This window comes from Arthrobacter sp. P2b, from assembly GCF_900168295.1.
Lineage (GTDB): Bacteria > Actinomycetota > Actinomycetes > Actinomycetales > Micrococcaceae > Arthrobacter.
The window spans coordinates 56,770-102,474 of sequence record NZ_FVZL01000012.1 but is presented as its reverse complement, the minus strand read 5'-3'; the positions used below and the strand labels follow the sequence as shown (position 1 = coordinate 102,474).

The window sequence follows — 45,705 nt, the reverse complement described above, 5'->3', positions numbered from 1 at the left end:
GACCACATGTTCCGCAACTACGACGGTGTCCTGAAGGTGGACGGCGAAGTGGGCAACAAGAAGACCTACGACCCCCGCGTCTGGGGCGCCTCCGCCGAAGCCGGCCTCGCAGCCCGCGTCGTGGAAGCCACCAAGCAGCTCGGCTCGGCCGGAAAGACCTTCTAGGAATGTCAGACGAGTTCCGCAAGAACCTGATGGGCCCCGAGCCCACGCTCCTGCCTGCCGAGACCGAGGTCTACCAGCAGCTGGAAGCAGGCCAGGAAGCCCTGGACCTCGTGGAAAAGCACCCCACCTCCTCGCTGCTGTGGGCCGTGCTGGCGGAAGAGGCCTGGGCTGAGGGACGCACCATCGATTCCTACGCCTACTCACGCGTGGGCTACCACCGCGGCCTGGACTCGCTGCGCCGCAACGGCTGGCGTGGCGTGGGGCCCATCCCCTGGGAGCACGGGCCCAACCGTGGCTTCCTCCGTGCGCTGTACTCGCTGGGCCGTGCCGCGGCCGCGATCGGCGAGGCGGAGGAACCGGAGCGGATCGAGAAGTTCCTGAACGACTCGGACCCCACTGCCAAGGCAGCCATCGAAGGCAAGTAGCAGAAGCAACGCGGGGTCACTTTTAGCCCTCTCCAGGCACCGGATTGGGCCGAAAGTGACCCTGCGTTGCGTTTAAAGAACGACGGCGGGCGGTCACCTTTCCACACGAAAAGGGACCGCCCGCCGTCGTACTGCCCGGTGGTTGAGCCTGCTTAAACCTGATTTCGACAGGCTCAATCGCCGAAGGTCAGGCTCAGTCTGATGGCTATGCCTTCTGCAGGCCGGTGCGTGCCATGGCGTCGGCGTAGGCCACGCGCATGTCCTCGAGGTACTCCTCCTGGCGGGCCGGGGAACCGGCGAAAGCGCGTCCGCTCAGGGACCGCACCTTGTAGGTCTTCAGGCCGCGGCGCCAGAGCAGCGGCACCTCGGTCTTCAGCAGCAGGTTGGCCAGGCGGTTGGCTTCGGTGCCGTGGGCCACGATCACAGAGGCGCGCGGGACCAGCGCCAGGAACTTCAGCAGCGGCTTCAGGCCGGCCTGGATCTGGTCCGGGGTGAACTTCCCGTTGACCTCGCCCGGGACGTGCCAGGGGTGCACGTTCCAGGGCATGACGAACTCGGGGCGAAGGCCCAGCTTCCACTGGATGCCGAGCATCCGGGTAGTGGCGTCCTGGTCTCCCGGGGTGATGAAGCCGGACTCGTCGGCCCCTCCGATGTTCGAGAACAGGCTGATAATGCGGCATTCGTCCACGTCATGCATGGGGTCGACGTAGGGCACTACCGTGCCGGGCCGGGTCTCCTGCAGGGAATCGCACAGTTCATTGACGGCGGCAACATTGGGTTCGTAGCGGCGGCTCAGGAGCTGCTCATGGAAAGATTCGGGGGCCAGGGCTGTCATGTAGTGCTGGATCTCCTGCGGGGATTGGCGGTGCTGCCGCCGGCGGATATGGGCGCACGAAGGCGCCACACATGAGCGGCGGTTGAGATGGGGTGGACCGATTCCGGGTCGGCCTGTTCCAGTTTAGCAAGCCCGGAGAAACGAAACGCCGGTCCCCTGCATCCAATACTGTGGAGCAGGGAACCGGCGGTCCTGGCTGGCGGAGAAGGGGCGGCTGTTACCAGAGCCGCTTGGTTGCCCGGCGGGCGCCTTCTCCCAGTGCTTCAAGCTTGGCGACGGCGATCTGGGGGTGGACGCGCCCGCCCAGGCCGCAGTCCGTGGACGCAATGACGTTCTGGCGGCCAACTACCTCAGCGAAACGGACAATGCGGTCTGCCACGAGGTCCGGGTGCTCCACCACGTTGGTGGCGTGCGAGACGATGCCGGGGATGATGACCTTGCCCTCGGGGAGCTTCGTGTCCTCCCACACCCGCCACTCGTGTTCGTGGCGGACGTTGGCGGCCTCAAAGGAGTACCCGCCGGCGTTGATCTGCAGCATTGTGTCCACCAGGTCCGCGAACGGGAGGTCGGTGGTGTGGGGGCCGTGCCAGGAGCCCCAGCAGAGGTGGAAGCGCACCTGCTCCTCGGGAAGGCCGCGGAGGGCGTAGTTCAGCGCTTCCACCCGGATCTGCGTGAATTTGAGGTAGTCCTCAACGGTGGGTTCCGGACTGATCTGGTCCCAGTTCTCAGCGATGGAGGGATCATCGATCTGCAAAGTGAGGCCGGCGTCCACGATGGCCTTGTACTCCTCGCGGAGGACGTCCGCGCAGGCGTAGATATACTCCTCCTCCGTGGCGTAGTACTCATTGGTGATCCGTGACGCGCTGCCGGGGGAGAGCGCTGCCACGAATCCTTCCTTCAATCCGGTTGCGGCAAGGCCGGCCTTGAGGTTGGCGATGTCCGAGGCCACCGCCTCCTGGCCCGTGTACACCAGCGGTCCCGTGACCTTCGGGAACGGCTTGGCGCCGCCGGTGAAGATGCCGCTGGTGGGATCGTTGTAGGCCTCGGCGAAAAGGACGCGGTCGCGGCGGTGGATGAATCCCGTCAGCTGGACGTTGCCGGGGGTGGATTCCTTCGGTTCAACGGCCCATGTGGCGTCATTGTCCAGTTCCAGGCCGCCCATCCGGGCAAATGAGTAGGACCACCATGCGCCGTAGTCCACAGCGGCGGACATCGCGTGGCCGTACTCGCCGTCGTTCGGGATATCGATGCCCAGGCTTTGCTGACGCTGGACCAGGTCCACAACGGAAGCGGTGAGGAGTTCGTTGTATCCCTCCACGTCGGCCGGGTTTTCCTCGCGCGCCGCGTTGGCGGCGATAAGCTCGGGCGTGCGCGGCAAGGAACCAGCGTGGGTAACGCGGATGTGGTCGGTATTCAGGGACATGCTGGATTTTTCCTTTCCATCGGTCCTGGCAGTAGCACCTTCTGCAGGCAGGACGTCCTGCCCTGACGGGTTGCTGCGGCGTCATTGAGCCAGGTCTCTTGGCCGCTCCGGATGGTTCACTCTCACTTAAATCCAGCAATGCGGGCGGGGGCAAATTCGCTTCGCCATATGTCGCGTCGCGTTGACAGCTTTCGATTCGTAATAACTGGGTGCGGATAACCGTCATGTCCATTGACAGGTTTTGTCCAGCACGGTTGGCTGATGTCACAGCCGGCAATGGGGGACATAGCGGGCTGGACGCACCTAATGCACTCGAAAGAGGTTACGCACCGTGAGAAAAACCCTGGCAACTTTCAGGACCCTGGCCGCCGGAGCCCTTGCTCTTGCCGTCGTGGCAGGACCCGCACCGCTCGCCCAGGCAGTAGGTGAAGGCCCTAACTACGACGGCAACGGCCAAATCACCACCTCGAAGCTGGCTACGTATGACCAGATGGTTTCCTTCCTGAAGGACCAGGACGCCCGCCAGTCCGCCATGGAGCTTGAGGTCATCGGCCAGACGGTCAAGGGACGCGACATCCACCTGGTCAAGTACATTTCGGACCCGGCGAAACCCACCATCCTGTACCTCACGCAGCAGCACGGCAATGAGCAGCTCACCACCGAAGGTGCGCTGGAATTCGTCAAGCACCTCGGGACGGGCAAGTCGGAGGACATCCTGGACGGTGTGAACATCCTGATCGTTCCCATGCTCAACGCCGATGGCGCCATGGGGGACGTGAACTTCCCGCTGGATGACTACCTGGCCACGGGCGACCGCAACATGACCCGCTACAACGCCGAGGAAGTGGACCTCAACCGCGACCACGTAGACAAGGTCCAGCCGGAAACCCAGGCGCTGCACAACAATGTGATGCGCAAATACACGGTGGACTACATGATCGACCTGCACCACCAGGGCACACGCAGCGAACGCGACGGAAAGCTGGTCTCGGGGTCCATCCTGTACCCCACCACACCCAACGCCGATCCTGCCGTGGTGGAAAAGTCCAAGCAGCTGGGCGCCGTGGTGTTTAACAACGTCGACTCCACCGGCTGGGGCCACCTGGGCAAGTATGTGGGTGGCAGCGCCGAAACCATCAGCCGCAATGGGATTGCCGTTGAGTACGACATCGCAACCTTGCTCTTCGAAATGCGTGGCATGTCCGACCACTACGCGGACGGCGTCGCCCTGGGCCTGCGCAGCAACGGCTACCTGATCCAGCAGACCGTGACCACGCTGACTGCAACCGCGGCAGCAATTGCGGACGGCTCCATCGCCGACGCCGACACCTCCTTCTGGGACAGCCTTGCCACCCAGACGTCCCGGCCGGGCGAGGAAGCCGACGGCGAGTAGCCATAACGCCCCACCCGCCGCGGTCCTTGCCTGCAGGAGTCCTTTACCCTGCAAGAAGGACCGCGGCGGCCGAACGAGTGGACAAAGTCGCTCATCGGCTAAACTTGGGTGGTAAGAGCCCCGGAACTCTTGCATCGCTGCCCCGTCCCGCGGACCAGCGACGGCCGGTCCATTCGGGGCATTCTCATGAACGGCGCCGCACCGGGCAAGCCACCTCCATGGCCGGACCCGGGCAGCCCGAACGAATGGGGGAGGATCCCATGCCAGCAATTGTGATCGTAGGAGCCCAGTGGGGCGACGAAGGAAAAGGCAAGGCCACTGACCTTCTGGGCGGCCGCGTTGACTACGTCGTCAAGCCCAACGGCGGCAACAACGCCGGGCACACCGTCGTCGTAGGCGGTGAAAAGTACGAACTCAAGCTGCTGCCGGCAGGCATTCTCAGCCCCAACGCGGTTCCCATCATCGGCAACGGCTGCGTGGTGAACCTCGAAGCACTCTTCCAGGAAATCGAAGGGCTGCAGGCCCGCGGCGCAGACACCTCCAAGCTCCGGGTTTCCGCCAACGCCCACCTCGTGGCCCCGTACCACCAGGTCCTGGACAAGGTGACCGAGCGGTTCCTGGGAAGCCGCGCCATCGGAACCACCGGACGCGGCATCGGCCCGGCCTACATGGATAAAGTGGCCCGGCTGGGCATCCGCGTGCAGGACGTCTTTGACGAGTCCATCCTCCGCCAGAAGGTGGAGGGCTCCCTGCGCCAGAAGAACGAACTGCTGGTGAAGGTCTACAACCGCCGCAGCGTCCTGGTGGAGGAAATCGTGGAGTACTTCCTCTCCTTCGCCGAGCGGCTCCGTCCGCTGGTCATCGACAGCACCCTGGTCCTGAACACGGCGCTCGATGAGGGCAAAGTGGTCCTGATGGAAGGCGGCCAGGCAACATTCCTGGACGTGGACCACGGAACCTACCCGTTCGTCACCTCCTCCAACCCCACTGCCGGCGGCGCCTCGGTGGGTAGCGGCATCGGCCCAACCCGCATTTCCCGCTCCATCGGCATCATCAAGGCGTACACCACACGCGTGGGCGCCGGTCCGTTCCCCACCGAGCTTTTCGACGAGATGGGCATGTACCTGCAGAAGACCGGCGGGGAATTCGGCGTCAACACCGGGCGCCCGCGCCGCTGCGGCTGGTACGACGCCGTCCTGGCCCGCCATGCATCCAGGGTCAACGGCTTCACGGACTACTTCGTCACCAAGCTGGACGTCCTCACCGGCATCGAGCAGATCCCCGTGTGCGTGGCCTACGACGTGGACGGCGTGCGCCATGACGAGATGCCCATGACGCAGACCGAGTTCCACCACGCCAAGCCCATCTTCGAATACTTCGAAGGCTGGACCGAGGACATCACGGGCGCCCGCACCCTTGCTGACCTGCCCGAGAACGCCCGCAACTACGTGCTGGCCCTGGAAAAGCTGTCCGGCACGCGGTTCTCCGCCATCGGCGTGGGCCCGGACCGCGACCAGACCATCGTGGTGAACGACCTTATCAACGACTGACGTGTGGGCCCACGCCCGCAGGGTTCCCTGGCCGAGCTTGCGAGGCTAGGGAGTGGGTGGGGACGACGACGGCGGGTCACCCGAGTGGGTGGCCCGCCGTTTGTCTTCCCAAAAGTATGGCAATTTACATAGGGTTAACCCGGCTGGTCTTGTGAGGCTGCGTCATTGGACGACAGACTTATCAACACCACGTGATGCAATCACCAATTCGTTCGACCAAACCCGCGGGAACATGCGCAGCACCGCGCACAGACCAGCTGGTGACAAGGATGTCGCCGGGCAGGATCCCGCAGACCGGAAGGATTTCTTATGGCCGGAAAGTTCGAAGCTTTTGTCGATTCAGATTCGTTTTTTAGGTTCCGGCTTCTGGCCCCCGATGGCACGGTGATGGCGGTGTCCGGGCCTTTTGAGGACAAGTCCGCACTCGCCGCCGGGATCGCCGCCGTCCGTGAATGCGCAGGTACCGGTCTGGTCACCGATCTTTGCCCTGCCGGGGCAGTAACCAGGAGCTCCGCCGCGGCTCCCGCTGTTGCTCCAATGAGGCCCCAGGCCGACTGCGATGACCAGCGCGTCCCCGCCAGGGTGCACGCTTTCACGATCGCCAAGGAACCGCGCCGGCAGGGGAGTGCACCGCGCTGGATCCCGGCCGCGGCCCGCTGAACCTCCTCCAAAAAGTTTTGGAAAGTTTTTTCAGGAACGCGTAACCCTTTCGCCGTCGTCAGCGATTACCCCTATGTAGCGCCGGTCTGGAACTTGTCCCCCATCACGTTCCAGACCGGCTCTTTCATTGATCCGGTGGCAGGGGCAGCTGCCTCATGCCGGAATCGGTGGCGCCCGTGGCGGTCCCGGCGCAGTGGTTACCGAGGGGTAAAGTAATTTCGGGGAAAAGCCGTTCCACCCCTGTGGAAGGCCTTCCCGGGCAAACAACCCCCTCTTTGACTGAAAGCACTACGTCCGTGACCGATGCACTGACCGACGAGGCTTTGCGGGATGAATCCCGCCAGGCTGACGTGTTCAGCCTCGTCTACCGGACGTATGCATCACAGGTTCTGGGCTATCTCACAGCCCGGGGAGTCGAGGATCCGGAGGCGGCAATGCAGGAGGTGTTCCTCTCCGTCCTGCCCCGGCTGGGCACTGTGCACGGCGGTGCCGCAGGACTTCGCACTTTCATTTTTTCTGTAGCCCACGCCCGCATGGTCGATGACCATCGCCGGCAGAACCGCACCCCCGCAAAACTGCCATTCGAGCCCGAACTGGACCAGCGGGAAGACTCCTCGGCCGAAGACGTGGCGCTGGAGCGTATCTCCCCGCAGGAGGTCCTCCGGCTGCTGGACGGACTTCCCGGTGACCAGCGGGAAGTGCTGTCGCTTCGCCTGGTGGCCGGGCTCACCGTTGAGCAGGCGGCCGAGACCATGGGCAAAAGTGCGGGGGCCGTGAAGCAGCTTCAGCGGCGCGCGCTCCTCAAGCTGCGGGAGCTGTCCGGCGTGAAGGAGTACCTCACACCATGACGCGCTCCCCGGACAGCCTGCACCACCAGGTGGATGACATGCTCAGTGACGCCGGCCAGGCCGGCGATACTGACCTCCGCAGCATCCTCCTTTCACTCGGATCTTTGGCGTCCCTTCCCGTGCCCGCTCCCTCCGGCCCGCTTGCCCTGTTGATGGCGGGTTCCGCGACGGAAGCCGTGGAACCTGCCGCAGCGGGCTTGGACGTGCTGAAGGATGACCAGGATGCTGCCGGCGATGAGCTGGCGCGGCGGCGGCGGTTGCGCCGGCACCGGCCAACTGTCCTGGGCCTTGCCCTGCTTGCCGGCATGGGCACCGGGATAGGAGGAGTCGCTGCCAGTTCACCCGCCCCCGGCGGAGGCAGCCACTCCGTTCAGCAGCTGCTGGAAAACTGGTCACCGTCCTGGACCATCCAAGGACAGGCCGCCACCGGACTGGTGCAGCCCGATGACCCGGATGGCATGGACGATCCCGGCGCAGGGCAGCCTGCCGCGGAACCGGTGTCAGTAGGACCCGGTCCTGCTGACAGCCATCTTCTGCAGCAGGACCACGCACCCGGGCCGCAGCAGGCAGCGGAACCCCGACCCTCGGCGGTGGCCTCCGGTGAAGCCGGAAAAGCTCCACGTGCCCTTGCCGGCGGGCAGGAACCCGGACGGCGCAACCAGGCCGCCGGGACTGCCACCCCAGGAGAAAGCGGGCAACGGCAGCCGGCCGGGGGCAACCCTGCATCCGGCCTCGAGAAAGAACCTGCTGATGAGGCCGTCCTGCCGCCCCTGAGCATTGTTGTGGAGCCGCTGGAGGACGTTGTCCTGCAGGCTGAAGATGCCGTCGGGGCAGTGGCTGAACCTTTGCCGGGGAACAGGTGGCTGCGGAAGTTCAGCCGGTAGCCCGGACTGGGCGCCGGGGCTTGGCCGGGACGCAAAGTCCGCCCGGTAGGCTAAGCGCATGGGCCACACCAACGATCCTGCTGTCATTGAACGCCTTATGCGCACCAAAGGCCGGTGGGCCATCGTGGGCCTCACCACCAACGAGTGGCGCGCCGCCTATGACACGTCGCTGTTCATCAGGGACCGGCTGGGCATGGAGATCATCCCCGTCAACCTGCCCGGTGATCCGGTGCACGGCGAACAGGGGTACCGCACCCTGGGTGACATCCCGCGTGAAAAGCACCCCATCGACGTCGTGGACTGCTTTGTGAACTCCCACAGGGTGGGGGCGGTGGTGGATGAGGCCATTGCCGTGGGCGCCAAGGCGGTGTGGCTCCAGCTGGGAGTGATCGACGAGGATGCGGCGGCGCGGGCGAAGGCTGCCGGCCTGGACGTGGTGATGGACGCCTGTCCCGCCCAGCAGGCCTGGATATTCAACACCTGATCCTGCCGTCCGCCCCGGCCGGGTCCGTCAGCGTGTCATCAGGTGGGGATAGTGCCGTTCGGTGACATCCGGGTGGGCGCGCATCCGGCCCTTCAGCATGTTGAGGCCGAACGAGGCCAGCAGCGGGTTCGCGGGGTCATCCGTGATGCCCCTCGCTGCCGCCTTCAGTTCGGGCGGCAGGGGGACCGGCTTGATCACGGCGTCCAGCCGCGGGGACCAAAAGAACGGGACGGAGTACCTGTCCACGCCCGGCGGCGGTGCCTGCACGCGGTGGATGGTGGCGGCGAGGTATCCCTCGGTTGCCACTTCCAGCATCTCGCCCAGGTTCACCACCAGGGCGCCGGGGATCGGCTCCACGGGCAGCCAGCCGGTGGCCCCCGGGGGCTGCACCTCCAGCCCGCCCACGCCGTCCTGCAGAAGGAGCGTCACGAACCCGTAGTCCGCGTGCGAGCCTACGCCCTGGTCTCCGGCTGCCTCCACCACGCCGCCGACGTAGTGCACCAGCTTGCCCATCCAGGCAGGAGAGTCGCGGAACGGTTCGTCGAAGTAGTCCTCGGGCAGTTGGAGGGACACCGCAATGGCCCGCAGGAGCTCCATTCCCACCGCGGACATCAAATCGGCCCACGCCATCGCCGCCGGCTTGAGCTCGGGGAAGGACTCGTCCGGCCAGAGGTTCGGCCCCTGAAGCAACCAGTAGGGCTCGTCCGCCGAATAGCTGCTGACGGGCTCCCGTTCCGGCGAGTAATCGATCTGCTCACGCGCGTCTGCCCTGCCCTGCGTCACCTCGGTGCCCATCCGGGTGTATCCCCGGAAATGGGGTGAGAGCCGGTTGTCCAGCTTCATCCGTTCCTCGAGGGGGAGGTCGAAGAAGCGCCTGATGACATCCAGGAGGTGTTCAGCCTGGCCGGGGGAGGCCCCGTAACCCGTGATCTGGAAGAAACCAACGTTATGGGTGGCATAGCGCAGTTGCTCGATGAATTCCGGACTGAAAGACCCGTAGGGCTGCCGTGCGGTGCTCAGGTCCAGAACAGGAATGGTGCCCTGATCGTGTGACATCCTCGCAGACTAGCACCGCAGTGGCCCGCTTTATAGGCTGGCGTGATGGACCCCGAAGCATTGAGGAAAATCTGCCTGTCATTCCCCGGCAGCTATGAGGATTATCCTTTCGGCCCGGAGACGGCGGTGTTCAAGGTCCGGGCCCACACCGCCGCCGGTGGCCGGCAGGAGGCCAAGCTCTTTGCCCTGTCCTCGATGGACCCTCAGGACTTCTACGTCAACCTCAAGTGTGAACCGTCCCTTGCGGTGCAGCTCCGTGCGGCCAACCCCGAAATCACAGGTGCCTGGCATATGAACAAGACGCACTGGAACGGTGTCCGGCTGGACGGCGCGCTGGCGGACAGCATGGTCAGGGACATGGTGGAGGACTCCTACGACCTGGTGGTGGCGGGCCTCAGCCGGAAGCAGCAGGCGCAGCTGGGATGGGCCCGACTGGGAGCGCCGGATGCGTGACGGCAAGTGGCACGTGAAAGGGGTCCTCGACTACCCCGGAATAGGGGGCACCGAACAGGGCAACGGACCCGCGGACTACTCCCGGGTGCTGAAGGAGGTCCACCTGGGCAATGGGCTTGCGGTCTACGGGCGTGTGGCCCGCGGCATCCTGGGCTGGGAACTTCAGCGGCGGGCCGGACTGCGTGTCCGTGCCGATTCCCCCACGGCGGTGCCCGGAGCGCGGGTGGTGAGCGGGTTCGGCGTCGGGCCTTTCAGGCTGAACGCGCCGTGTGAAGTGGTCTGGGTGCGGCAACCCTCCCCGGATGGTTTGCCGCAATCGGCAGGGTTCGGATACGGGACGCTGCCGGGGCACCCGGCCCGCGGCGAGGAATCCTTCGAAGTGGAGATCGACGGCAAGGGGGACGTGTTCCTTCGGATCCGGGCTTTCAGCCGGCCCGCCAACTGGTTCTACTCTGCAGGCGGACCGGTAACCCGGGCCGCCCAGCGCTACGTCACCTCCCGGTACATTAAAGGGGCACGCACACTCGCCGCGGAAGGGACATCCCCGTGATTTTTATCGTCGTCAAATTCAAGGTCAAGCCGGAGTGGTCGGAGCGCTGGATGGACCTGGTGGCTGACTTCACCCGGGCCACCAGGGAGGAGCCCGGCAACCTGTGGTTCGACTGGTCCCGCAGCGTGGAGGACCCGAACGAGTTCGTCCTGGTGGAGGCCTTCAAGGACGACGCCGCAGGCGACCATGTCAACAGCGGCCACTTCAAGCAGGCCATGGCGGACATGCCCCAGGCCCTCGCCGAAACACCCCGGATCATCAGCCGCCAGCTCGACGGCGACGGCTGGGACAGGATGGGGGAGCTGACCATCTGATGTGGATCGGCTGGATTGAATTCGACATCCTCCTGGGCGACGTCCAAAGCCTGAAGGAGAAGCGCTCCGTCATCAAGCCCCTGCTGGCCGAGCTCAAGCGCCGCTTTGATGTCTCCGTGGCCGAGGTGGGGGACCACGACCAGTACCGGCGCTCCCAGGTGGGGGCCGGCCTGGTGGCAGCAGACCGCGCCCACCTCGTGGAGGTGCTCGCCGCCGTCGAACGTCTCGTTGCGGGCAGGCCCGAGATCGAGCTGCTCAGCGCCCGGCAGCGGGAGATCCACAGCGAGGACTGACCCATCGATTGCTCCGTAGATGCCGTTTTGATCCGGGAAAACGACATGTACGGAGCATTCGATAAGAGGTGTGGATAACTTCCGCGGTCTTTGCCTGATTCTGGTGTCATGGACCGATGAAGACCCCACGTCCGCTGCCGGAGGAGCTCCGGGGGCGCCCCTTCACCATTGCTGACGCGTCGTTCACTGGAGTGTCTCCGCGGCGCTGGCGGCACCGGTCGTTGGAGCGCCATGGCAGGGGTATTCGAATGGAACGCGCGACGGCGGAACTCCCCTTGAATGCCAGGGTGAGGCCTTTCATTGAAGTGAATGAGCGGTGCGCCGCGTCCCACCTGACGGCGGCGGAGCTCCTTTCGCTGCCGCGTCGACAGCGAAAGGAGCCAAACGATATGTTTCACATCATCCGTCCCGAAGGTGCGGCACACCTCAACCGGCCGCACGTGGTCGTGCACCGAATGAAGCTCTACGACGACGAAGTCACGGTCCATCAGGGTATCCCTGTCACCACGCCGGAACGTACGTGGCTGGATCTCGCTGAATTGCTGACCGTGGATGAACTTGTAGTGGCTGGGGACAGCTGTGTGCGGGTGCCCCGTCCGGAGTTCGATGGCCGGGACATGCCGCTGTGCACCATTGCCGATCTTCAACGGATGATCGACAGGCACAAGGGAAAGCGTGGGCTGCGCAAAGCCAAAGAGGCCATCAAGATGGTCCGCGTTGGCTCCGACTCACCCCAGGAAACACTGCTTCGGCTGGCTGTGGTGCGGGCCGGACTGCCCGAACCCGAACTGAACGTTCCCATCATTGCGGAGGACGGGACACGGCACCACGAACCGGATCTCTCCTACCGGAAGTACCGCATCGGTATCGAATATGAAGGCGAGCACCACGGGGAGGAACTCCAGGTGGTCCGGGACATCAGTCGGTCAGAACGGTACTCTGCCCTGGGGTGGACCGAAGTTCGGATCTCGAAGCGCCACATGCCTAACGACGCGAAATCCGCGGTGGCCAAGATCCGCACGGCGCTGATCCAAGCAGGCTGGCGGGGGAGTGATTAAGAATCGATTGCTCCGCACTTGTCGTTCTGAGAGGTCAAAACGACGAGTACGGAGCAATCGATGGAGACTATTAGCCGAAGTACTTCGGCAGCGTCCCCTCGTGGGCTTCGCGGAGGGCGTCCAGGGACAGGCTCTCCACGCCGTTGATGTCCAGTGTGCCGCTGGCTGCGTCCACGACACCGATACGGGTGTGGGCGAAACCGCGGGCCGTGCACATGTCGGTGAAGCGGACTTCCTCCGAGCGGGGCACGCCCACAACAGCGCGGCCCTGGGACTCGGAGAACAGCGCCGTGAACAGGTCCACGCCGTCCCGGTCCAGGACGTCCTGCAGCGCAATCCTGGCGCCGACGCCGTAGCGCAGCGAGGACTCCACCAGGGCAGCGGCGAGGCCGCCCTCGGACAGGTCGTGGGCCGAATCGATCATGCCGTCCCGCGACGCGTTGATCAGGATCTCACCCAACGCACGCTCGGCGTCGAGGTCCACCTTCGGCGGCAGGCCGCCCAGGTGGCCGCGCATGTTGGCCCACTCGGAACCGTCCAGCTCGGCAGCCGTGGTTCCCAGCAGGTAGATGGCCTGGCCATCCTCACGCCAGCCCGACGGCGTGCGGCGGGCGACGTCGTCGAGCTTGCCCAGGACCGCCACCACGGGGGAGGGGTGGATGGGGGTGGTGCCTGTCTGGTTGTACAGGGACACGTTGCCGCCCGTGACCGGGATGCCCAGCACCATGCAGGCGTCGGACAGGCCGCGGATGGCCTCGGCCAGCTGCCACATCACATCCGGGTCCTCGGGGGAGCCGAAGTTCAGGCAGTCGCTGACGGCCATGGGAACGGCGCCGGAGGTGGCGACGTTCCGGTAGGCCTCGGCCAGCGCCAGCTGCGCGCCGTGGTAGGGGTCCAGGTAGGTGTAGCGGCCGTTGGCGTCGGTGGCCAGGGCCACGCCCAGCCCGGTTTCCTCGTCCACGCGCACCACGCCCGCGTCATCCGGGAACGCCATGGAGGTGTTGCCGCCCACGTACCGGTCGTACTGGTCCGTGATCCAGGACTTGGAGCACATGTTCGGCGATGCCACCAGCTCGGTGACGGCCTTGGCCAGCTCAGCCGGAGCGGAGGGGCGGCCGGCGTCCTGCACGGAACCGGTGAAGGCGTCCGCCTGGACGTCGTCCTGCCATGAGGGACGGGCAAACGGGCGGTCGTAGACCGGGCCGTCGTGCGCGACGGTGCGGGGATCGACGTCGACGATTACCTCGCCTTCCCAGGTGATGATGAGGCGGCCGCTGTCGGTCACCTCGCCCAGCCAGGCGTATTCCACAGCCCACTTGTCCATGACAGCCTCAAACGCTTCCACGTTCTCCGGCGTGACCACAGCCATCATGCGTTCCTGCGACTCGGACATCAGGATTTCGCCCGGGGTCAGCGTGGGGTCGCGCAGCAGCACGGAGGTCAGCTCGACGGCCATGCCGCCGTCGCCGTTGGAGGCGAGCTCCGACGTGGCGCAGGAGATGCCCGCGGCGCCCAGGTCCTGGATGCCCTCAACCAGGGAGCCCTTGAACAGTTCCAGGCAGCACTCGATCAGGACCTTCTCGGCGAAGGGGTCGCCCACCTGGACGGCGGGGCGCTTGGAGGGCTTGGTGTCATCGAAGGACTCGGAGGCCAGCACAGAGGCGCCGCCGATGCCGTCGCCGCCGGTGCGGGCACCGAACAGGACCACCTTGTTGCCCTTGCCCGAGGCGTTGGCCAGGCGGATGTCCTCGTGGCGCATCACGCCCACGGCCAGCGCGTTCACCAGCGGGTTGCCCTGGTAAACGGAGTCGAAGACCATCTCGCCGCCGATGTTGGGCAGGCCCAGGGAGTTGCCGTAGCCGCCGATGCCGGCAACGGCACCATGCATGACACGTGCAGTGTCCGGGTGGTCGATGGCGCCAAACCGCAGCGGGTCCATGACCGCTACGGGGCGGGCACCCATGGAGATGATGTCGCGGACAATGCCGCCGATTCCGGTGGCTGCGCCCTGGTAGGGCTCAACGAACGACGGCGAGTTGTGCGATTCGATCTTGAAGGTCACGGCCCAGCCGTCCCCCAGGTTGGTCACGCCGGCGTTTTCGCCGATGCCCACCAGCATGTCCTTCTTCATCTCCGGGGTCACCTTGTCGCCGAACTGGCGCAGGTGGTTCTTGGAGGACTTGTAGGAGCAGTGCTCGCTCCACATGACGGAGTACATGGCCAGCTCGGCGCCGGTGGGGCGGCGCCCCAGGACCTTGACGATCTCGTCGAACTCGTTCTGCTTCAGGCCCAGTTCAGCCCAGGGCAGTTCCGTGTCCGGAGTCTTCGCGGCGTTCTCGACGGTGTCGATATTGAACTTCTTGGTGGTGTCGATGCTCACTTGTCGCCTCCCACAATCTTGGTCAAAACGGAGGTGAAGAAGCCCAGCCCGTCGGTGTCGGAGCCGCCGATGCCGTCCAGCGACTCGGGGCCGAAGCCCGGTTCCGTGGCGTGCTCCGGGTGCGGCATGAGGCCCACCACGTTGCCGGCGGCGTTGGAGATGCCGGCGATGTCGCGGCGGGAGCCGTTCGGGTTGAAGCCCACGTAGCGGAACACCACGCGGCCCTCGGCCTCAAGGGCATCCAGGGTCTTCTCGTCGGCGATGTACTGGCCGTCCTGGTTCTTCAGCGGGATGGTGATCTCCTGGCCCGCCTGGTAATCCAGGGTCCACGCGGTGTTGCTGTTTTCGACGCGCAGCACCTGGTCGCGGCACAGGAACTTCAGGTGGTCGTTCTTGATCATGGAGCCGGGCAGCAGGTGCGATTCCGTGAGGATCTGGAAGCCGTTGCAGATACCCAGGACAGGAAGCCTTGCGTCGCTGTTGGCGGCGTCGATGATCTTCGACATCAGCGGGGCGAAACGCGCGATGGCGCCGGCCCGCAGGTAGTCGCCGTAGGAGAACCCGCCGGGGATGACGACGGCGTCCACGTCACCGAGTTCGGTGTCGCCGTGCCAAAGTTCGACGGCGGTGCCGCCGGCGAGGCGGACCGCGCGGGCGGCGTCGCGGTCGTCGAGGGTGCCGGGGAAGGTGACGACGCCGATGCGGGCGCCGGCAAGCCGCGGCTCGGCCGCGACTGCAACGGCTTCGCCGATCAGGGGAAGTTCAGTCATTTCAGGCCTCGACGACCTCGACGTTGACGACGTCCTCGATCACGGGGTTGGAGAGGAGGGTCTCTGCGGCGTCGCGGGCCTGGGCCAGGATGTCCTCGGTCACCTCGCCGTCGACCGTCAGTTCAAAACGCTTGCCCTGGCGGACAGAGCTGAAGCTGGTGAAGCCCAGCCGGGGGAGAGCGCCGACGATCGCCTTCCCCTGCGGGTCCAGAATCTCGGGTTTGGGCATGACGTCAACAACGATCCGGGGCATCCGGTAACTCCTGTGCGTGAGCTTGGGTAAGGGCGCAGCGGAGTGGTGCCGTCTCACGCCGTACCGGGTTGGGGAAACTGTTGTGGTTGACAGTGAGGACGGGCGCTCCGCGAGCTTGCCATCCCATTCTACCGGCCTCAGCGCCCCTGCTTGTATTCGGCCAGTCCAGGCCTGCGGGCACGGTGTTCGGCGGGTCCTCCTGACCTTGTCTATCCAGGTTCTGGAGTTGCCGAACCGGCTTCACTAGGATTGCGGGATGGCAGAGAAATCGAAGTCCGTCCTGTTGCCGATGGTTGCTGCGGCGGTATTCGCCGGACTCGGCAGGATGGTGCTGCAGAAAGTCAAGGCTGACCGCTTAGCGCGGGAAAACCGCGTGGCCGGTCCGGTCGATGAGAAGACCCGGCAGTGGATCAGCGACGTGGTCCGCACGCCGCGGCAGTAGCCCGGCCAGTTCCTCCGCGCCGCCATCAGGGCGCCCTTCGGGGTGCCCTTTTTTGTGCCCGGATCATGCTGCGGGCGCCCGGGGGGAAGGCAATTTTGCAGCCTGTGTCCTATGTCATATTCGGCTATCACTCTGTACTGTTTGAACTGGCTGGTCTCATTGATTACAAGATCTGTAAACCAATATGCCAGGCCTGTCGTTTCGGGCCCGCAACCATAGCTGGGCCGGTACATCGTGAAAGGGTTGCACGTGAGATCAACTGGAAAGAGCCCCGTCAGGGGCGGGGGATTCCGGAAGGCGGCGTCGCTCGCCGTCGGCCTGCCGCTTCTCCTGACGTCGATGGCCATAAGTCCCGCCACCGCGGTGCCGGCCAGCCAGGACCGGCAATCAGCAACAACACAGTCCGGGGCACCGCAGTTCAACGACGGCCGCTACATCGTGGTGCTGGCCGGGGCGGCGGCAGCAGCGTACGAGGGGGAAACGCCCGGACTGGCCGCAACCAAACCCCAGAAGGGCAGGAAGCTGGACGCCGGCAGCCCGAACTACAACGCGTACGACGCGCACCTCCGCAAGCAGCAGCGGGACGTAGCGGCAGCCCAGGGCGTCACGCCAGCCAGGCAGTACACGGCGGCCCTCAACGGTTTCAGCGCCGAGCTGACCGCGGCCCAGGCTTCCGCCCTGTCAAAGGACAACCGCGTCCTGGCGGTGGCGCCGGATGTGGAAAACGCGCCCGACTACACCACTACGGATTTCCTCAAGCTCACGGGCCCCGACGGTGTCTGGGCAAAGCAGTTCGGCGGGGAAGCAAACGCGGGTAAAGGCGTGGTGGTGGGAGTCATCGACTCCGGCTACGCACCGGACAACCCCTTCCTCCAGGGTGAACCGGTGCAGCCGCTTCAGGGCCAAGCGCAGGTGGGCGTTCCCTACCGCACGGCTGACGGCAAGATTGCCATGCTCAAGGCCGACGGCACCACGTTTACCGGGGAATGCCAGAAGGGCGAAGGGAGCGGCGCGGCCTTCGACGGTTCACTGTGCAACTCGAAAGTCATCGGTGCGCGCTACTTCGCGGACTCCTTCCTGCAGTACGTGGCCCCTGGAAACCGCGCACCGCAGGAACTCATTTCACCCGTCGACGTCGGAAGCCACGGAACCCACACCGCCACGACGGCTGCCGGGAACGCGAACGTCGACCAGGTGATCGACGGTGCCGGCTTCGGCAGGAGCTCGGGCGTTGCTCCCGCCGCGAAGGTGTCGGTCTACAAGGTGTGCTGGGAAGACACCAGCCCGGACACCGGTGGCTGCTACTCCTCCGCTTCCGTAGAGGCAGTGGAAGCCGCCATCAAGGACGGCGTGGATGTCCTGAACTACTCGATATCGGGCAATAACAACAGCACCACCGATCCCGTGGCACTGGCCTTCCTGAACGCCGCCGCGGCCGGTGTGTTTGTCTCCGCCTCCGCCGGCAACTCCGGTCCCGCCGCCTCCACGGTCAACCACGCCTCGCCCTGGCTGACCACCGTTGCGGCGTCCACTTTCCCGAGCGAGCTGCTCGGTACCGTAAAGGTCTCCGACGGCTCGCTGTACCGCGGTGCGTCCGTCATGAAAACGGAAGTTGCGGACAAACCAGTGGTGGTCGCTGCAGCGGCAGCCGCGGCGGGAGCTGCCAACCCCAACCTCTGCGGCCCCGGCAGCCTTGACCCGGCCAAGGTAGCCGGCAAAGTGGTGGTGTGCGACCGCGGAGTGGTGGACCGGACGGCCAAGAGCCAGGAAGTCCAGGCCAAGGGCGGCGTGGGCATGATCCTGGTGAACCTCACCAGCAGCTCCGAGGACGCGGACAACCATGTCCTCCCCACCGTGCACGTCAACGCGCCGAAGAGCCTGGAACTGAAGTCCAAGCTGGAGGCTAACCCCGCCCTGACGGTCAGCCTGGTCAAGGGCGACCTGACCGATGAACCGCCGGCCGCCGTCCCGCAGATCGCCGGATTCTCCTCCCGAGGCCCCTCACTGGCATCCGGCGGTGACCTGCTCAAGCCCGACATCGCAGCACCCGGAGTCAATGTTTTGGCCGGCGTCTCCACCATCGGAAATGACGGGGAACAGTTCGGGTTTATGTCCGGCACGTCCATGGCCGCACCCCACATTGCAGGTTTTGGTGCCCTGGTCCTCAGCAGGCAGCCTGCGTGGAGCCCCGCCATGGTGAAGTCCGCGATGATGACCACGGCCTACCCGCTGGTCAACGCGGACGGCTCCGCCAACACCGATCCCTTCCAGGGCGGTGCCGGCCACATTGATTCCACCCGGGTCCTTGACCCCGGGCTGGTCTACAACTCGGGCATCAAGGACTGGCTGGGCTTCCTGAACGGGCAAGGAGTGGACACCGGGGTACCACAGGCAGGCACCATCGCCGCCCGCGACCTCAACCTGCCGTCCATCGCGCTGGGCAGCCTTGTGGGGGAAGTCCAGGTCAAGCGGCAGCTGACGGCGCTGGTCCCGGGCATGTACCGCGCGGAAGTCGCCATGCCGGGCTTCAGCGTCCAGGTGGAGCCCCAGTCACTGAACTTCTCCAAGGCAGGCCAGAGCCGCGAAGTAACAGTGACAATCCGCAACGTCAGTGCCGCCGTCGGCACGTTCAGCACCGGAACCCTGGCCTGGAAGGGTCCCCGCACGGTGATCTCGCCTATCGCCATTCGCCCTGTTGATGCACAGATCGCTCCCTCCTTCTCCTTCAGCTCCGCCACCGGCAACGGCAGCGGCACCATGGAGCTCGTGTCCGGCTCGGACGCCCCGATTGCAGTCGGCGTTGAGGGGCTTGCCCCACTGAGCCAGACCGCCATCACCAAGACCCCCGGGGCATACGCGCCCACCAACGATGCGCACAATGCCCTGATGCAGGTGAATGTTCCGGCGGGTTCGTCCTTTGCCCGCCTGGGCGTCCAGGCCGAATCCGGCGACGTCGACTGGGACATGGTGGTATACGCGCCGAACGCCTCGGGTGGACTGACGGCAACCCAGGTGGCCACCGCCTCTGCCAGCGAGTTCCTGGAACTTGAGGCACCGCGGGCGGGCACGTACTACATCGTGGCCAACTTGTACTCCACCCCGGACAACGGGGCGGCCAGCGCGGCGGTCCAGGCCGTGACGTTTGCCGGTGATGCCGGCAACCTCACGGTGGAGCCAAACCCCATTGTCGCTCCGAACGGCACGGCCACCTCGGCCACGGTGTCCTGGTCGGGCCTGTCCGAAGGGTCCTACCTCTCGCGGCTGAGCCTGGGCGGGAACGGCATTCGGACCTGGGTAAATGTCCAGGTGGGTCCAGCGGCCTCCGCCGCCCCGGCCGGGGCTCCGCCCCTGGCCCTCACCCAGGCGCTACCGTCAACCTGACAATCACAGTGCACCAGGCTTAGGGTCCCGGACGGCACCACCGTCCGGGACCCTTGTCCTTTCCGCTGCCGGTCCGCACGCTTAGGTGGCGGTGCCGCCGCCCAAAAGGGGTGCCATGGTGTTCCAGCGCGAAATCTCACAGCCGTCTGTCCGGCTGAATACGGCTTCGACACGGCGCCCGTGGAAAGTTCCGCTGACCACGGCCACCTGCGGCCCGCCATACTGCTGGGTGCAGAGCCTCGGCGGTGCCGGCGTGGGAAAGAAGATCCGTTCGCCGAACCTCTCCACCACAGCGAGGGCAGCGGCCGGGTCCGGCACCGTTGAATCCGAAGACGGTGTCCCGTCGGTGGCTTTCAGCCGGAATTCGTATTCGACGGCGGCGGGGTCCTCCCGCAGCCTGATAATCAGATCGATCATTGAACGCCCGCCGATACGGCCGCCAGCGCCAGGGCAAGCCGCTCCCGCAGTACTGCCGCCTCCGCCGCAAAGGACCGCTGGTACTCAACGTAGGCGGCCTTGCCCTGCGGCGTCTCGATCGGGATGGCGGGGTATCCCCATTCGGTCAGGTCATAGGGGGAGGCCTGCATGTCCATGGCGCGGATCCGCCAGGACAACTCGAAACAGTCCATCACCAGTTCGCTGGGAAGCACGGGCAGCAGCTTGTACGCCCACTTGTACAGGTCCATGTTGGCGTGCAGGCAGCCCGGCTGCTCCAGTTGCCGCTGGGTTTCGCGGGTGGGTGCAAACTCGTTCAGGGGAGTGGCATCAGGGGTATAGAAGCGGAACGCGTCAAAGTGCGTGCAGCGGATCCGGTTGTCCTCCACCACCTTGTCCGTGCCCGCCGGTCCAAGACGCAACTGGAGGTACTCGTGGCGCAGGTCGAACCTGTCCTGGTGGTAGACCATGGCCCATTCGTGCAGGCCGAAGCAGCCGAACTGTGCCGGCCGTGCCGCTGTGCCCCGCAGGATGATGCCGGCAAAAGCCACCGCGTCCCTTCGGTCGGCAAGGAAGGCGCTCCGGTCAACGGTGACCGCGGTGCTTCCCGCCGGCAGCCCCAGGGAGGCAAGCTCGCCGTCGTCGAGCATCCGGTAGTGTTTCCAGCCGGTGCGGACGGCCGCTTCCTCTCCCGGAAGGACAGCCCCTGCCCCGGGGTGCCAGCGGCGCAACTGGCCGGGTTTTTGCGTGTAATACGTGAAGAGGAAGTCCTCGACGGGATGTTTCTGCCCGGCGGACCTGCGTGCCAGGTAGGGATCAGCGTAACGGCCGACGCGCTGCTGGTGGGCTTCTTCCCGCGCCCTCCACTCGTCCGCCGCCAGGAGCCTAAGCTGCTCCACCGGCGGCACCAAGAACATCCTTTGCGCCATCCCACGCGCTGATTTCGCAGCCGTTGGTACGGGCGAACTCCGTGTCCACGGGCACCCCGTCCACCACTCCGGTGACCGTCGCTTTTTGCGGCCCGCCGTACTGTTCCGTGCAGGCCTGGGCGGTGCCGGGAGTTGCCGGGTTCAACAGGGCGGCGTTGTCCTTTAGGGCTGCGCAGGCCGCCCGGGCGTCGGGGTGGCTGCTTTCGGCGGAAGGGACGCCCGCCTCGCACACCAGCGTATGGCTTACCTCGGGCTCGCCTTCGGCAGGGATGACCGTGATGGCCAGTTCGGCATTGCCCTGGCCCGGGCCCGCAGCGGGCGGCAGTGAAGGGGCCGGAGCCGGCGCCGGAACCGAGGTTTCAGCGTCCGGTGAGGGTGAAGGTGCGGAAGTCCCAGAGGCCGTTGCCGATGGGGAGGAAGGCGTCGCCGAGGGCGACGGTGATCCGCCGTCCGGGGTAGGGGTGCAAGCCGGCATCAGAAGCGCGGCAATGGCCAGGGCTGCCAGGCGCAACCGCATTTTATGCATGGCCCGATGCCTCTTTCATCCTTCGATTCTAGCTGCTGTGCTGAGCCTGTTCCGGGCCGCGCCGGAGCCCCTGCGCCCCTGCCTGCCCCGCGTCCCTAGGGACGGCTTTCGGCCGTGGCGGCGATGAGGCCCATCATGGACGCATGCAATTCGGCGACCTGCTCCCGCGTCAGCCCGAGCCGCTCCATCATGGTCCCGGGAACCTGCAGGGCCTGCTGCCGCAGGGCTGCTCCTTGTGGGGTCAGTTCGACGGCGAGCGCCCGCTCGTTTCCGTCTGCCCGGCCGCGCGTAATGAGGCCAGCCGCCTCGAGCCGGCGGAGCAGCGGTGAAATGGTGGCCGGTTCCTGCGCCAGCGCTTCGCTGATGTTCCGCACGGTCCGGGGGCTGGTTTCCCAAAGGGACAGCATCACGAGGTACTGCGGGTGCGTCAGGTTTAGTTTCTCCAGCACGGGCTTGTATGCCCCGACAACGCTCCGTGCCGCGACCGTGAGGGCGAAGCACAGTTGATGCTCCAGGAGCAGGTCGTCGTCCTGTCCGGCGTCTGCCGTTGCCACGGTCTTCAAGGCGTCCTCCAATTGTTAGTGCACTAATTATTAGCGTACACTCTTGGTAGGAAATATGGGAAAGGGGCCGGACATGGGCAAGGGCAACTCGGAGTATCAAGGCAACGCCTCACAGAGGTTCATGCGGGCCACCGGCAAGCTGCGGGCCATCTTCGGTCCAGCCAACCGATCCTCCCTGGTTCACGACATGACCGAGGAGAACCGGCGGCTGCTCGCACAGCGGGAAGCCGAAAGCCAGCAGTGGGAGACCATCACGCGGCCGGACGGCAGCACCTACGTTGTTCCCAGGAACCCCGACGACAAGTCCCTGCGCTGACCGGGTGCCTGCGGCCTGCCTGCACCCCGCCCGGCGGAGCCTTTTCCCGGGCTGCGGCGTAAAATAAGGGCACTGGCACCCGAAAATGCCAGAAGACTCTTTGCCCCGGCATACCGGGAAGGGGGTGGAAAACAATGCCACATGTACTCAGCGGGTTCATGAGCGCGACAGACAGGCTCCGCTTCTTCTTTGGGCCTGCCACCCGGCTGGACACCGATACGCCCGTAGTGCACAAGCATGACGAATTCGAGCAGGCCTCGGAGGAGGATCTCTCGCACTTCGTGGTGGAAACCGACTCGACCGGACACCACTACGCCGTACGCCGCGAGGACCTGGACCGGGAGGCCTGAGCCGCCCGTTGCAGGATCCACCAGCCCACGCAAAAGCCGGGCCGCCTTCCGAAAGTTTGGAAGGCGGCCCGGCTTTTGCGTGGGCAAACCGTTGGTTGCCGCTTAGCGGCCCGTGCCGCCGTAAACGGTTGCTTCGTTGTCGCTGTCCAGCTCAAACGCCTTGTGGATCACGCGGACTGCCTCGTCGAGGAGGTCAGCATGGGTGACCACGGAGATGCGGATCTCGGAGGTGGAGATCATGTTGATGTTGATGCCGGCGCCGGACAGGGCCTTGAAGAATGTCGCCGAAACACCGGGGTGGGAGCGCATGCCGGCGCCGATCAGGGAAAGCTTGCCGATCTGCTCGTTGTACTCGATGCTCTCGAAACCGATCTGGTCCTGCGCTGCGTGCAGGGCGGTGAGGGCGTCGGCGCCCTCGACGATGGGCAGCGTGAACGAAATGTCCGTGCGGCCGGTGCCGTGCGTGGATACGTTCTGCACGATCATGTCGATGTTGGAGTGGGCGTCGGCGATGACCTGGAAGATTGCGGCTGCCTTGCCGGGGATGTCCGGAACGCCCACAACTGTGACCTTGGCTTCGGAACGGTCGTGTGCAACGCCGGAGATGATTGGCTGCTCCAAGGCAACTCCCTCTTGAGTGGTGATCTTGTCTTCGGCGCTGGGAATGACCCAGGTGCCTTCATGCTGGCTGAATGATGAACGGACGTGCAGCGGCACGCCGAACCTGCGGGCATACTCGACGCACCGGAGGTGCAAAATCTTGGCGCCGGAGGCTGCGAGTTCGAGCATTTCCTCGCTGGAGATGGTGTCAATCTTCTGTGCCGAGGGGACAACGCGGGGGTCTGCCGTGTAGATGCCGTCCACGTCGGTGTAGATCTCGCAGACGTCGGCTTCCAGTGCGGCGGCAAGCGCCACGGCGGTGGTATCTGAACCGCCGCGCCCCAGGGTGGTGATTTCGTTGGTGGCCCGGCTCATGCCCTGGAACCCGGCAACGATGGCGATGTTCCCCTTGTCGAGGGCGGTGCGGATCCGGTGTGGATCGACGTCGATAATGCGGGCCTTGCCGTGGATGCCGTCAGTGATCATGCCGGCCTGGGAACCGGTGAAGGACTGGGCGGAGGCGCCGAGCTTGTTGATGGCCATGGCCAGCAGCGCCATGGAGATGCGCTCGCCGGCGGACAGCAGCATGTCCATTTCACGGGCGGGGGCGGAATCGGTCACCTGCGCGGCGAGGTCCAGGAGTTCGTCCGTGGTGTCACCCATGGCGGACACCACAACCACTACTTCGTTGCCGGCTTCCTGGGCGTCCACCACGCGCTTGGCAACGCGTTTAATGCCGTCGGCGTCCGCCACGGAGGATCCGCCGAACTTCTGCACGATGAGCTGTTTGGTCACCGCACGGCCGGTGGGCAGCACTTGGGGCTGCGTTGTGTTGTGCACTTCGGTAGTGGGCGTACTCATGCGCGTACCTTCACTGGATCAATTGGAGTTCTGGAGGTCAGGCAGCCTGACGCCAGGACGGCGCGACTTCCTCCGACAGTTTATCGCCGCCCGCAACGCGGCGTTGAATTGTGACCGAATCTCCGCCCGCAGGAGGAGGGCCGGGGAAGGACGGCGGGCGTACGCTCAAGTGATCGGATGCATAAAACTGTGGGGGACAGGTGCGTGGAACATGGCAATGATGTCGGAAACATCGGAAGGACCGGACGGGCCGGCGCCCGACGGCGGTATTACGGCCAGGGCAGTCAGCCGCAGCTTCGGCGCGGTGCACGCCGTCGAGCATATGGACTTCCATGCCCCGGCCGGCAAAGTCACGGCCCTGATAGGGCCGAACGGCGCAGGCAAGACAACACTCCTGCTGATGCTGGCATCGCTGCTGGCACCGGATGAGGGAAGCATCAGCGTCGGCGGGCTTGACCCCAGCCGGAACCGGGCCGAGGTCCGCAGCAGGCTCGGCTGGATGCCTGACACCCTGGGCGTCTGGGAGTCACTGACCGCGCGCGAGATCCTCACCCAGATGGCCCGCTTCTACCGGCTTCCCGCTGCCGGCATAGGGCAAAGGGTTGCTGAGATGCTGCAACGCGTCCGGCTGGCCGACCTCGCCGACCAGCCCGCCCGGGTCCTGTCCCGGGGACAGCAGCAACGGCTCAGCCTGGCTCGTGCATTGATCCATGATCCCTCCGTCCTGCTCCTTGACGAGCCGGCATCGGGGCTGGACCCGGGCTCGCGGGTGGAGCTTCGGATCATGCTGCGGCAGCTTGCGGCTGAGGGCAAAGCAGTGGTGGTGTCCTCCCACGTCCTGAGCGAACTTGATGAAATCGCTGACGGCGCCGTGTTTGTGAACAAGGGGCGTACCGTCCGGCAGCAGACCACCGAGGAGGCCGCCGCCGGTGGCCGGCGGTACGCCATTACGGCATCGGACACCTCCGCGCTTGCCGCCACACTCACGGAGCTTGGCCTGGTGTTCCGCGCTGAGGACGGGCGCCGCCCGGGCGTGAGCCTCACCCTCGCCAGCGAAGGGGACGCGGAGAGGCTCCTGCGCGATCTGGTGCTCGCCGGCGTCGGCATCACTTCCTTCGCTCCAGCGGCCGGAGCCCTGGAAGAGACGTACATGAACCTCGAGGGGGAGCGGCAATGAGCCAGCTGACAGGCAACCGGGAGGACACCTCCCGCTCAGGCGTGGCAGCGGCCTACCTGGCCGGCATCGGCCATGTGGTGGCGTTGGAACTGAAACAGCGGCTGCGGTCGCGCGGCTGGTACATCATGCTGGCCATCTGGTTCCTGCTGACGGGGCTGGTCACGTGGCTGACGTGGGCAAGCTGGAATGCCTCGCAGGCCGCCCAGCGGGCATTCGGCATGCCCCCGGAGTCCAGCGGCCCGGGCTCCATGATTTTCGAAGTGGTCCTGGCGTTCGTCCTGTTGTTCGCCCTGCTGGTGGCGCCTGCCTTGTCAGCCAATGCGGTGAACGGCGACCGGGCCGGCGGAACACTTGCCATCCTTCAGGTAACCCTGCTGGAACCCGGCCAGATCCTGTGGGGAAAGTTCTTTGCCGCCTGGCTCGCGGCGTTGGGCTTCCTCGTTGCCAGTACGCCGTTCCTGGTCATCGGCGTGGCGCTCGGCGGGCTGACCCCTGGCCACGTGCTGGTGTCACTGCTGATGCTTGCCGTGGAAGTGGGCGTCGTGTGCGCCCTGGGCGTCGGCATCTCGGCGCTCGCCGGCCGGCCGCTGTTTTCGATCGTGGTGACCTACCTTGCGGTGGCCGGCCTGGTTTTCGGAACATTGATCTCCTTCGGCCTCGGCACGGGGCTGACACAGGGAACGGTAATGGCCAACAACGCCCAGTACCGGGAATATGCGCCGCTGCAGTCCGGCCCATTTGAACCGACGTACACCTGTTCCGGCCCGCTCCGCGAGCAGCCGGCACTCCACACCGAGCGCGTGGCGTGGACGCTGGGAATGAATCCCTTCGTGGTGGTGGCGGACGCGATTCCGTACCGGGACCGCACCAACCAGCAGGGTTTCCCGTCCGTGGGGGCGATTGAAGGCATCAGCCAGGCTGGGCTGGCGTGCCCTCCGGACGCCTGCCCGCCGCCTTGCCCGGGGTACCCGCATCGCCTGAGCATACAAGCTCTGGACAGGCCCGCGGCGTGGGACCACGATGGGACGTGATGGAGTTCGTGCGGCCGGCGAGCCTGCCGGTTTCAGCCGGGGCTGGGGCCTGACCAGGGAAAGGTGGGCTCCCCGTGGCCGACGACCCGCAGTCATCTGTTGATTCGATGGCCGATCCCTATTTCGAGCCGATCGGGCCAGGCGCCTTTCCGCCGCTGCCGTACGACAAAGACATCGACAACGACGGCGACGACGGGCGGCCGGGCCGCGATGCCCGGCGTTTTGTGGCGGCTGGCTTTGTGGCGGCCGGGCGGGCGGCAGTGGCCGACGTGCTGGGAACCGTCCGGACACTTCGGTTCTGGGCAGTTGCCGTGGCTGGCCTCTGCGCCACGTGGGCCGTTGTTGCTGCCTTGGTGCTCCTGCCGGGAACGGCCGGAGATTCCACGGAATGGGTGCCTCCCCCGGTCCTTGCGTACGTGATGGCTTCTTCGCTGTTGCCGGCTACGGCCGCCTTGGTGGCAATGCACTGGGGTATGCGGTACTGGGCGCCGGCGGCTGCTGGCGGGAATCCGGAGCGCCGGATCTTTGCTGCCGTGCTCGCTGCAGCGTTGCGTGGCCTGGTCTTCGCGGTGCTCATCCTCGCCACCCTGCTGCTGCAAGCGGCGGCCGCCGGTGAACCCGGGACTGCGGCGGCCATGTCGGCCGGCGTCGCAGTGGTTGAAGGCGCGCTCTTCGGAGGCATGGGGGTGGCTGTTGCCGCGCTGGGGTGGCGTGCTGGCCGGACGCGTGTTGCCGGCTGGGCTCTGGCATTGTTCCTCGTGGCAGGAAGTGTTGCAGCTGCTGCTTTCCTGGTGCCCGCCGTCCGGACAGAGGAACCGGTCACAGTTGCCCTGAACATCGAGCGGGCGCCGGATGGATCCGCCGTCGCCTACGAGTGCTCAGCCGTTTCGGTGGGGGTAGCGGAGGTGTACCGGACGGAGCGCGTTATGTGGCTTCCCGCTGCCAGTCCCAGCGTTCTGTTTGTGATGTTGGCCGGAGACGCCGGCACCGGCGCCGGACTCATCAGGTCCCTGTCAGCGGCATTCCAGGAAGCGGCAGACGGAACCCAGGTGCTGTGCGTCAATGGTGAACCGCGGAGCAGGGATGCACAGCGCATGCCGATGGCCGCTGTAGGGCTTCTCCTGCAGGCAGCGGTGGCGGGTGCGCTGCTGGTAGGTGCACACGCGGCAGCGGACCGCCGTCGCCGGTCCGCCTAGCGGGCGCATGCTGCGCGGCTGGCAGAACTCCGCGGCAAGTACGCCCCTGCGCGCTGCCGGGTTACCTCCCGGTGCCCGCAGGGGCGGGGCGGTCAGGTCAGTGCGTTCCGCCGGCCTTCGAAGGCGCGTCCCAGGGTGACTTCGTCCGCGTACTCCAGGTCTCCGCCTACGGGGAGGCCTGACGCGAGCCGGGTGACCGCGATGCCAATGGTCTTGAGCATGCGTGCCAGGTACGTTGCCGTCGCCTCGCCCTCAAGGTTGGGATCCGTGGCGATGATGACTTCCTGGATGGCACCGTCATTGAGCCGCGTCAACAATTCCCGGATCCGCAGCTGCTCGGGACCAATGCCGGCGATCGGATTGATGGCTCCACCCAAAACGTGGTACCGGCCGCGGAACGAGCGCGTGCGCTCTACGGCCAGGACATCCTTGGATTCCTCCACCACGCAGATGACCGCGGGGTCGCGGCGGGGGTCACGGCAGATGTTGCAGAGCTCCTGCTCGGTAACGTTGCCGCAGACCGTGCAGAATTTGACCCGGTCCTTGACCGTGGTGATTGCGTCCACCAGCCGTTTCATATCCTGCGGGTCTGCTTCAAGGATGTGGAACGCCAGCCGCTGTGCGGATTTGGGTCCCACGCCCGGAAGGCGTCCGAGCTCGTCTATCAGCTCCTGGACAGCACCTTCGTACACGATTTCCTCTTTAGCTTGGAGTGGACAGCGGGTAAAGCAAAGGCATCCGGAGCAACGCCGGCCGGTTCAATGGCCGGCCTGTAACGGTCAGTATCGGGGCGGGAGGGGGCTTCCGTCGGCGGAGCGCTCCTCAATCAGCTTTCCGCCCAGAATACGCTCCACCGCCGCGCGCCCGAACACACCGGACTCCTCGATGGTCTCATCGTCAGCGCTGGGGATGTCCTGGACATAGCTGGCGGCAGCCGCAACCGCCCGGGCAGGTGCCTTGGCGCGGCCAGCCTCGGCTTCAGGACTGTTGGACAGCCGCTGGTAAAGGCTTTGCCGGGTTTCTCCGCTGCCGGCCCCAGGGGTTGCGACCGGAGAAGGCGCGCTTGCCCTGGAGGCCGCGGGGACAGGCGAACCGGCAGGGGTTGGCCGGGGCGGAGCGGCCGTGACGGGAGCGGCAGCGGGCGCAGCCGACGCCATGGCGTACTCCGGGGCCCGGACGCGCTCAGGTTCGGGCGCTGCCGGGACCGGGAAAGACGGCGCTGGGGAGGCCGAGCCTGGTGATGCAGAACCAAGGGACGCCTGTACGGGGGTTGCCTGCCCCGGGAAAGATTGTCCGGATGCCACCGGCTGTGCCCGGTCCTCAAGGGAAGAGGCAGGGGCTGAGGCAAGGCCCCAGTCCGGTTCCGCGGGCACCCCGGGCGTGGTGACCGGGATGGAGGGCGGCACCTGGGCCGTGGCGGGTTCGTAGCGGGGCGCTGCTTCCTGCCCGGCCCCTGTGCCGGAAGTGGCGGGGGAAGGCGTCCTGCCCACGTTGCTCTCGTTCCCGACAACCCACACCCCGGGCGCCTGTTCGACGGCACGGGCCCAAGGATCGTGGGCAACATCGGCAGCGGCGGGACGGTGCGCCGCCGCTGCTCCGGGCGCGGCGGTTGGGTCCTGCCTGTCCTGGCTTCCGGAGCTGCGGGGAGCCGGTGCCGGCGCAGCTGGAGCGGGGCGGCTTACCCCTCGGTTGGAAGACGGCTCCCAATCCAAAGGGGGTTCCTCATCCAGCGGTGGAGCGTCTTCGTCGCGGGGCGCGCCCCAGTCGTCGTCCGAGTACGAGTAGTCCCCCGCCAGTGGGGGGTAAGAATTGGTTCCGGCTGATGCGGGGGCCAGCGCCTGGGGCTGGGAGGGCACACCTGCGGCCGGACGCCCACTTGCTTCCCGGGACGGGCGGGCAGGGTTCGCGTCCTTGGGGTAGGCAGGCGCGGGGCCGGTGGCTGGTGCTGCCCCTCCAATGCCTGGCAGCGCGCTGCTGCCGGATGCACTACCTTGGCGGATGCCGTCAGGGCCGGGCCCTTCGCTGCGCCTTTCGACGTTGGGAGTGTGCCCGGACCCGGAAGGTGTTGGCGCCGGTGTGGCCGCGCCTGCGGGGGAACTGGAAGATCTCGGCGCCGGCACGGATGTGGCTGGCGCGGGCACCAGCCCCCAGGCGACGTCAGCTGACGTGGCCGGGGCTGTATGGCTGACTGGCGCTTTTGGGTTTGGCTCAGAGCTCGCTTGCACGCCGCCGCCGGCCACCGCGTTGATCTGGCAGTCGATGCCCACCGTCTTGTGGATCGCCTGGCGCAGGTTGTCCGAATGGTCGGCACGGCCGAAGGCCCCCGCCAGTCCGGACGTCGTGAACGAAAGGGTGAGAACCGCTCCGTCGAAGGCGCTCACCTGCGCGTTGGGTTCCACGAGGGCCCACGTGCTGCGCTTGATCTTGGACAGGGTCTGCAGGACATCCGGCCAGGCGCGGCGCAGGACTTCGACGTCGCCCATTGCTGCGGGGGCAGCCGCCGGGGCGGGGCTGGTGGCAGGGGCATTGCCGGGGCCGTTGGCTGGACCGCCGGCGACGGCAGCCGCGGCAGGGCGGGCGCCGGCGGGACCGTTGGCGGCACGTTCCACTCCGGCGGCAGGTACCGGGGGAGCGACCGGCGCAGGAACGGAACGTTCGGGGGCCGGACGTGCAGGTGACGGGCCATCAGGTGACCGGCGGACAGCCGAGGTTTCGTCCACGGGCCAGTCATTGGTGCTCACCCGGGGAGCCGTCAGGGGTGTCCGGCCGGAAGCGTCCGACGATGCACTGCCGCCAGGGGCGGGAACGCCCCGGCCGGCTTCAGCGGCTGCTGGCTCCGGCGTCACAGGCTGGCGTGATTCCTCCCGTGGCGAGGCCGCAGGCACCCCTGCGGGTTCCGGATGAACCGGGCGCACTCCGGCAGGAGAAGCGGGCTCGGCCTGAGCAGCCTGAACATCGGGTGCCGTCACGTGCGGAGCGCCTGCGGGGGAGGCTGCAGTTCCGCGTGCCGCCTGGGGAGCGGGGGCAGCGGTAGCCGGAGCAGCAGCTCCGGCGCCGGCCGCACCCATGCCGGCGGGAGCACCGACGTCGTTCCCGGCGTAGTTGAGGCGCCGTTCCACCCGGTCAATCCTTGCGGCCATGCCGCGCTCGTTCTGCTCCGAGCTGGGCAGCAGGATGCGGGCGCACAGCAGCTCGAGGTGCAACCGCGGGGACGTGGCACCGGTCATCTCGGTCAGCGCCGTGTTGGTGACATCAGCCGCCCGCGACAACTCGGCGGCGCCCAGGTTATGGGCCTGGTTCTGCAGCCTGGCGATCTGGTCCGCGGGCATTCCCCGAAGGATGGACTGGGCGCTCTCCGGCATCGCCTGGACAATGATCAGGTCGCGGAAGCGCTCCAGCAGGTCCTCGACAAAGCGGCGGGGGTCATGGCCGGTTTGAATGACCCGGTCCACCGCCCGGAAAACGGTGGCGGCATCAGAAGCAGCCACCGCCTCAACGACGTCATCGAGGAGCGAAGCGTGGGTGTAGCCGAGCAGTGCGACGGCGAGCTCGTAGTCCAGGCCGTTGGGACCGGCGCCTGCCATGAGCTGGTCCAGCACGGAGAGCGAGTCGCGGACGGACCCTCCGCCGGCGCGGATGACCAGCGACAGCACGCCGGGAGCCACCGGGACGTTTTCCTGGTTGCAGAGCAGTTCCAGGTAGGCCATCAGGGGCTCGGGCGGAACCAGGCGGAAGGGGTAATGGTGGGTGCGGGAGCGGATGGTCCCGATGACCTTGTCCGGCTCGGTGGTGGCGAAGATGAACTTGATGTGTTCCGGGGGTTCTTCAACGATCTTCAGCAGGGCGTTGAACCCGGCGGACGTCACCATGTGGGCTTCATCGATGATGAAGATCTTGTAGCGGTCCCGGACGGGGGCGTACGTGGCCCGTTCACGGAGATCACGGGCATCGTCCACGCCACCGTGGCTGGCGGCATCGATCTCGATGACGTCCAGCGATCCTGACCCGCCACGGGCAAGTTCGACGCAGCTTGGGCACGTGCCGCAAGGGGTGTCGGTAGGGCCTTCGGCGCAGTTCAGGCAGCGTGCCAGGATGCGGGCCGACGTGGTTTTACCGCAGCCCCTGGGACCGGAAAAGAGGTAGGCGTGGTTGACGCGGTTTTTCCGCAAAGCCGTCATCAGCGGCCCGGTGACGTGCTCCTGCCCGATGACGTCTGCGAACGAGTCGGGACGGTATCTGCGGTACAGGGCGGTAGTAACTGTCACAGAGAAAACCCTACCAATCCGGGCTGACATCCTGCCGCCCTGTGGGGGAATAGTAAAGACCCCCCATGCACCCGCCAGAGCCCGCCTACCCTTGCTACCTTCCGGTCCTGGGGGAGTTCAACAGGATGACGCCACATGAGGGGCCGTCAGATACTTTACCCGAACATCCGGTCCGACTCGAATCGGCTGTCCGTCAGCGCCAGCCCTGCACCTGCCAGCTCATAAAAGCCGGCTCTTCATAAGGATGGGCGGCGCGCAAGGCGGCAACGACGGCGGCCAGAAGGGGCTCCTCGACCACGCACTCGATCCGGTCCTCCGCCACCTTTTCGCTCCTGCCCACCTGCCCAACGAACGGCTCGGCGCCATCCCGCGGAGTGAAGGTGCCCGTGCCGGGTGAGACGAAGGAACAGTGGGAGTAGTTGCCAATCCTGCCTGCCCCTGCGTCACCGATGGCCTTCAGGACCAGGTCCGTGTGGGTAGCAGGGGTGTAGGCCACCAGGGCGTGCAGCTCCGTCATGCTTTCTATCGTGCCCGAAGCATAAGGGGATTCCCCTGTTTTCCATTGCCAATCCCTTCGCCACCCACGATCATGGGTATGTACACCGATTGGGGCAATCTCCAGATTGTGAGCTGTGTGGCCTGGCTGAACGGGGCCGGACCCGGCAGCTCAACGGGGTACCAATGGAATGGGCGCGTTGGGGGCGTCCATTTCGGCGTTAAGCCGCAGGAAGGTCCGGCTGAAACCGGGCGCCGCGGATTCGAAAACGGCGCGTAAACGGCCGATTGGGCGATGCGCGAAACATCAGGTACTCTAGTATCTGCTTTTGATTCAGAAGCAGCTGGAGAATTCGCCTAGCGGCCTATGGCGCACGCCTGGAACGCGTGTTGGGTTAACGCCCTCGGGGGTTCAAATCCCCCATTCTCCGCCGGTTAAGAACCCGGTCCCACATCGTTGGGGCCGGGTTCTTGCATTTGCAGCCGCTGCCGGATCCTGGCTATGTCCACACCGTTCCTGGGGCAAGGGTTATCCCTCGTCTGCCACTGGAACGCCCAGGCGCCGCAGCCGGGCCCGGGCGGCCAGTTCGCTGGGTCCCCGTGGGCCGAGGGCAAGGCGGACGACGCCGAGAACGGCTTTTGTGGCCAACTTCACCGGCAGCGGGAACGGGCCCAGCCGTGGAACATCCAGTCCGAGCATCTGCCTGTACCTCGGCTCAAGGCTGTACACGGCTCCCGCGAACAGGATCCGGTAGCCGGGCCGCAGCAAGGGATGCAGTGGCGCGTTGCGGATGAACTCCACGGTTTCCGCCACCCGCCCGTCCACGCGCAAGTCCCCGTTTTCATACCAGCGGTCCAGCTGGCGGCGCATCTCCGCCTCGGTGAGCGGCGGTTGGGGCACGCCCATCAGCCTGCCCGCCTGCGCCCACTCCCTGACGTAAGCGTCCGGTCCGCCGGGAATGGCGCCGCCCCAAATTTTGTGGGCCGTGAGAAAAGCGTCCGTAAAGGCGATGTGGATCCAGCTGGCAAGTTCGGGGTCATTGGCGCTGTAGCTGCGCATCGCTCCCTGATTGTCGCTGTAATTTCCTTGGACCGGCTCGTGCAGCCGGCGGACCATGCGGGAGGCCTCCTCAGCCGCCCCTTTCGAGCCGTACGTGACGGTGAAGATCCAGCGGATGGTGTTGGCCAGCCGGCCCAACGGGTCTTCGCGGAAATTCGAGTGTTCATGGACTCCGGCCAGGGCGCCTGGATGGAGTGACTGCATCAGCAGCGTCCGGATTCCCGCCACGATGGGGGACATTGAACCGTGCACGGCCCAGACCGCAGAGCCGGGCAGGTGGTAGCCAGGGTCATCCCCTTCTTCCAGCCGCAACGCCCAGTCCGGTGGCGCATCGGCCTTGCCCGTAAAGGTCTTCTTGAGTTCGTCCTGCCATTTCCGGAGGAGACTGCGCATAGCCCATTGTCGCCCATGCCCCTGTCCTATGGGCCGGTGCGCAGGCAGTTGCGTCCCCCAAATATCCACAAACTTCGGCCCAAGGGTTTTCCCATGGTTACGCCCATATGTTCAGATAGAACTTACCCGTCAAGACAGAGTGCGGGTGGCCAAATTTTTGGGGTCAAATTGGGCAAGCATTCAGGAATGGCCAAGAACAGGCGCGCCAGGCGTCGCGGTGTTGCCGCGGCGCGGGCGCTGGCAGTTACCGGCGCGCTGGCGGTATCCATCGGCGCACTGAATGTGTCCGGCGGTCCCCTGGAATCCCAGGTGCTCGAGGCGTCCAGCACCCAGGCCGGCGGTGTCTCGGGCAGCGCGGTGGCCTCCGGCACTGCACCACAGTGGCCCTCCTATGATGTCGGGCTTTCATCTTCGTTCAACCCGAAGCCCGGGGGACTGGCTCCCGCCGTACTCACGGACTCCCACATTGCTGTGTCCTTCCCGCGGACGCTCGTCAGCAGTTCCCGTCCGGAATGGGCACTTACCGCGTCAGTGGGGCTCAACGGAATTGGCAGGCCGCCGGCGGGTTACCTGATGGCACCCCTGGAGCTGCTGAACGCCAGCTCGCCCTACGGGTTCCGTGTGAGCCCGCTGACGGGTGAACCGGGAGAATTCCACCTGGGCCAGGACTATGCCGCTCCCTGCGGAACGCGGGTTTACGCTGCTGACTCCGGCGTGGTCCGTGCCGCCGGGTGGCATCCCTGGGGCGGCGGCAACCGCGTGGAGATTGACCATGGCAACGGCCTGATCACCACGTACAACCATCTCGAGTCCGTCGCGGTCCGCAGCGGGGACACGGTGCACGTGGGACAGGTCATCGCCCGCGTGGGCAGCACCGGCTGGTCTACCGGGTGCCATCTGCACTTTGAGACCATCCTGGACGGCACGCACACCAGCCCCCTCAACTGGGGCCTGATTCCGCTCCGTGCCCTCGTGGGATCCGGACCTGGGCAAACGTCGTACGCGCCAGGTGCAGGCTCGCCGTCTGACACCCCAACCAGTTGGACCATCCCGGACAAGCACGGCGTTGTGCCGCTGCTGCGAGGTGTCGGGGCAAAGACGTCGGCGACGACGGCTCCCGCGTCGTCGCCGACGGCACCGCCAGCACCGCCTCCCTCGATTGCCGCACCGGCACCGGCGCCTTCGCCGTCACCTTCGCCCACCGGGCCGTCACCTACCCCGAGTGAGCCGTCACCGTCACCGTCACCGTCGCCGACCGGGCCGTCACCTACCCCGAGTGAGCCGTCGCCGTCGCCGACCGGGCCGTCACCTACCCCGAGTGAGCCGTCGCCGTCGCCGACCGGGCCGTCACCTACCCCGACTGGGCCGTCGCCGTCGCCGACCGGGCCGTCGCCGTCGCCGACCGGGCCGTCACCTACCCCGACTGGGCCGTCGCCGTCGCCGACCGGGCCGTCGCCGTCGCCGACCGGGCCGTCGCCGTCGCCGACTGAGCAGTCGCCAACACCTACCCCGACTCAACCGACGCCGACGCCTACTCCTACGCCGACTGAGCCGACGCCGACACCTTCAACGACCCAGCCGACGCCGTCGCCCTCGCCGGCACCTACGGCCACACAGCCATCGGCCACGCCCGCTGCACCAGGGGAACCGGCAGTGCCGGAAACCTGCCCGGCGGCCGGGACAGTAGCCGATGCCGGGACGACGGGGGGCCAAGCCCCGGTGCCGGACGCCGAAGCCAGAAGAATTGCCCAGGAAACTCTCAGTCCGGAACAGTACCTTGAGTGGTTGGCAACGAATTACCCGTGTGGACAACTACCTGAGGACGCAACCATTGGCACAGCTGTACCGGGTCCCGCTGACCCTCAATGACGGAACCGAAACCGACTTCGGCAGATTCAGGGGCAAAGTGGTGATGGTGGTCAACGTGGCCTCCAACTGCGGCTTCACCCCGCAGTACACCGGCCTGGAGACGCTCTACGGAAAATTCCGCGACCGCGGCTTCGAGATCCTGGGTGTGCCCTGCAACCAGTTCGCGGGGCAGGAGCCCGGAAGCGACAGCGAGATCGCTGAGTTCTGCCAGCGCAACTTCGGCGTCAGCTTCCCGCTGACGGTGAAGTCGGATGTGCGGGGCAAGGGCCAGCATCCGCTCTACGCCGAGCTCACCAAGTTCAAGAGCGGGCTGCTGCCGGGGCTGGTGAAATGGAACTTCGAAAAGTTCCTGGTCAGCCGCGACGGGCAGGTAGTGGACCGGTTCGCGCCCACTGTGGAGCCGGACTCGGCTGAGGTCATCGACGCCATCGAAAGGGCTCTCGGCTGAAATACCGGCGCTTTCCCGAATCCGGCCCTCAAAAGCGCAGTTCTTTCATTTTTTTCCACATCGGCTACGGCGATTTGCCCAAAGTTTGCCAAATGTCTGATTGGATAAATATTACTGAAGGGTACCAGGGAAGCGCCGTTTCCCACCGACCACAGAGGTAGCAATGGAGCACATCGAGGCCGAGCATCCCCGGCCACGCCACTTCCTACTCCACCTGAGCGATCCCCACCTGTTGGGAGGTCCGGACCCCCTGTACGGCGTCGTTGACAGCGAAGCGCGCCTCACCCAGCTCTTCGAAGAAGTCAAAGCGTCCGGGGCGAAGCCCGAGGCCGTGATCTTTACCGGCGATCTCGCGGACAAGGGCCATCCGGAAGCGTATGTGAAGCTGCGCGCCATCGTGGAACCCGCCTGTGAGGACCTGGGGGCGGAGGTCATCTGGGCCATGGGCAACCACGACAACCGGGCCAACTTCCGCGCGGGTTTGCTGGACCAGCCCGGGAATGATGCCCCGGTGGACAACAGCTACTTCATCAACGGGCTCCGGGTTATCACCCTGGACACCTCCGTGCCCGGCTACCACCATGGCGAGCTCAGCGACGCGCAGCTGGAGTGGTTGGGCCGGGAGCTGGACACACCTGCGCCGGACGGAACCATCCTGGCCCTTCACCATCCACCCGTCCCGTCCGTCCTGGACCTCTCGGTGCTGGTCGAACTGCGGGATCAGTCGTCCCTTGCAGCAGTGGTCCGGAATTCCGACGTCCGCACCATCCTGGCAGGCCACCTGCACTACTCCACCACGGCGACGTTTGCCGGGATTCCCGTCTCGGTGGCTTCGGCCACCTGCTACACGCAGGACCTGAACGTGCCGGTGGGCGGAACCCGCGGGCAGGACAGCGGACAGGCCTTCAACCTGGTGCACGTCTACGAGCACACGATCGTCCACTCGGTGGTCCCGCTGGGCAGTTCGACGACGGTGGGCGAGTACGTGGCCCCGGAGGAGACAGAGCGGCGCCTGGCCGCCGCCGGGATCCGGATCCCCGAGACAGCGAAGCAGCCAAGCAGCGCCCGGGTGGGTGTGTCCTCCGGCCGCTAGGAACGCCTAACGCTGAAGGCCTGTCCCCGCGGGGACAGGCCTTCAGCGTTGGTGCACTGTGTAAGGCTCCGCCTTATGCCGCTCTACTTTTCCCAGGGAGCCTTGATGGGGAAGTACTTTTCCAGGAAGTCGGTGACCAGCGCGGCCCGCTCGTCCGCGCTCACTTCAGGGAAACTGCCGTCGTTCAGGCAGAAGAAGTCCACGTTCCGCTTGGACAGGAGCTTCGGAAGATAGTTGAGCCCGGTCCGCATGGTGGTGTCCACGTAACGTACTTTCGCGGCGGTCTGCGTGACCGCGCGACCGGTGAGCAGCGCGTAGTAGTGGTAGAACGAGTTGGTGACCGAGATGTTGTCCGCGGCACGGAACCGGCTGGCAGCCGTTTTGCGGAACTCCTCCGGAAATTCCTGCTCCATTTTGCGCACCAGGCTCCGGCGCAGCGGTGCAGCGCAGTGCTCCAGGTGGCGTGTGGTGATCCGGCCAAACCGGTTCCACAGCAGCTTGCGGTTCACCCGGGCGGCGTTCTCGAACCCGCTGCGCTCGGCCGCGTTCTCCCCAAGGCCGATCCTGGTCTCCGCCTCAATGAATTTCGTGATCCCGCCCGGCGTGAAGAACAGGTCCGGGCTGACCGGGCGGCCGAAGAACATGTCGTCATTGGAGTACAGGAAGTGCTCCGAGAGGCCTTCAATGTGGTGCAGCTGGCACTCCACCGCCTGCGAGTTGTGGGTGGGCAGCACGGAGGGATCGGCAAAGAACTCCTCGCTGCGCACGATGGTCACCGAAGGATGGTCTGCCAGCCAGGCGGGGGCGGGGGAGTCCGTGGCGATGAAGATGCGGCGGATCCACGGCGCGAACATGTAGACGGACCGCAGCGCGTACTTCAGTTCGTTGATCTGCCGGAAGCGGGCTTCGTGGTCGTCGCCCTCACCCAGCACCACGTCCTTCTGCTGGGCGCGGCGGGCGGCGATGTACTCGGGGGAGCTTCCGTCTACCCAGGAGAAGACCAGGTCGATGTCGAAACTGATGTCGCTTGCATGGTCGGCGAACATGTTCTCGATGGTCGGCCAGGTGTGGCCGTAGCGTTCCACCGTGCCGCGGACGGCGTCCTGCCGCAGCAGGGTCCTGCGGGTCAGGGAGTTCTCGATGGGAAGGATCAGTTCCTCCCCTTCGAAGGACCACAGTTCGATCTGCACACCGGCTGAGGCGCCGAATTCGAAGCCGCCCACGGGCTCCACCCGCGGCCGGTACAGGCGGAAGATCCGCGCCTGCCGGTTGGACGAGAGTTCGCCGTCCGCGACGAGTACCGAGGTTTTTTTCTTCGCGTCCACGGTCATGGAGTAGAAGGGCTCGTCCCGGCACGCCTCCACCAGGGCCGCCCGGAGCTTCTTGCGGTTCTTCCAGTCCAGGGCGATCACAGGGCGGTCATTGTTGCCCCGGACCAGGAGGTAGGCCAGGCCCGCATTCGCCAGCACGTTGCGCAGGAACAGCAGGTCCTCCACCATGGCCTGGTAGGGGGTCCTGTTGTCATTGATGACGGCATAGCGGCCCTTGTGCCGGATGACATCCGGGCGGAGCCTGAAGCGCTGTACAGCAGCTGCTGACGTTACCTCTGAATGAAATTGTTCTTCTACGGACGCCTGGCCGCCGTAGTAAACCTCGTCCTGAACCGGTGCTTCTGTAATGGTTGTCTCCGTGCTGGTCAAAGTAAGCCTTCCTACCTGCATGATAGCCGCGCGTGGGAAACGGCATGTTTCGGCCGGTGCATCCGGCCCGGTGCCGGCAGGGCTTAGGCGCCCAGCGCCTCCCGCCAGCTGCGCAGGAAGGCGCCGCCGGCGTCGTCGTGGATGATCGTTGCCTCGAGTCCCAGATCCGCTGCAGTGAGGACATCATACGGCTTGTCCGGGACGCCGTCCGCAGGGCGGACATCCACATGCTTCACGGCATGGTCGTTGTGGTGCAGCCAGTCTGCCATGGCGTAGTCCGTGCGGGAGTCGCCCACCGTCCGCCAGGCTTCCGGCGTAATGCCCTGCGCCGCGAGGAGCTCCACAGCCCGGCTGGCTCCAAGGTCCTTGCCAAGCCGCACCGATTCAATGTCGGTGGAGATGATGGTGGGGTCCACGCGGTAGTCCACCTCGTCGTCGGAGTCCGGGGCATGGTGGTCCAGCCGGACCACCCCCAGCCCGTGACGGCCCATCAGCTCCATGGCATCGGCGTCGAAAAGTTTTTGTTCGGTCAGGTAATCAGAACTCGGCACGTCGATGTGCTGCTCCACCGACACCATGGCCCGTTTGGTTTCGTCAAAGAACATGTGTGAGGAGTAGTCCTCGGCCACCAGGCGGCGGATGTCGTCCCCGTACGCTGCGGGCACGGCCAGGTCCCGGTCCACATGGATGGGCCCCGGCCCGGCCGAGGTGTAGCTGAACCACACGGCACCCTTTTCACAGACCGCGTGGATGATGGTGCCGGTGGGGATGCCGGCTTCGATCATGGGCTCCATGACCTGTTCCCGGATGAAGGCATCGGAGCGGCCGGTGTTGAAGATCACCGGAATTCCTGCTGCCGCCAGGGCTACCAGGTCCGCGATGATTTCCGGTTTGACGTCCCGGGTCAGCGGGCTCGCCACCGGCCCGTCAACGTCGAGCAGGAGCGCCAGCGGCGGGCAGGACGGCAGGCGGACGCCGGGCAGGGAAATGGCGGGGGACTCGGATGCTGTCATGCCTCCATTCTGTCAGCAGGGCCGGAAACTCCCGGAGCGGACAGCCGAAAGCCACCCCCGTGTGGCGGATGGTCACCGTTTGGCTACAACCTGCCGCCGGCAGGGCTGGGCACTTTCGCTGGGCCGGCAGGATGCCTAGGGTGGCATGGTGATATTCAAAGCTGTGGGCGAGGGCCGCCCTTACCCCGACCATGGTTACAGCACGCCCAAGGAGTGGGCTTCGCTGCCGCCGCGGCCGGTCCGGCTGGACGAACTGGTGACCACCAAACGCACCCTGGACCTGGAAGCGCTGCTGGCCGAGGACTCCACCTTTTTCGGCGACCTTTTCCCGCACGTGGTGCAGTACCAGGGAACCCTATACCTGGAGGACGGCCTGCACCGCGCAGTCCGGACCGCCCTGCACCAGCGCACCGCGATCCACGCCCGGGTCCTGGTGCTCGATGGCTAGGAAACGGCCCAAGGACCCGAGCGTCCTGCACGGCCACCACATAGTAAGCGGCCCCGAGCTGCGTGCCACTTTTCAAGCGGCCGCCCGCGACGCGGACGATGCCGCCCGGGTGCGCCGCCGGGTCCTGCACGGCGTGGTCCTGGTGCTCCTCATCGGCCTGATCGCCGCGGGCATCATCGCCGCCCTGGCCATCATCAACGGGAAACTGGCCATCCCCACCGCCGAATCTGCCCAGGAAACGGTGTCCACCTGCCCTGCGGGAACGTTCGACTACACCCCGCCTGAACAGATCAACCTCAATGTGTACAACTCCACCAGCCGGCCCGGGCTGGCCCGCTCGGTGGCGGACGAGTTCCTGGCCCGGAAATTCGTGGTGGGCGCCGTGTCCAATACCGAGGCCGGCTACCGGGGTGTGGCGGCTGTGATCTCCGGGGCTGCGGGACAGTCTGCGGCCTTCAGCGTCCAGCGGAACCTGCCGGGTTCCGACTACTTCCAGGACGGCAGGACGGACGGCAGCGTGGACGTGATCCTCTCCCAGGACTACGCCGCCCTCGCCCCGCCGGACCTGGTGGACCAGACCCCTGGCAAGCTCAGCTGCCCCCGGGAAAGCCGCCGCGTTGCCGACGACGACAAGCGGCCTGTCAACCCGTCCGCCGCGCCCACCCGCTAAAAATCGCTAGCCGGCCACGGCGGGAAGCGGGGCGAGCCGGACGGGGCGGCCGGCGTCGTCGAACCTGGCCCCGGCACCCAGCTGGATGAACCGCACCGTCCTGGCGACGCGCGCCTCCAGCTCCTCCGGCTCGTCGCTGCCCCTGGCCGCGCTGGAGGACAGCGTCCCAAGGATCAGCTGCGCCTGCTGGCCGATGTCCGCCGCCGGCAGGTAGCCCTGCTCCATGCCTGCGCGCAGGATGCCCTGCAGCAGCACGCTCAGCTCGCCCACGTGGTCCGCGAGCTTGGCAAAGGACGACGGCGACAGCACGGCCCCCATGGCAGGGCCCGGCGGCAGGTGGCGGCGGCTGAGGTCCACCACCTGGGCGCGCACGTACAGGGCCAGCTGTTCCACCGGGTTGTCCAGGCGGTTGAGGGAGTCGCGCAGTTCCGTCAGGAACTTCTCAGTCTCTTCCAGGGCATACGCGATCAGCAGCTCTTCGATGTCCGCGTAGTAGTTGTACACCGCGGTACGGCCCACTCCGGCGTGCCGCGCCACGTCCGTCATGGTCAGGCCGGGCAGGCCGTGGGAGAAAAGGAGTTCGCCGAAGGCCGTCAGGATGCGGCGCTGGGTGTCCGCGCGCTGCTCGGCATTGCTGGCCGCTGAAATCCGGGGCATACAGACACTTTACCGCGATGTGTCAGTAAACGGCTGCTAGACGGAGCAGCCGTCCGGGCCGCAGGCATCACCCTCGCCGGAGTTGACCAGTACCAGGGGGTTGGCGTCCTGCCAGGCCTGGTTCAGTGCCGCCGTGAACGTCTCCGTTGGCTGGGCGCCGGACAGGCCGAACTTCCGGTCGATGACAAAGAACGGGACGCCGCTGATACCCAGGGACCGGCCCTCCTCGAAATCGAAGCGCACGTCGTCGGCGTACTTGTCCGTGGTGAACAGCTCGTCCACCTCACCGGCATCGATGCCGAGGCCGCGGCCAAGCGACGCCAGGTACTCCCGGCTGCCGATGTCCCTGCCGTGCTCGAAGTGGTCGCTGAGCAGGCGCTCCTTGGCAGCATCCTGCTTGCCGTGTGCGGCCGCAAGGTGGATGAGGCGGTGTGCGGTGAAGCTGTTGGCCACCACCACCGAATCGAACCGGTAGTTCAGGCCCTCGCCCCTGGCCTGCTGTGCAACATGGTCGAACATCTGCGAAACCTGCTGCGGAGCCATGCCCTTGCGGGTGCTCAGGTACTCCAGCTCGGTGCCGTCGTAGTGCTCGGGAAGGGTTGGGTCCAGCTGGTAGCTGCGCCACACCACCTCTACCGCATCCTTGTGCGGGAAGGCGGACAGGGCGGCCTCAAAGCGGCGTTTGCCGATGTAGCACCACGGGCACGCGACGTCTGACCAGATCTCAATCTTCATGCTGGGAACAACCTCGCAAGCCCGGCAGCCATTCCGGCCACCACATGTTAGATACCCCACAGTAGGGCTTGTGGCGCGGTGGTTCGTGGGCAATAGTCAGAGTTAAGTTAAGCAGACGACATACGAAGCGGATATACCGCGGGCCGGAACAGGTCCGCGATTAAATATGCCCGGCCAGCTGGGGAGCCCGGCCTGTCACCACCTGGAGGCCAGGAATGCGGATAGGACTGGTTGCAGGACCATGGATACCTGTGCCCCCGTCAACGTACGGCGGAACTGAAAGGGTGGTGGACACCCTGGCCAAGGGCTTCGCCGCCGCGGGGCATGAGGTTTTACTGGCAGCGCCCTCGGACAGCAGCTGCCCTGTGCCCCTGGTGCCCGGCATGCAGCCCTCGGCCGGGGAAGAGATGGGGCTTACCATTTCGGAGTTCAGCCATGTGATCCGGGCGCACGAGGCGCTGCAGGACGTTGACATCATCCACGACCACACGCTAGCCGGACCGCTGTACCTGCACCGGCCGGAGGAAACTCCTTTGGTGACCACCATCCACGGTCCACTGAACTCGAACGCGGTGGACATCTACCAGGCCATCGCGCGGCGGTCCGCCATCATCGCGATTTCCCGTGACCAGGCGTCGCACGCTCCGGGGGTGCCTGTTACCCGGGTCATCCATCACGGCATGGACCTGAAGTCAGTGCCCGTGGGGACCGGCCGGGGCGGCTATCTGTGCTTTGTGGGCCGGGCCTGCCCGGACAAGGGATTGTTTGAGGCCATCATGATTGCCCGGCAGGCAGGCATGCCGCTGCGCATAGCGGTGAAGATGCGGGAGCCGGAGGAGATTCGGTATTTCCATGACGTCATTGAGCCCCTGTTGGGGCCAAACGAGGACTTCGTGGGGGAAGTGGACAATGCTGCCAAGTACCGGCTGATGGGTGAAGCGCTGGCCTTCCTGAACCCCATCCAGTGGTCCGAGCCGTTCGGGCTCGTCATGATCGAGGCGCTGGCCACGGGAACTCCCGTGGTGGGCACACTGATCGGTTCCGCGCCTGAAATCGTGGAGCATGGCCGCACCGGCTACCTGGGCGATGTCGGGGATCTGGCGGACTTCGTCCAGGCCGCGGAGGCCCTGGACCGGGCGGCGTGCAGGGGAGCGGTAGAGGAGCGGTTCAGCGCCGGGCGCATGGTGTCCGACCACCTGCAGCTCTTCACCGAACTTATTGAAGGGAGTATGCCCACGGGGCTTCCGGATGCGGCGCGCGTGCACCAGAATCTTTAAGGGCCGCACATGTTGCCGGATGGCCGGCAGCATCCCGTCGTTTGAGAAGGGACCCCTTCCGTGACCGCATGGAATGCCAATACCGAGGCTGGCGCATCCGAGTCAGGGTCCGTGACAGTGGTGGAAGGATCCTCGTTCTGCATCTCGGCCGGGAACGGGGACATCAGTTCCGAAGGCGGCACGAACGGGGCCTTTTTCCAGGACACCCGCATCATTTCCCACTGGGTCCTTCGGATCAACGGCTCCCTGCGTGAGCCGTTGGCGGCCCAGCGGTCGCGGCCCTTCGCGGCCACGTTCGTCGGGCGGGCCAAGTGGCCGGACGGGCGCTTCGACAGCCCGCTGGTGGTCCGCCAGACACGGCACATCGGTCCGGGGCTCCAGGATGACATCACCCTGGAAAATTATGCAGCGGAGCCGGTGGAGTGTGACATCGAACTGCTGGTGGACGCGGACCAGGCGGACCTCTTCGACGTCAAGGGCGGCCGCACCACCGGCCCGGCCGATACCACCCGTGAAGTGGTTGACGGCCGGCTGGTCATCCAGGCCGTCCGGCACGGGCAGCAGCGCGGCACCGCCGTCGGCGCACGCGAAGGGGTGGCCAGCCTGGACGGGCTGCGCTTCCACGTCACCATCCCGGCCCGCGGCAAGTGGACCACCAGCGTCATCGTGGTTCCGCTGGTGAACGGTAAGGCGCCGGCAGACCCCTTCACTGAAGGACGCCTTCCGCACCACCGCGAAGGCGTCCGCCGCCACCTGGACTGGGAAGAAGGCGTTCCCCGGATCAATGTGGCGGACACCGGGCTGCAGGACCTGCTGAACCGGAGCCAGATCGACCTGGGCTCGCTCCGGATTTTCGACGCCCACCACCCCGAACGTGCTGCCGTGGCCGCCGGGGCGCCCTGGTTTATGGCGTTGTTCGGCCGGGATTCCCTCCTGGCGTCCTATATGAGCCTGATGGTGGACCCGAACCTCGCGGCCGGCACGCTGCAGACGCTGGCGGGGCTCCAGGGGAAGAAAGTGGATCCGGACTCGGAGGAAGAGCCGGGGCGCATCCCCCACGAGGTACGGCTCGGTGTCACCGCCGGGCTTTCGCTGGGCGGCACGGCCTATTACGGCACCGCCGACGCCACGCCGCTTTTTGTGGCCCTCCTGGGTGAGCTCAGCCGCTGGGGCCTGTCCCGGGATGTGGTCCAGCCGCTGATAGCGCATGCCGACCGGGCCTTGGAATGGATCCAGAAGTACGGCGACCGTGACGGCGACGGCTTCGTGGAATACCTTCGCCCCAACGACCACGGCCTGGTGAACCAGGGCTGGAAGGACTCCTGGGACGGCATCAACTTTGCGGACGGGACCATGGCCGAGGCACCGATTGCGCTGTGCGAGGTGCAGGGCTATGTGTACGCTGCGTACATCGGCAGGTCCTTGCTGGCACGGTGGAGCGGTGACGCGCCCCTGGAGCAGCACTGGGCTGATCGTGCCGCAGAACTGAAGACCGCATTCAACGAGAAGTTCTGGCTGCCGGACAAGGGGTATTTTGCCGTCGCCCTGGACAAGGACAAGCGTCCCGTGGACGCGCTGACGTCCAACATCGGCCATTGCCTGTGGACGGGCATCGTGGACGAGGACAAGGCGCCGTCAGTGGTGGAGCACCTCATGTCGCCGCAGATGTTCACCGGCTGGGGGATCCGCACGCTCGCGTCCGACATGGGCGCGTACAACCCCGTGAGCTACCACAACGGTTCGGTTTGGCCCCATGACACGGCGCTGGTGGCCACAGGCCTGATGCGCTACGGATTCGTGGAAGAGGCCAGGCGCGTGGCCCTGGGAATCTTCGACGCGGCCGAGCATTTCGACAACCGGCTGCCCGAGCTCTTCTGCGGCTTTGACCGCGGCGAGTTTCCCGGCCCTGTGCCGTATCCCACGGCGTGCTCGCCGCAGGCGTGGGCGGCGGCGGCCCCGGTGCAGCTGGCGCGGATCCTGC

45 protein-coding genes, 1 tRNA gene, 1 other RNA gene, 1 pseudogene and 1 riboswitch (1 of these 49 only partly in view) are annotated in these 45,705 nt (G+C 66.1%); of the genes and pseudogenes, 28 read left to right on the top strand and 20 right to left on the bottom strand.

All coding sequences use genetic code 11. The features are described 5' to 3' along the window. Window positions 1-165: pseudogene (locus B5520_RS22470) on the top strand (class II fructose-bisphosphate aldolase); the annotation flags it as partial. 2 nt (window positions 166-167) lie between these two features. Further along, a complete protein-coding gene (locus B5520_RS16550; protein WP_079598171.1) occupies window positions 168-590 on the top strand; it encodes a DUF3151 domain-containing protein in 423 nt (140 codons plus the stop codon). A 205-nt stretch (window positions 591-795) separates the two neighbouring features. Here the strand turns inward: B5520_RS16550 and B5520_RS16545 are convergent, their stop codons facing one another. Next, the gene (locus tag B5520_RS16545) at window positions 796-1,425 is read right to left on the bottom strand and encodes a uracil-DNA glycosylase (protein WP_079598170.1); all 630 of its coding nucleotides are present in this window, start codon (window positions 1,423-1,425) and stop codon (window positions 796-798) included. Window positions 1,426-1,642: 217 nt separating this feature from the next. After that, window positions 1,643-2,848, bottom strand: coding sequence for a cobalamin-independent methionine synthase II family protein (locus tag B5520_RS16540; protein WP_079598169.1), 1,206 nt, complete (start codon window positions 2,846-2,848; stop codon window positions 1,643-1,645). Between the two features lie 13 nt (window positions 2,849-2,861). After that, a riboswitch (SAM riboswitch) is annotated at window positions 2,862-2,966 on the bottom strand. Between the two features lie 213 nt (window positions 2,967-3,179). Here B5520_RS16540 and B5520_RS16535 point away from each other — a divergent pair. The 6 genes from B5520_RS16535 to B5520_RS16510 all read left to right on the top strand — a co-directional run bounded on the left by B5520_RS16535 (window position 3,180) and on the right by B5520_RS16510 (window position 8,667). Then, window positions 3,180-4,241: a M14 family zinc carboxypeptidase gene (locus B5520_RS16535; protein ID WP_079598168.1), complete on the top strand. Its 1,062-nt coding sequence runs from the start codon at window positions 3,180-3,182 to the stop codon at window positions 4,239-4,241. A 260-nt stretch (window positions 4,242-4,501) separates the two neighbouring features. After that, on the top strand, window positions 4,502-5,791 hold the full coding sequence (locus B5520_RS16530; protein ID WP_079598167.1) for an adenylosuccinate synthase: 1,290 nt from the start codon (window positions 4,502-4,504) through the stop codon (window positions 5,789-5,791). A 309-nt stretch (window positions 5,792-6,100) separates the two neighbouring features. Beyond that, window positions 6,101-6,451 (top strand): YegP family protein, encoded by a 351-nt coding sequence (locus B5520_RS16525; protein ID WP_079598166.1) that lies wholly within the window; start codon window positions 6,101-6,103, stop codon window positions 6,449-6,451. 296 nt (window positions 6,452-6,747) lie between these two features. Further along, window positions 6,748-7,299: an RNA polymerase sigma factor gene (locus tag B5520_RS16520; protein WP_079598165.1), complete on the top strand. Its 552-nt coding sequence runs from the start codon at window positions 6,748-6,750 to the stop codon at window positions 7,297-7,299. Next, the gene (locus B5520_RS16515) at window positions 7,296-8,183 is read left to right on the top strand and encodes a hypothetical protein (protein ID WP_079598164.1); all 888 of its coding nucleotides are present in this window, start codon (window positions 7,296-7,298) and stop codon (window positions 8,181-8,183) included. Before B5520_RS16520 ends, B5520_RS16515 begins: the two co-directional genes overlap by 4 nt. Window positions 8,184-8,241: 58 nt before the next feature. Further along, window positions 8,242-8,667, top strand: coding sequence for a CoA-binding protein (locus B5520_RS16510; protein ID WP_079598163.1), 426 nt, complete (start codon window positions 8,242-8,244; stop codon window positions 8,665-8,667). Window positions 8,668-8,694: 27 nt separating this feature from the next. On the opposite strand, the gene B5520_RS16505 is transcribed toward B5520_RS16510, so the two are convergent. Next, the gene (locus B5520_RS16505) at window positions 8,695-9,723 is read right to left on the bottom strand and encodes an isopenicillin N synthase family dioxygenase (RefSeq protein WP_079598162.1); all 1,029 of its coding nucleotides are present in this window, start codon (window positions 9,721-9,723) and stop codon (window positions 8,695-8,697) included. Between the two features lie 45 nt (window positions 9,724-9,768). Here B5520_RS16505 and B5520_RS16500 point away from each other — a divergent pair, with 45 nt between their 5' ends. The 5 genes from B5520_RS16500 (at window position 9,769) to B5520_RS16480 (ending at window position 12,391) form a co-directional block, all read left to right on the top strand. Continuing rightward, complete coding sequence (locus tag B5520_RS16500; protein WP_079598161.1) at window positions 9,769-10,176, top strand: MmcQ/YjbR family DNA-binding protein; 408 nt, start codon at window positions 9,769-9,771, stop codon at window positions 10,174-10,176. Next, window positions 10,169-10,726 (top strand): DUF1990 family protein, encoded by a 558-nt coding sequence (locus tag B5520_RS16495; RefSeq protein WP_079598160.1) that lies wholly within the window; start codon window positions 10,169-10,171, stop codon window positions 10,724-10,726. The genes B5520_RS16500 and B5520_RS16495 overlap by 8 nt, the downstream gene beginning before the upstream one ends. Next, window positions 10,723-11,040: a putative quinol monooxygenase gene (locus B5520_RS16490; protein ID WP_079598159.1), complete on the top strand. Its 318-nt coding sequence runs from the start codon at window positions 10,723-10,725 to the stop codon at window positions 11,038-11,040. Before B5520_RS16495 ends, B5520_RS16490 begins: the two co-directional genes overlap by 4 nt. After that, entirely contained in the window at window positions 11,040-11,333 is a 294-nt protein-coding gene (locus tag B5520_RS16485) for a DUF503 domain-containing protein (RefSeq protein ID WP_079598158.1), read from the top strand. Before B5520_RS16490 ends, B5520_RS16485 begins: the two co-directional genes overlap by 1 nt. A 389-nt stretch (window positions 11,334-11,722) precedes the next feature. After that, window positions 11,723-12,391 (top strand): hypothetical protein, encoded by a 669-nt coding sequence (locus tag B5520_RS16480; RefSeq protein ID WP_079598157.1) that lies wholly within the window; start codon window positions 11,723-11,725, stop codon window positions 12,389-12,391. Window positions 12,392-12,461: 70 nt separating this feature from the next. Here B5520_RS16480 and purL read toward each other — a convergent pair whose 3' ends face one another. From purL to purS, 3 genes are read right to left on the bottom strand one after another with little or no spacing between them, the layout of a single operon-like run. Continuing rightward, window positions 12,462-14,771, bottom strand: coding sequence for a phosphoribosylformylglycinamidine synthase subunit PurL (gene purL, locus B5520_RS16475; protein ID WP_079598156.1), 2,310 nt, complete (start codon window positions 14,769-14,771; stop codon window positions 12,462-12,464). After that, entirely contained in the window at window positions 14,768-15,541 is a 774-nt protein-coding gene (gene purQ, locus B5520_RS16470; protein ID WP_079598155.1) for a phosphoribosylformylglycinamidine synthase subunit PurQ, read from the bottom strand. The genes purL and purQ overlap by 4 nt, the downstream gene beginning before the upstream one ends. A 1-nt stretch (window position 15,542) precedes the next feature. Continuing rightward, window positions 15,543-15,794, bottom strand: coding sequence for a phosphoribosylformylglycinamidine synthase subunit PurS (gene purS, locus B5520_RS16465; protein ID WP_003798434.1), 252 nt, complete (start codon window positions 15,792-15,794; stop codon window positions 15,543-15,545). 256 nt (window positions 15,795-16,050) lie between these two features. Here purS and B5520_RS16460 point away from each other — a divergent pair, with 256 nt between their 5' ends. Together B5520_RS16460 and B5520_RS16455 are read left to right on the top strand one after the other, a co-directional pair. Then, on the top strand, window positions 16,051-16,236 hold the full coding sequence (locus B5520_RS16460) for a hypothetical protein (RefSeq protein WP_079598154.1): 186 nt from the start codon (window positions 16,051-16,053) through the stop codon (window positions 16,234-16,236). A 249-nt stretch (window positions 16,237-16,485) separates the two neighbouring features. Further along, window positions 16,486-19,617 (top strand): S8 family serine peptidase, encoded by a 3,132-nt coding sequence (locus B5520_RS16455; protein WP_079598153.1) that lies wholly within the window; start codon window positions 16,486-16,488, stop codon window positions 19,615-19,617. Between the two features lie 81 nt (window positions 19,618-19,698). Here the strand turns inward: B5520_RS16455 and B5520_RS16450 are convergent, their stop codons facing one another. From B5520_RS16450 to B5520_RS16435, 4 genes are all read right to left on the bottom strand, one after another. After that, window positions 19,699-20,034 carry a serine protease inhibitor gene (locus B5520_RS16450; RefSeq protein WP_079598152.1) on the bottom strand — a complete coding sequence of 112 codons (336 nt, stop codon included), beginning with the start codon at window positions 20,032-20,034 and terminating at the stop codon, window positions 19,699-19,701. After that, complete coding sequence (locus B5520_RS16445) at window positions 20,031-20,960, bottom strand: 3-methyladenine DNA glycosylase (RefSeq protein WP_254865604.1); 930 nt, start codon at window positions 20,958-20,960, stop codon at window positions 20,031-20,033. The genes B5520_RS16450 and B5520_RS16445 overlap by 4 nt, the downstream gene beginning before the upstream one ends. Then, a complete protein-coding gene (locus B5520_RS16440; RefSeq protein ID WP_079598150.1) occupies window positions 20,938-21,507 on the bottom strand; it encodes an SSI family serine proteinase inhibitor in 570 nt (189 codons plus the stop codon). Before B5520_RS16440 ends, B5520_RS16445 begins: the two co-directional genes overlap by 23 nt. 95 nt (window positions 21,508-21,602) lie before the next feature. Beyond that, window positions 21,603-22,070, bottom strand: coding sequence for a MarR family winged helix-turn-helix transcriptional regulator (locus tag B5520_RS16435; protein WP_079598149.1), 468 nt, complete (start codon window positions 22,068-22,070; stop codon window positions 21,603-21,605). 73 nt (window positions 22,071-22,143) lie between these two features. On the opposite strand from B5520_RS16435, the gene B5520_RS16430 reads away from it, so the two are divergent. Continuing rightward, window positions 22,144-22,386 carry a hypothetical protein gene (locus tag B5520_RS16430; RefSeq protein WP_079598181.1) on the top strand — a complete coding sequence of 81 codons (243 nt, stop codon included), beginning with the start codon at window positions 22,144-22,146 and terminating at the stop codon, window positions 22,384-22,386. Window positions 22,387-22,520: 134 nt separating this feature from the next. Further along, the gene (locus tag B5520_RS16425) at window positions 22,521-22,736 is read left to right on the top strand and encodes a hypothetical protein (protein WP_079598148.1); all 216 of its coding nucleotides are present in this window, start codon (window positions 22,521-22,523) and stop codon (window positions 22,734-22,736) included. A 102-nt stretch (window positions 22,737-22,838) separates the two neighbouring features. On the opposite strand, the gene B5520_RS16420 is transcribed toward B5520_RS16425, so the two are convergent. After that, window positions 22,839-24,197, bottom strand: a complete 1,359-nt coding sequence (locus B5520_RS16420; protein ID WP_079598147.1) for an aspartate kinase — start codon at window positions 24,195-24,197, stop codon at window positions 22,839-22,841. Window positions 24,198-24,417: 220 nt separating this feature from the next. On the opposite strand from B5520_RS16420, the gene B5520_RS16415 reads away from it, so the two are divergent. The 3 genes from B5520_RS16415 to B5520_RS16405 all read left to right on the top strand — a co-directional run bounded on the left by B5520_RS16415 (window position 24,418) and on the right by B5520_RS16405 (window position 27,601). Continuing rightward, on the top strand, window positions 24,418-25,374 hold the full coding sequence (locus B5520_RS16415; RefSeq protein WP_079598180.1) for an ABC transporter ATP-binding protein: 957 nt from the start codon (window positions 24,418-24,420) through the stop codon (window positions 25,372-25,374). Continuing rightward, window positions 25,371-26,405: an ABC transporter permease gene (locus tag B5520_RS16410; protein WP_254865603.1), complete on the top strand. Its 1,035-nt coding sequence runs from the start codon at window positions 25,371-25,373 to the stop codon at window positions 26,403-26,405. Before B5520_RS16415 ends, B5520_RS16410 begins: the two co-directional genes overlap by 4 nt. Window positions 26,406-26,479: 74 nt before the next feature. Continuing rightward, window positions 26,480-27,601, top strand: coding sequence for a hypothetical protein (locus B5520_RS16405; RefSeq protein ID WP_254865602.1), 1,122 nt, complete (start codon window positions 26,480-26,482; stop codon window positions 27,599-27,601). A 92-nt stretch (window positions 27,602-27,693) separates the two neighbouring features. On the opposite strand, the gene recR is transcribed toward B5520_RS16405, so the two are convergent. The 4 genes from recR to B5520_RS16385 all read right to left on the bottom strand — a co-directional run bounded on the left by recR (window position 27,694) and on the right by B5520_RS16385 (window position 32,383). Beyond that, window positions 27,694-28,293 (bottom strand): recombination mediator RecR, encoded by a 600-nt coding sequence (gene recR / locus B5520_RS16400; protein ID WP_079598146.1) that lies wholly within the window; start codon window positions 28,291-28,293, stop codon window positions 27,694-27,696. Window positions 28,294-28,380: 87 nt separating this feature from the next. Beyond that, entirely contained in the window at window positions 28,381-31,866 is a 3,486-nt protein-coding gene (locus tag B5520_RS16395) for a DNA polymerase III subunit gamma and tau (RefSeq protein ID WP_254865601.1), read from the bottom strand. 51 nt (window positions 31,867-31,917) lie between these two features. Continuing rightward, window positions 31,918-32,014, bottom strand: an RNA gene (ffs, locus tag B5520_RS16390) — signal recognition particle sRNA small type. Window positions 32,015-32,059: 45 nt separating this feature from the next. Continuing rightward, window positions 32,060-32,383 carry a hypothetical protein gene (locus B5520_RS16385; RefSeq protein ID WP_079598144.1) on the bottom strand — a complete coding sequence of 108 codons (324 nt, stop codon included), beginning with the start codon at window positions 32,381-32,383 and terminating at the stop codon, window positions 32,060-32,062. A gap of 324 nt (window positions 32,384-32,707) precedes the next feature. Here B5520_RS16385 and B5520_RS16380 point away from each other — a divergent pair. Next, window positions 32,708-32,792, top strand: a tRNA-Ser gene (locus B5520_RS16380). A 98-nt stretch (window positions 32,793-32,890) separates the two neighbouring features. Here the strand turns inward: B5520_RS16380 and B5520_RS16375 are convergent. Then, window positions 32,891-33,814, bottom strand: coding sequence for an oxygenase MpaB family protein (locus B5520_RS16375; protein ID WP_079598143.1), 924 nt, complete (start codon window positions 33,812-33,814; stop codon window positions 32,891-32,893). Between the two features lie 186 nt (window positions 33,815-34,000). On the opposite strand from B5520_RS16375, the gene B5520_RS16370 reads away from it, so the two are divergent. The 3 genes from B5520_RS16370 (at window position 34,001) to B5520_RS16360 (ending at window position 37,224) form a co-directional block, all read left to right on the top strand. Further along, on the top strand, window positions 34,001-35,683 hold the full coding sequence (locus tag B5520_RS16370) for a M23 family metallopeptidase (protein ID WP_079598142.1): 1,683 nt from the start codon (window positions 34,001-34,003) through the stop codon (window positions 35,681-35,683). Further along, complete coding sequence (locus B5520_RS16365; RefSeq protein ID WP_104443525.1) at window positions 35,646-36,131, top strand: glutathione peroxidase; 486 nt, start codon at window positions 35,646-35,648, stop codon at window positions 36,129-36,131. Before B5520_RS16370 ends, B5520_RS16365 begins: the two co-directional genes overlap by 38 nt. Before the next feature lie 163 nt (window positions 36,132-36,294). After that, window positions 36,295-37,224, top strand: coding sequence for a phosphodiesterase (locus tag B5520_RS16360; RefSeq protein ID WP_079598140.1), 930 nt, complete (start codon window positions 36,295-36,297; stop codon window positions 37,222-37,224). A gap of 83 nt (window positions 37,225-37,307) precedes the next feature. Here the strand turns inward: B5520_RS16360 and B5520_RS16355 are convergent, their stop codons facing one another. Further along, on the bottom strand, window positions 37,308-38,945 hold the full coding sequence (locus B5520_RS16355) for a stealth family protein (RefSeq protein ID WP_079598139.1): 1,638 nt from the start codon (window positions 38,943-38,945) through the stop codon (window positions 37,308-37,310). 62 nt (window positions 38,946-39,007) lie between these two features. Further along, entirely contained in the window at window positions 39,008-39,937 is a 930-nt protein-coding gene (locus B5520_RS16350) for a hypothetical protein (protein WP_079598138.1), read from the bottom strand. 148 nt (window positions 39,938-40,085) lie between these two features. Between B5520_RS16350 and B5520_RS16345 the strand changes: the two genes are divergently transcribed. Together B5520_RS16345 and B5520_RS16340 are read left to right on the top strand one after the other, a co-directional pair. Continuing rightward, complete coding sequence (locus tag B5520_RS16345) at window positions 40,086-40,385, top strand: type II toxin-antitoxin system VapB family antitoxin (protein ID WP_009358464.1); 300 nt, start codon at window positions 40,086-40,088, stop codon at window positions 40,383-40,385. Beyond that, window positions 40,378-41,055: a LytR C-terminal domain-containing protein gene (locus B5520_RS16340; RefSeq protein WP_079598136.1), complete on the top strand. Its 678-nt coding sequence runs from the start codon at window positions 40,378-40,380 to the stop codon at window positions 41,053-41,055. The genes B5520_RS16345 and B5520_RS16340 overlap by 8 nt, the downstream gene beginning before the upstream one ends. Window positions 41,056-41,061: 6 nt before the next feature. Here B5520_RS16340 and B5520_RS16335 read toward each other — a convergent pair whose 3' ends face one another. Continuing rightward, complete coding sequence (locus B5520_RS16335) at window positions 41,062-41,712, bottom strand: TetR/AcrR family transcriptional regulator (RefSeq protein WP_079598135.1); 651 nt, start codon at window positions 41,710-41,712, stop codon at window positions 41,062-41,064. Between the two features lie 36 nt (window positions 41,713-41,748). Beyond that, window positions 41,749-42,447, bottom strand: a complete 699-nt coding sequence (locus B5520_RS16330; RefSeq protein WP_079598134.1) for a DsbA family oxidoreductase — start codon at window positions 42,445-42,447, stop codon at window positions 41,749-41,751. 215 nt (window positions 42,448-42,662) lie between these two features. On the opposite strand from B5520_RS16330, the gene B5520_RS16325 reads away from it, so the two are divergent. Next, window positions 42,663-43,724: a glycosyltransferase family 4 protein gene (locus B5520_RS16325; RefSeq protein WP_079598133.1), complete on the top strand. Its 1,062-nt coding sequence runs from the start codon at window positions 42,663-42,665 to the stop codon at window positions 43,722-43,724. A 60-nt stretch (window positions 43,725-43,784) separates the two neighbouring features. Next, window positions 43,785-45,705, top strand: the 5' portion of a protein-coding gene (locus tag B5520_RS16320; RefSeq protein WP_079598132.1) for an amylo-alpha-1,6-glucosidase. The gene runs 242 nt beyond the window's last position; the window shows 1,921 of its 2,163 coding nt (coding positions 1-1,921); the start codon lies at window positions 43,785-43,787; the stop codon falls past the right edge of the window.

Excerpts from the sequence above, each read along its gene's own strand:
- B5520_RS16550 (WP_079598171.1), top strand. The coding sequence starts at position 168 with ATGTCAGACGAGTTCCGCAAGAACCTGATGGGCCCCGAGCCCACGCTC.
- B5520_RS16545 (WP_079598170.1), bottom strand. The coding sequence starts at position 1,425 with ATGACAGCCCTGGCCCCCGAATCTTTCCATGAGCAGCTCCTGAGCCGC.
- B5520_RS16540 (WP_079598169.1), bottom strand. The coding sequence starts at position 2,848 with ATGTCCCTGAATACCGACCACATCCGCGTTACCCACGCTGGTTCCTTG.
- B5520_RS16530 (WP_079598167.1), top strand. The coding sequence starts at position 4,502 with ATGCCAGCAATTGTGATCGTAGGAGCCCAGTGGGGCGACGAAGGAAAA.
- B5520_RS16525 (WP_079598166.1), top strand. The coding sequence starts at position 6,101 with ATGGCCGGAAAGTTCGAAGCTTTTGTCGATTCAGATTCGTTTTTTAGG.
- B5520_RS16515 (WP_079598164.1), top strand. The coding sequence starts at position 7,296 with ATGACGCGCTCCCCGGACAGCCTGCACCACCAGGTGGATGACATGCTC.
- B5520_RS16510 (WP_079598163.1), top strand. The coding sequence starts at position 8,242 with ATGGGCCACACCAACGATCCTGCTGTCATTGAACGCCTTATGCGCACC.
- B5520_RS16505 (WP_079598162.1), bottom strand. The coding sequence starts at position 9,723 with ATGTCACACGATCAGGGCACCATTCCTGTTCTGGACCTGAGCACCGCA.
- B5520_RS16500 (WP_079598161.1), top strand. The coding sequence starts at position 9,769 with ATGGACCCCGAAGCATTGAGGAAAATCTGCCTGTCATTCCCCGGCAGC.
- B5520_RS16495 (WP_079598160.1), top strand. The coding sequence starts at position 10,169 with ATGCGTGACGGCAAGTGGCACGTGAAAGGGGTCCTCGACTACCCCGGA.
- B5520_RS16485 (WP_079598158.1), top strand. The coding sequence starts at position 11,040 with ATGTGGATCGGCTGGATTGAATTCGACATCCTCCTGGGCGACGTCCAA.
- B5520_RS16480 (WP_079598157.1), top strand. The coding sequence starts at position 11,723 with ATGTTTCACATCATCCGTCCCGAAGGTGCGGCACACCTCAACCGGCCG.
- purQ (WP_079598155.1), bottom strand. The coding sequence starts at position 15,541 with ATGACTGAACTTCCCCTGATCGGCGAAGCCGTTGCAGTCGCGGCCGAG.
- purS (WP_003798434.1), bottom strand. The coding sequence starts at position 15,794 with ATGCCCCGGATCGTTGTTGACGTCATGCCCAAACCCGAGATTCTGGAC.
- B5520_RS16460 (WP_079598154.1), top strand. The coding sequence starts at position 16,051 with ATGGCAGAGAAATCGAAGTCCGTCCTGTTGCCGATGGTTGCTGCGGCG.
- B5520_RS16450 (WP_079598152.1), bottom strand. The coding sequence starts at position 20,034 with ATGATCGATCTGATTATCAGGCTGCGGGAGGACCCCGCCGCCGTCGAA.
- B5520_RS16440 (WP_079598150.1), bottom strand. The coding sequence starts at position 21,507 with ATGCATAAAATGCGGTTGCGCCTGGCAGCCCTGGCCATTGCCGCGCTT.
- B5520_RS16430 (WP_079598181.1), top strand. The coding sequence starts at position 22,144 with ATGGGCAAGGGCAACTCGGAGTATCAAGGCAACGCCTCACAGAGGTTC.
- B5520_RS16425 (WP_079598148.1), top strand. The coding sequence starts at position 22,521 with ATGCCACATGTACTCAGCGGGTTCATGAGCGCGACAGACAGGCTCCGC.
- B5520_RS16420 (WP_079598147.1), bottom strand. The coding sequence starts at position 24,197 with ATGAGTACGCCCACTACCGAAGTGCACAACACAACGCAGCCCCAAGTG.
- B5520_RS16415 (WP_079598180.1), top strand. The coding sequence starts at position 24,418 with ATGTCGGAAACATCGGAAGGACCGGACGGGCCGGCGCCCGACGGCGGT.
- B5520_RS16410 (WP_254865603.1), top strand. The coding sequence starts at position 25,371 with ATGAGCCAGCTGACAGGCAACCGGGAGGACACCTCCCGCTCAGGCGTG.
- B5520_RS16385 (WP_079598144.1), bottom strand. The coding sequence starts at position 32,383 with ATGACGGAGCTGCACGCCCTGGTGGCCTACACCCCTGCTACCCACACG.
- B5520_RS16375 (WP_079598143.1), bottom strand. The coding sequence starts at position 33,814 with ATGCGCAGTCTCCTCCGGAAATGGCAGGACGAACTCAAGAAGACCTTT.
- B5520_RS16370 (WP_079598142.1), top strand. The coding sequence starts at position 34,001 with ATGGCCAAGAACAGGCGCGCCAGGCGTCGCGGTGTTGCCGCGGCGCGG.
- B5520_RS16360 (WP_079598140.1), top strand. The coding sequence starts at position 36,295 with ATGGAGCACATCGAGGCCGAGCATCCCCGGCCACGCCACTTCCTACTC.
- B5520_RS16355 (WP_079598139.1), bottom strand. The coding sequence starts at position 38,945 with ATGCAGGTAGGAAGGCTTACTTTGACCAGCACGGAGACAACCATTACA.
- B5520_RS16350 (WP_079598138.1), bottom strand. The coding sequence starts at position 39,937 with ATGACAGCATCCGAGTCCCCCGCCATTTCCCTGCCCGGCGTCCGCCTG.
- B5520_RS16340 (WP_079598136.1), top strand. The coding sequence starts at position 40,378 with ATGGCTAGGAAACGGCCCAAGGACCCGAGCGTCCTGCACGGCCACCAC.
- B5520_RS16335 (WP_079598135.1), bottom strand. The coding sequence starts at position 41,712 with ATGCCCCGGATTTCAGCGGCCAGCAATGCCGAGCAGCGCGCGGACACC.
- B5520_RS16330 (WP_079598134.1), bottom strand. The coding sequence starts at position 42,447 with ATGAAGATTGAGATCTGGTCAGACGTCGCGTGCCCGTGGTGCTACATC.
- B5520_RS16325 (WP_079598133.1), top strand. The coding sequence starts at position 42,663 with ATGCGGATAGGACTGGTTGCAGGACCATGGATACCTGTGCCCCCGTCA.